Here is a 57,671-nt window from a genome sequence, read left to right on the forward strand (position 1 = left end):
TCGTTCCCCTCCTTCTCCCTCCCCCCCCCCCCCCCCCCCCCCCCCCCCCCCCCCCCCCCCCCCCCCCCCCCCCCCCCCCTTCACTAGGTGATGTCCTGCCTCACGGCTTGAGCACGAGGGTGTCGCTGGTGCTCTTGCCGACCGCCGCCGAGGAGAAGGACCAGTCGAGCAGTTCGCCGTTGACCCACTTGCCCGTCTGGTCGGTGTAGTGGGCGCTGAAGGCGTGCCCCGAGGCGCCGGTGAGGTTGATCCACTTCGACTTGTCGAGATCGTGCAGGTTCACGACCATGCGCATCGAGGGCACCCAGACGACGCCGTAGCCGCCCGCCGCGTTCCAGCCGGTCGCGTTGACCGCCGCCTCGCCGCCGCTGAGCTTCCAGGGGCCGCGGTTGAGGATGTACTGGATGAAGCCCGGCCCGCTGGTGCCCAGGGTCTGGTTCTTCAGGAACAGGCGGTGCAGCCGGCCCCAGCTCCAGGTGTCGATGTCCTTGCCGAGCTTGGCGGTCAGCTCCCAGCGGGCGTCGATCAGGGCGCGCTTGAAGAGCTGGTCGCGGTTGGTCGCACCGGGGCGCGTGCCCGACTTGGGCGTCGTCCACCACTCGCTGTCCGGCTTGGCCATGAGGTTGCGCACGACCTCGAACCAGCGGTCGCCGCCGTCCGGCTGCGCCTGGTCGGCGTCGCGCCGGCCGCACTCGCGGACCTTCTTGGTGTCGTCCAGCGGGCCGGTGGTGTTGACGGGGTCGACCCACAGGCACTGGCCCTCGACGCGCAGTTCCTTGGGCAGCTTGTTGCCGAAGGCGAGCTTGAGGATGTTGCGCCACACCGCGTTGAAGTAGGCGGCGGCCGCCGAGTCGGCGTCCTGGGTGTAGTCCCAGTGCAGGAGCAGCTTCTGCGCGGCGCGGATGTCCGGGTCGTCGAGGTCGATGTCCAGCAGTTTGGGCACGAGCAGCTTGGCGATCTCGCTGTCGTTGTCGAGCTGCATCTGGCGCATGTCGTCCGTGGAGATCTTGCCGCCGCCCTTGATCTTGCCCTTGATCAGGTCGGTGATGCGCTGGCTGCGGGTGCCGTAGCCCCAGTCCGTGGTGAGGGTGTAGGGGTACTTGTCCTTGTCGACGACGGCCTGGTTGGCGGTCACGATGTAGCCGCGGTCCGGGTTGTACTCGTAGGGCAGCTCGTCGGGCTCGATGTAGCCGGTCCACTTGTACTTGGAGAGCCAGCCCGGGGCCGGGATCGAACCGTCGTCGCCCTTCGCGCGCGTGGGGATCTTTCCGGGGAGCGTGTAGCCGATGTTGTTCTTGGTGTCGGCGTAGACCAGGTTCTGCGAGGGGACGTCGAACTTCTTGGCCGCCTCGCGGAAGTCCTGCCAGTTCGCCGCCTTGTCCATGGCGAAGACGGCGTCCATGGAGGTGCCGGGGTCGAGGGCGGTCCAGCGCAGGGCGACGCCGTAGCCGTCACCGCGGTCGGGTGCGGCGGTGTCGACCGTGGCCTTCTCGCCGACCGTGACGAGTTCGTCGGAGCGGTCGGACAGCAGCGGCATCCCGTCCGCGGTCTGCCGCACGACGATCTTCTTCGACGTACCGCCGGCGACCTCGATGGTCTCCTCGCGCGTGGTGAACGGCTTGATCTTGTTGTTGTACTGGTAGCCGTCGCCGACGATCTTCTCCAGGTAGAGGTCGGTGACGTCGACCCCGGAGTTGGTCATGCCCCAGGCGATGTTCTGGTTGTGTCCGATGATCACACCGGGCATACCGGCGAAGGTGTAACCCGTGACGTCGTACTGGCACTTGCTGGAGACGCTGCGGCAGTGCAGGCCCATCTGGTACCAGACGGACGGCAGCGAGGCCGACAGGTGCGGGTCGTTGGCCAGGAGCGGCTTGCCGGTGATGGTGTACTTCCCGGCGACGACCCACGAGTTGGAGCCGATCCCGTTGCCGTTCACGCCGACGGCGGTGGGCAGGTCGTCCAGGACGTCGTAGAGGCCCGTCAGCTGGCTCTGGAGGGCCGTGCCCTGCGACCCGGTGGAACGGCCCGTGCCGTTCGTCGAGGAGCCCGTGGAGCCGCCTCCGGAGCCGCTCCCGCCGCCCTTCTGCTCGAAGGTCCCGTTGAGCTCGTCGTACTGGCCCTCCTGGACGATCGTCCGGTTGCGGCTGTACGGGTACTGCGGGTACAGGTCGGCGATCTGCTGCGGGCCGAGGCGGCTGGTCATCAGGGCGCGATCGATCTCGTCCTGCATGTTGCCGCGCAGGTCCCAGGCCATCGCCTTCAGCCAGGACACGGAGTCGACCGGCGTCCACTGGGCCGGCTTGTAGTCGTTGGTGAAGCCCAGGGCGGCGTACTCCAGGGAGATCTCGTCGCCGTCCTTGCCGTCGAGGTAGGCGTTGACTCCCTTGGCGTACGCCTGGAGGTACTTCTTGGTGTCGGCCGACAGCTTGGTGTCGTACTCCTGCTTGGCGACCCGGTCCCAGCCGAGGGTGCGCAGGAACTCGTCGTTGTCGACCTGGCCCTTGCCGAACATCTCCGACAGCCGCCCGGACGTCATGTGCCGGCGCACGTCCATCTCGTAGAACCGGTCCTGCGCCTGGACGAAGCCCTGCGCCATGAACAGGTCCTCGTCGGTGGAGGCATAGATCTGCGGGATGCCGTAGCCGTCCCGCTTCACCTCGACGGGCCCGGACAGGCCCTGGAGCGTGATCGATCCCTTGGTCTGCGGGAAGGAGGCGCGAACGGTGCTGATGGACCAGTAGGCACCGAAGGCGATGCCGCCGACGAGGGCCAGCACCAGCACGAGCACGATAAGACGGGCTTTGCGCCCCTTCTTCCTGCCGGACTTGCCGGGCTTGTCACCCGTTGTGGCGGTGGTGTTGGGGGGCATCGCTGTCCTTGCTGTCCTAACGCGAGCGGCAGGCGGTCCTGGAGTGCTGGAGCAACCATAGGCGCAGGGCCCGACGCCACTTGACGCGGAGTAGGGAACCAGCACGCAAGGACGTTCGATCTCGCCTGGGCGAGCGTCAAGAAATCGTCAAGAGTTAGGTAAGGTAACGAAGTAAGTCGGCTTCGAGGCGCGCCGCTTCGTGTCCGATGTCCATGTGCACCCGCGCGCGCGTGGCGCGTGCGCCAGGGAAGGGAACCGCCGCTGACCGTCCACCACCTCAACCAGCTCCTGCTCGTCTGCTCGCTCGTCCTGCTCGTCGCCGTCGCAGCGGTCCGGATCTCCTCGCGCAGCGGGCTCCCCAGCCTGCTCGTCTACCTGGGCATCGGCGTCCTGATGGGCCAGGACGGCATCGGCAACATCCGCTTCGACGACGCCGAGCTCACCCAGGTCATCGGCTACGCCGCCCTGGTCGTGATCCTGGCCGAGGGCGGTCTCGGCACGAAGTGGAAAGAGATCAAGCCGGCCCTCCCGGCCGCCTCCGCGCTGGCGCTGGCGGGCGTCGCGGTGAGCGTCGGGGTCACGGCGGCGGGCGCGCACTATCTGGTCGGGCTGGAGTGGCGGCAGGCGCTCATCATCGGCGCGGTGGTGTCCTCGACGGACGCGGCGGCGGTCTTCTCGGTGCTGCGCAGGATCCCCCTGCCCGCGCGCGTGACGGGCACGCTGGAGGCGGAGTCCGGCTTCAACGACGCCCCGGTGGTCATCCTGGTGGTCGCGTTCTCCACGGCCGGCCCCGTGGAGCACTGGTACGAGCTGCTGGGCGAGATAGCCCTGGAGCTGGCCATCGGCGCGGCTGTGGGCCTCGCGGTCGGCTGGGCGGGCTCCTGGGCGCTGCGGCACGTCGCCCTGCCCGCCTCCGGCCTCTACCCGATCGCGGTCATGGCGATCGCGGTCACGGCGTACGCGGAGGGCTCGCTGGCGCACGGCAGCGGCTTCCTCGCCGTCTACCTCGCCTCGATGGTCATGGGCAACGCCAAGCTGCCGCACTGGCCCGCCACGCGCGGGTTCGCCGACGGGGTCGGCTGGATCGCCCAGATCGGCATGTTCGTCCTGCTCGGCCTCCTGGTCACCCCGCACGAGCTCGGCGACGACGTGTGGCCGGCGCTCGTCATCGGCCTGGTGCTGACCATGGTGGCCCGCCCACTGAGCGTCGTGCTGTGCCTGACGCCCTTCCGGGTGCCCTGGGCGGAGCAGACGCTGATGTCGTGGGCCGGGCTGCGCGGCGCCGTTCCGATCATCCTGGCGACGATCCCCATGGTGAACGGCGTCGACGGCAACCGCCGCATCTTCAACATCGTCTTCGTGCTGGTCGTCGCCTACACCCTCGTCCAGGGGCCGACGCTGCCCTGGCTCGCCCGCACGCTGCGGCTGGGCGACGGCACGGAGGCCACCGACCTCGGCATCGAGTCGGCGCCGCTGGAGCGCCTGCGCGGGCATCTGCTGTCCGTCGCCATCCCCGAGGGCTCGAAGATGCACGGCGTCGAGATCAACGAGCTGCGGTTGCCGGCCGGGGCCGCGGTGACCCTGGTCGTGCGGGATGAAAAATCGTTCGTTCCGCTGCCGACGACGGTGCTGCGCCACGGCGACGAGCTCCTCGTCGTCGCCACCGACCCCGTGCGGGACGCGGCCGAGCGGCGGCTGCGCGCCGTGGGCCATGGCGGCAAGCTGGCCGACTGGCTGGGAACGGGCGACGACAACGCGCGTTAAGTCCGTGTTTCGTACTGTTCACACGCCCGCCGATCAGAGGCGAACGCCCCTGGTGGTGCTCATTTTCACAGGCCCGGCACGCCTTGATCCCTGTACGATGAAGGCGCACTTTGATCGAACCAACTCTGCCTGACGCAGAGCTGGCGCGACCGTATGGCGGCCGGGACGCCTCTCGCAGCGAGCGCCGGTATCTACCGCAGTCCGCGCAAGAGGACAGCTCTCGGCGCCCCCGCACGGGCGCGCTACCAGGCGGCAGAAAGGCACGGGCCGTGGCATCCACGGTCACCACCGAGCCGTCGAAGGACTCGCCGGCCTCCTCCCGCCCGGGCTACGGGCAGCTGCTGCGCACGCGTGGCGCATGGACATTCCTGCTGCCGGGTTTCGCGGCGCGCCAGCCCTTCGCGATGCTCACCCTCTCCATCGTGCTGCTCGTGCAGCACACCACCGGCTCCTACGGCGCGGCGGGCGCCGCCGCGGCCGTCACCGGAGTCTCCATGGCGCTGTTCGCGCCCTACAGCGGGCGCCTGGCCGACCGCTACGGCCAGCGCGCCGTGCTGATCCCCGGCGTGCTCGTGCACACGCTGGCCGGCCTGGCCCTCACGGCGCTCGCGCTGGCGCACGCCCCCCTGTGGGCGCTGTTCGCGGCCGCCGTGCCCACGGGCGCCTCCGTTCCGCAGATCGGTCCCATGGTGCGCGCCCGCTGGGGCGTGAAGCTGAAGGACTCGCCCCTGATGACGACCGCGGCGGCCTTCGAGTCCGTCACGGACGAGCTGACCTTCGTCGTCGGCCCCCTGCTGGCGACCGCGCTGTGCACCGCCGTCCACCCGGCCGCCGGACTGATGACCGAGGCCTCGCTCACCCTGCTCGGCGGTCTGCTGTTCGCCGCGCGGAAGAGCACCCAGCCCGCCGTCTCCGCGCCCGGCCACACGCGCGTGGAGCACGCCTCAGCCCTGCGCGTTCCCGGCGTGCGCGTGCTGATCGTGACCTTCCTCGGCATCGGCTCCGTCTTCGGCGGCATGCAGGTGTCGCTCGCGGCGTTCACCGAGTCCATCGGCGAGCCCGGCCTGAACGGCGTCCTGTACGGCGTCTTCGCCGCGGGCAACATGCTCTCCGGCATCGTGTGCGGCGCGATCGCGTGGAAGGCCGCCCCGCGGCAGCGCCTCGTCGTCGGCTACGCGGCGCTGGCGCTGGCGGCCTCCGGCCTGTGGGCCGCGCACTCCGTGCTCGTACTGGCCGGCCTGGGCCTGCTCGTCGGCATGTGCATCGCGCCGTCGCTGATCACCGGCTACACGCTGGTCGAGAGCCTGGTCCCGGCCGGGGCGCGCACCGAGGCGTTCACCTGGCTGACCGGCGCCGTCGCGCTCGGCCAGGCGGCCGCCGTCACGGTCGCCGGACAGCTGGAGGACCGCTTCTGGGGAGGTGCCGGATTCCTGGTCCCGATGGGCGGCACACTGCTCGCCCTGGCGACCCTGCTGGCGCTGCGCTCACACCTGGTGACACGCCCGCGTGGCCGTACCGTCGCACGTGGCGTCGGTCACCGCGTGCCGGTGACGGTGGACTGATCCCCGGGAATGCGTCACTATGGATCGTCGTTAGCACTCATCGAGTGAGAGTGCCAGGAGGAAGACAGTGCCGACCTACCAGTACCAGTGCACCGAGTGCGGCGAGGGCCTCGAGGCGGTGCAGAAGTTCACCGACGACGCCCTGACCGAGTGCCCCAACTGCGGTGGCCGCCTGAAGAAGGTGTTCTCCGCGGTCGGCATCGTCTTCAAGGGCTCCGGCTTCTACCGCAACGACAGCCGCGGCTCCTCGTCGAGCAGCTCGCCGGCGTCGTCGAAGCCGTCGACGTCCTCCTCGACCACGTCGTCGACGTCGTCGTCCTCGTCGGACTCGAAGTCGTCGAGCTCCAGCACCTCCGCCGCGTAAGACCGGCTTCCGAGGCCCTGTCGTCCACAGGACGGCGGGGCCTTGGGCATGTCCGGACGAGGCGTTCGCCCCGTACGGGCCGAGGGGTCGGAGCATGGCGGCTAGGGTGCTTGTCATGGCGAACGCAGAGATCGGTGTTATCGGCGGATCCGGCTTCTACTCGTTCCTCGACGAGGTGACCGAGGTCCAGGTGGACACGCCGTACGGGGCGCCCAGCGACTCCCTCTTCCTCGGTGAGATCGCCGGCCGGCGGGTCGCCTTCCTGCCCCGGCACGGGCGCGGCCACCATCTGCCGCCCCATCGGATCAACTACCGGGCCAACCTCTGGGCCCTGCGCTCGCTCGGCGTGCGCCAGGTCCTCGGCCCGTGCGCGGTGGGCGGTCTGCGCCCGGAGTACGGGCCCGGCACGCTCCTCGTGCCCGACCAGCTGGTCGACCGCACGAAATCGCGGGCGGGCACGTACTTCGACGGGCTGCCGCTGCCCGACGGCGCTGTGCCGAACGTGGTGCACGTGTCCCTGGCCGACCCCTACTGCCCCGCCGGTCGCGCGGCGGCACTGAAGGCCGCGCACGGCCGGGACTGGGAACCGGTCGACGGCGGGACGCTGGTCGTGATCGAGGGGCCGCGGTTCTCGACCCGTGCCGAATCGTTGTGGCATCAGGCGCAGGGCTGGTCGGTGGTGGGCATGACGGGACATCCCGAGGCCGCGCTCGCCCGTGAACTCGAGCTCTGCTACACGTCGTTGACCCTGGTCACGGACCTGGACGCGGGAGCCGAGACCGGTGAGGGCGTCTCGCACGAAGAGGTGCTGCGCGTGTTCGCGGCGAACGTGGACCGGATGCGGGGCGTGCTGTTCGACGCGGTCGCCGCGCTGCCCGCTACCGAGGAGCGGGACTGCCTGTGCAGGAACGCGCTGGGCGGGATGGATCCGGGGTTCGCACTGCCGTAGCGGAGGAGTCGGCAGCCGGGGGTCTCGTACGGCGGCTTCCGGGGTGGAACGTCTCGTTCGGGTGAGGGAGTTTTCCACAACCCGTCGGTAGTGCACTGGCTCCGGCGAGCGTCGGCACGAAGGCTCATCGTGGGCCGTGCAAGCCGATTCCTCTTCGTAGGTGGTGACCCCGTGCCCGCAACTCCCCCTCCGTCCCTCGTCGTCCCGTCCTCCCCCACCGCACCGCATCCGCCCGGTGCGGACGCTCCCGCCCCGTGCGAGGTGCCGCACTTCGCTCCCGTACGGGTGCGCGGCGGGCGGTATCAGCTGAGCCGGCTCGTCCGGTCCCGCAGGCGGGCCCTTGCGCTCGGCCTGGCCGCCACCGCGGCAGCGCTGGTCGCCGCGGGGCCCGGCATCGGGGGCGACCGCTCCCGCGGGCACCCGGGCACGGGCGCGCACGCTCCCGCGGCATCACCGGCACGCGGGCGCCGGGCGGGCGAGACGGTGTCCGCGCCGGTGCGGATCGCCGACGCCGAGACGGTGCGGCTGCTGCGGCCCGGCGACCGGGTGGACGTCATCGCCGCCGAGCAGACGGCGACCGGCTCGGACGCCCGGGTGGTCGCGCGCGGCGCGCTCGTGACGAAGGTGCCGCAGCCCCTTGAGGGTGCCGAATCGCCGGCCGACAGCGGCGCGCTCGTGGTGCTGTCGGTGCCGCGGTCCACCGCGGCGCGCCTCGCCGGTGCGAGCGCGACGGCGCGACTGGCGGTGACATTGTGGTGACGCTGATCGTCCGTTTTCTGCGCGGATTGCTGTCAAGTCCCTCGATCGAGCTAGGCCATTGGACACACCGGCCTGACTCTGACGTAGGTTGCGGAGCTGTTTGTTCCACAACCTGTGAATACGAGGAGAGTCACCCCGGTGAGCGAAAAGAAGGGGCCCAGCGTCCTGGACGGCTTCAAGGCCTTCCTGATGCGCGGGAACGTCGTCGATCTGGCAGTCGCGGTGGTCATCGGCGCCGCCTTCACCAACATCGTGAACTCGGTGGTGAAGGGCGTCATCAACCCCGTGGTCGGGGCGATCGGGACCAAGAACCTCGACAGCTACAGCTCGTGTCTGAAGGGCCCGTGCGCGAAGGCCGCGGACGGCACGGTGACGAGTGGCGTGATGATCCTGTGGGGCTCGGTCCTCGGGGCGACGCTCACCTTCGTGATCACCGCGGCGGTCGTGTACTTCCTGATGGTGCTGCCGATGTCGAAGTACCTGGCGCGCCAGGACGCCCGCAGGAAGGCCCGGGAAGGCACCCACGAGGTCATCGAGGTGACCGAGCTGGAGGTGCTGAAGGAGATCCGCGACGCACTGGTCGCGCAGCGCGGCGCGGGGCACCGCGAGCCGTAGCCGCCCTTCTCGGGGCCCTGCGGCCGGTGGTTCGCGGGGTTCAGAGGTGGTGGGGCGGCTTCTCGTCGAGGAAGCGCTTCAGGTCGGCCGCCGCGTCGCCGGTGGCCGGCCGTTCGCCCCAGCCGCCGTCCGTGTCGTCGGACGACTGCTGGTCCAGCGGATCGTCGAAGATCAGCGCGGGCTTCGGTTCGTGCGACTCGGAGGCGGAGGGCGTGCTCATGCCTCCAGGGTACGGCCCCGAGGACGCCCCGGACCGGGGGCGTCCTCCCGGCTCGCGGCGGCCGCGCGGGCGCTCCGCGCGCGTGGCCGCCTCACACCGCGTGGAGGCCGTGGGCGGTGAAGACGCCGCGTGCCAGGGCGGTCTGTTCCGGGGTGGGGCAGGGCGTGTCGTGGAGGACGAACGGCCGGCCGAGGGCCTGCCACTTGGCCTCCCCGAGCTTGTGGAAGGGGAGGACGTCGACACGGCTGACGTTGCCGAGGGAGGCGGCGAAGGCGGCGACTCCCTCGATGTTGTCGGGGGCGTCGGTGAGACCCGGCACGAGCACGAAGCGGACGTGGACCTCCTTGCCCAGGTCGGCGAGACGGTGGGCGAAGTCGAGGGTGGGCCGCAGCGGGCGGCCGGTGACGCGGCGGTAGGTGGCGCGATCCCAGGACTTGATGTCGAGCAGGACGAGATCGGTGTCCCGCAGCAGGGCGTCGGTCGCCCGGCTGCCGAGGAAACCCGAAGTGTCCAGGGCGGTGTGCAGGCCGAGTTCGTGCTTGAAGCGGTGGAGCAGTTCGCCGGTGAAGACCGGCTGGAGCAGGGGTTCTCCGCCGCTGACGGTGGCGCCGCCGCCGGCCGTGGCGATGAACCGGGTGTATTTGCCGGCCTCGGCGATCACCTCGTCGGCGGTGGTGCGGCAGCCGTCGCGCATGCGCCAGGTGTCGGGGTTGTGGCAGTACAGGCAGGTCATCGGGCAGCCGGACAGGAACGTGACGAAGCGGGTGCCCGGACCGTCGACGCCGGTCGACAGGTCCCACGAGTGGACCGACCCCACGGCCGGACGGCGGGTCACCGCCGCGGCCGGGGTGGCCGGGACGCCCGCAGGGGCGGGTCCGGCGGTCCGCGCCGGCGAGGCCGGCGCGGACGGAAGAAGCGTGGTCATCGCCCTGCTCCCCTACAGCGCGCTGTGGAACGTGCGGTTGATGACGTCGAGCTGCTGCTCGCGGGTGAGACGGATGAAGTTGACCGCGTAGCCGGAGACCCGGATGGTCAGCTGGGGGTACTTCTCGGGGTGCTCCATCGCGTCCTCAAGGGTCGCCTTGTCCAGGACATTGACGTTCATGTGGAAGCCGTCGCAGGTCATGAAGCCGTCCAGGACGCCGGAGAGGTTGGCGACGCGCTCCTCGGGGGTGCGACCCAGGGCGTCGGGGGTGATGGTGTTGGTCAGCGAGATGCCGTCCTCCGCGTCGTCGTAGGGCAGCTTGGCCACGGACAGCGCCGAGGCGATGTACCCGTGCTCGTCGCGGCCGTTCATGGGGTTGGCGCCGGGCGCGAAGGGGGTGCCCGCACGGCGGCCGTCGGGCGTGTTGCCGGTCTTCTTGCCGTAGACGACGTTCGAGGTGATCGTCAGGACCGACTGGGTGTGCACCGCGTCGCGGTACGTCGGGTGCCGCCGGATCTTCTCCATGAAGTCGTGGACGATCCAGCGCGCGAGGTCGTCGGCCCGGTCGTCGTTGTTGCCGTACGCCGGGTAGTCGCCCTCGACGACGTAGTCGACGGCGAGGCCCGTCTCGTCGCGGACGACCTTCACGCGCGCGTGCTTGACGGCGGACAGGGAGTCGGCGGCGACCGACAGACCGGCGATGCCGCACGCCATGGTGCGCAGGATCTCTCGGTCGTGCAGGGCCATCTCCAGGCGCTCGTAGGCGTACTTGTCGTGCATGTAGTGGATGACGTCGAGCGCGTGCACGTAGGTCTTGGCGAGCCAGCCGAGCATGGCGTCGTAGCGCTCGCGGACGGTGTCGTAGTCGAGGTACTCGTCGGTGATCGGTTCGCAGCCCTCGACGACGGTCTCGCCGGTGTTCTCGTCGCGACCGCCGTTGATGGCGTACAGCAGGGCCTTGGCGACGTTGACGCGGGCGCCGAAGAACTGCATCTGCCGGCCCATGGCCATCGCCGAGACGCAGCAGGCGATGGCGGTGTCGTCCCCGTACTTGGGGCGCATCAGCTCGTCGGACTCGAACTGGAGGGCGCTGGTGTCGATGGCGACCTTCGCCGCGTACCGCTTGAAGCCCTCGGGCAGGCGGGGCGACCAGAAGACGGTGAGGTTGGGTTCGGGGGCGGGGCCGAGGTTGTGGAGGGTGTTCAGGGCGCGGAAGGTGGTGCGGGTGACCAGCGGGCGCCCGTCCTCGCCGATGCCCGCCATGGACCAGGTGACCCAGGTGGGGTCGCCGGAGTAGAGCTCGTTGTACTCGGGGGTGCGCAGGAAGCGCACGATGCGGAGCTTGATGACGAAGTCGTCGATGAGTTCCTGGGCCTCGGACTCGGTGAGCAGGCCGCGCTCGATGTCCCGCTGGAGGTAGATGTCGAGGAAGGCGTCGATGCGGCCGATCGACATGGCGGCGCCGTTCTGCTCCTTGATGGCCGCGAGGTAGGCGAAGTACAGCCACTGGACGGCCTCGCGGCCGGTGCGGGCGGGGCCGGAGACGTCGTGGCCGTAGGAGAGGGCCATGGCCTTGAGCTCTCCGAGGGCGCGGATCTGCTCGGCGATCTCCTCGCGTTCCTGGAGAGTCCGCTCACTCGGCCAGAGTGCTTCGACGACGCGCTTGTCCGCTCGCTTGGCGTCGATGAGCCGGTCGACGCCGTAGAGGGCGACGCGGCGGTAGTCGCCGATGATGCGACCCCGGCCGTAGGCGTCGGGCAGGCCGGTGATGATGCCGGAGGAGCGGCATGCGCGGATCTCTGGGGTGTACGCATCGAAGACACCATCGTTATGGGTTTTGCGCAGTTTGGTGTAGATCTCGCGGACGGCGGGGTCGGCCTCGTACCCGTAGGCGTTCAGGGCGCCTTCGACCATGCGCCAGCCGCCGTTGGGCATGATGGCGCGCTTGAGCGGGGCGTCGGTCTGCAGGCCGACGATGAGGTCGAGGTCGGGGTCGATGTAGCCGGGTGCGAAGGCGTCGATGCGCGAGGGGGTCTTGACGTCGACGTCGTAGATGCCGCGTTCGATCTCGGTGGGGAACATCGCGAGGAGCTTGTTCCAGACCGCGGTGGTGCGCTCGGTGGGGCCGGTGAGGAAGGAGCCGTCACCTTCGAAGGGGGTGTAGTTGCGCCGGACGAAGTCGCGGACGTCGATGGTGTCGCGCCACCGGCCACCGCGGAAGCCGGCCCACGCCTCTCCCGGTGTCGGCGTCTCGTCGGCCGGGTGCTCCGCATGATCGAGGGCCGTGGATTCCGCAGGGGTGGCAGTCATGTCCCGCACCTTCCTCATCGATTCGCCGGTACAGGTCCATTCCACGCCCGCGGGCGTGCGCCCGGGCGCCGCGTTGGTCCCCGATTGCGGCCCGAAGGTCCCGGCAATGGCCCGGGTCGTCCGGGTACAGGCGGTACGACCTGGGGCTTTCTTCGGGGGTTTGGACCTCCGTGCGCTTGTGAATGTCTTCACAAGATTTTCCGGCGGTTATCTGATGTGCTGGAGCGATGACGACCGGTTCCTCCACGCCGCCATCGCCCTCCCCCGCGCCCGGCCGCGCCCGGCCGCTGCGCAGGCTCACCGCGCGCGGCCGCGACGAGGCGCACCGGGTCTCCTCGCCGCTGGAGCTCTTCTTCGATCTGTGCTTCGTCGTGGCCGTCGCTCAGGCGGGGGTGGCCCTCGTGCACGCCATCGCGGAGGGACACGCGGGCGAGGGGATCCTCAACTACGCGATGGTGTTCTTCGCCATCTGGTGGGCCTGGATGAACTTCACCTGGTTCGCCTCGGCGTACGACAACGACGACGCCCTGTACCGGGTCGTCACCCTCGTCCAGATCGCCGGCGTCCTCGTCCTGGCCGCCGGGGTGTCGCGGGCCTTCGACGACCACGACTTCGTGGTCGTCTGGCTCGGCTACCTGATCATGCGGCTGGCCATGATCGCGCACTGGCTGCGCGCCGCGCGGGCGGCCGAGGGCGCGGAGAGGACGATGGCACTGCGGTACGCCTTCGGTGTGCTCCTGTGCCAGATCGGCTGGCTCGGGCTGGTGGTCCTGCCGGAGCCCGCACGCCCCTGGGTGTTCCTGGTGATGGCGCTCGCGGAGCTGTCCGTGCCGGTCTACGCGGAGAGGGTCTTCCAGACGTCCTGGCACCCGCACCACATCGCCGAGCGCTATGGGCTGTTCACGATCATCGTGCTCGGCGAGACGATCGCCGCGGCCACGGTCGCCGTGAAGTCGGCGGTCGACGAGCACGACGCGCTGGGCGAGCTGCTGCCGATCGCGATCGGCGGGCTGCTGATCGTGTTCGCCGCCTGGTGGATCTACTTCGTGGTGCCGATCCACGGGCATCTGCGCTCCAACCGGCAGTCGTTCCTGTGGGGCTACGGCCACTATCTGATCTTCGCCTCGGCCGCCGCGATCGGCGCCGGCCTGGAGGTGGCGGTCGAGCAGGCGGTCGGCAAGGCCCACATCTCCACGCTCGCCGCGTCCGCCGCGGTGACGCTGCCGACCGCCCTGTACCTGATCACCGTCTGGGCCCTGCACTCGCGGCATTTCAAGGTGGGCATCGCCCAGCAGCTGGTCCTGCCGGTCACCGCGCTGCTGGTGATCTGCTGCACCTTCCTGGGCGACTGGGCGGTCCTGGCGGCCGGCCTGGTGTGCGCGCTGTCCGTGGTGGCCGGGGTGACGCTGACGGCGCGCATGGTCGCCCGGGAGAGCGCGGTCCGGGCTTCGAGCGCCGTGCGCTGACCCCGTGGCACGCGGCGCGGGCTGAGTGAGACTGGCCGTCATGACAGTCGACGCTCTGACAGATGTGGCCGGCGTGCGGGTGGGGCACGCGACGCGTACCGGCGACGGGTGGCTCACCGGCACCACCGTGGTGCTCGCACCGGAGGGGGGCGCGGTCGCCGCCGTGGATGTGCGCGGCGGCGGGCCCGGCACGAAGGAGACCGACGCACTCGACCCGCGCAATGTGGTGGAACGGGTCGAGGCGATCGTGCTGACGGGCGGCAGCGCCTACGGACTCGACGCGGCCTCCGGCGTGATGGCGTGGCTGGAGGAGCGCGGGCGCGGCGTGCGCGTCGGCCCGGACCCCGCGCACGTCGTGCCCGTCGTGCCGGCGGCGTGCGTCTTCGACCTGGGGCGCGGGGGCGACTTCCGGGCGCGGCCGGACGCGGCGCTGGGGCGCGCCGCGGTGGAGGCTGCGGCGGCGCGCGAGCCCGGAGCGCCGGTGCGGGAGGGGAGCGTGGGCGCCGGCACGGGCGCCGTGGTCGGGCTGATGAAGGGCGGAGTCGGCACCGCGAGTACCGTGCTGGACTCAGGGATCACGGTGGCCGCGCTGGTGGTGGCCAACGCGGCGGGAGCGGTGGCGGATCCCGAAACGGGTGTGCTGTACGGGGAGTTGTTCCAGGGGCGCGTGCACTATCCGGACGAGCGCGTGCACGAGGCCGCGCGCCGGCGCCTGGCCGAGTGCGCCGCGAAGAACCCGCTCCCGCCGCTGAACACCACGCTCGCGGTGGTGGCCACCGATGCGGACCTGTCGAAGGCGCAGGCGCAGAAGCTGGCGGGCACGGCGCACGACGGGATCGCGCGGGCCGTGCGGCCGGTGCATCTGCTCCATGACGGGGACACGGTGTTCACGCTGGCCACAGGGGCGCGGGCGCTGGACGGCGCGCACCCGCTGGCCCTCAACGACGTCCTGGCCGCGGGCGCGGACGTGGTGACACGCGCGATCGTGCGCGCCGTGCGCGCCGCCGAGTCGGTGGAGGGGGCGGGCGGGACGTGGCCGTCGTACGGGGAGTTGTACGGGGGGAGGTAGTCGGCCGGCGTGCGGGGTAGGTGCGTGCGCCACGGCTGGGGGGTGCGTGACAGGGGCCGCGGGGAGCTTGATTGTCGCGGTTCTGTCACGTGATGGCGTTTCGCGGCGTGCGGTGGAACCCGGTTGGCGGTCGGCGCCCTCTCTCCTCACGTACTGGAACGGATCCCGCACATCACGCGAAGGTGGAGCAGACTGTGACAACGCCGGACATAGCAGCGCGGCGCGTACTGGGGGCCTGTGCCGTCCTGGTGGTCGGTGCCCTGACGCTCACCGGGTGCGGTGGCAGCGCCAAGGCCGACAACGACGCCAAGGGTGGCGGCGGGAGTTCCGCGAAGACGTCCGGGGCGAAGATCGCCATCTCGGCGAAGGACGGTTCGGTGGGGGCTTCGATCAACTCCACCGGGGTGAAGGTGACCGACGGCCGGCTGGTCGGGGTGCGGATGACGGTGGCGGGGACGGGGAAGGACGTTCCGGGCGCGGTGTCGGCGGACGGCGGGAGCTGGCAGCCGAAGGAGCAGTTGGAGCGCGGGACGAAGTACGAGGTAACGGCGACCGCCAAGGACGGCGACGGCAGGACGACCACCGCCCGTTCCGTCTTCACCACGGTCAGCACGGCCAACAGCTTCATCGGGACCTACACGCCGGACGGCGGGACGACGGTCGGTGTCGGGATGCCGGTGTCGTTCACCTTCGACAAGGCGATCGGCGACAAGAAGGCCGTGCAGTCGCACATCACGGTCACGTCCAGCAGCGGACAGCAGGTCGTGGGGCACTGGTTCGGGGCGCAGCGGCTCGACTTCCGGCCCGAGGATTACTGGAAGGCCGGTTCCAAGGTCACGATGAAGATCGACCTGGACGGCGTCGAGGGCGCGAACGGCGTCTACGGGGTGCAGAAGAAGACCGTCACCTTCACCATCGGGCGCTCGCAGGTCTCCACGGTCGACGTCAACACGCAGACCATGACCGTGAAGCGGGACGGGCAGACCGTCAGGACGATTCCGATCTCGTCGGGGGACCCGACGCACACCACGTACAACGGCCAGATGGTGATCACCGAGAAGTTCACGCAGACGCGCATGGACAGCCGGACGGTCAATCTGGGCGGGGAGTACAACATCCCGGACGTGCCGCACGCGATGCGGCTGACGCAGTCCGGCACGTTCATTCACGGCAACTACTGGTACAAGAGGGGCAATCCACCCTTCGGCCGTACGGGCACCAGCCACGGCTGTGTGGGTCTGGCGGACGAGCAGGGGGCGCGGAGCGACACCCCGGCCAAGTGGTTCTACGACACCTCGCTCATCGGGGACGTGGTGATCGTCAAGAACTCCCCCGACAAGAACGTCGCGCCGGACAACGGGTTGAACGGCTGGAATCTGCCGTGGAGCGAGTGGACCTCCGGCAGCGCCGCCTGAGCGGCAGCGGCAACCTCGGCCCCAACGGGCCGTTGACCGGGGAATTCTGACGGTACGTCGAGTCGCGCGGGAACATCTCGCGCGGCCCGCGCGTTTTCCCGGCATACGTTTTCTCGGTTCCCTGGACATGATGTCCGACCGAGGGGCTACGGTATGCACCCACAAGGTGACATGCAGCAACGCCGGGAGAAACCTTGAGCGTTCCGTACGAGACAGCAGCGTACGAACCAGCCGAGTCGCCGGAGTCTCCTGAGGAGCACCTCGCGCGACTCCTCGGCCGCGCCCTGAATTCCTTCGAACTGCCCGACGACACGATAAGGCGCCTCGACCACGCGCTGGCGCACGCCAGTTCGCTGCACTCCGCGCACCACAGCGCGGGGCTGCACCGGGAGACGTACCGGCACACCTGGCTGCTGGCCGACGGCTCGGCGCTCACCCTGTGGGAGCTCGTCCACAACACCGCGCCGGGCGGCGAGACGCAGGCCGAGGTGTATGTCGACGAGGAGGAGCTGCGCACCGCCACCAGCCGGCTGCCGTTGCCGCCGGACACGCCGGACTTCGAGCTGCCGGTGCTGGTGACGCTGGCGCCGATCCCCGCGCCCCGGCATGTGTACGTGCCGGACGACTCGGCGGACCACGCGCGCAGGTTGCTGCGCCGGGCGGAGAACCCCGATCGGCCGGGCTCGGACACGGCGGCGCTGCTGAGCACGGCGTTCGCGCATCAGATCACGCAGGCGTTCGGGCGGCCCTGCCGCGCGGGGCGCGTCGGGCTGGGCTTCGCGCTCTATGAGCACGCGTTCCTGCTCCACGACGGTCACGAGATCTCCCTGTGGGAGGTCGAGCACACGGCGACGCCCGACGGGCGGCACATGTGCGAGGTGTACCCGTCGGAGGCGGCGGCGCGGGAGGCGATGGAGCGGCGCGCGGCGCAGGTTTCCTGACGCGCTCCGGCGCGCGGGAGGGGCGTACGCGCCTCAGTGGCCGCCGTGGAGCCGGCGCACGAGGCCCGCGAAGGCGGCTCGTTCCGCGGGGGTGAGCTCCACGGCCTCGATGTGGGGGCCGAGGCGGCGTTGGCGCGGGAGGGCGGGCAGGGGGTGAGGGGTGGTGTGGCCCGAGCGGCGCGCGCCCTCTGTCTGCCGCCACAGTCCCGCGGTGGCGCGGCTGCGGCGCACGGTGCGGACCCGGCCGGTCAGCCACACGGCGGACGCCGCGGCGAGGATGGTCACGCCCGCCACATGGAGGGCGGAGAGATGCTCAGGCATGGGGTCAGTAGACACCACGGGGTGGGACTTTGAGCCCGGATCGTCAGGGAGCGTGACGTATATCGCAGATCGCATGGATCGGGCGCAGGCGGTGTGAAACGGCCGAAGGGCGCGGGGGGTTGCGGGCGGCGCGCGGGGTGGTGAATTCCCGGTGGCGCGCTCCCCACGAGGCAGTGTGGGGGTGGTGAGTCCCGGTGGCGCGCTCCCCACGGGGGAGTTGGGGGTGGTGGACGGCCGGCCGCGCGCTTCCTTGTGGGGAGCGCGCGGCCGGTCGTCTGCGGGTGCTGGTCGGGGCTTACGCCGCCACCGGCTGCTTCGTCCCCGTCGTGGCGGGCGTGGTGCCGTCCGCCTGGGGGGAGGTGCCGGGTGCCGGCTTGCGCATGCCCTTCAGGACGACGACCAGGGCCGTCGTGACGCACACGCCGGCGGCGATGGCGACGAGGTAGAGCAGCGGATTGCCGATCAGCGGGACCACGAAGACGCCGCCGTGCGGGGCGCGGAGCGTGGCGCCGAAGGCCATCGACAGGGCGCCGGTGACCGCGCCGCCCACCATGGAGGAGGGGATCACGCGCAGCGGGTCGGCCGCGGCGAACGGGATGGCGCCCTCGGAGATGAAGGAGGCGCCCAGGACCCAGGCAGCCTTGCCGTTCTCGCGCTCGGTCTCGGTGAAGAGCTTGCCGCGCACGGTGGTGGCGAGGGCCATCGCCAGCGGCGGGACCATGCCGGCCGCCATGACCGCGGCCATGATCTTCATCGCGGAGTCGCTGGGGTCGGCGACGGCGATGCCGGCGGTGGCGAAGGTGTACGCGACCTTGTTGACCGGGCCGCCGAGGTCGAAGCACATCATCAGGCCGAGCAGCATGCCGAGCAGGACGGCGTTGGTGCCGGTGAGGCCGTTGAGCCAGTCGGTCATGCCCTTCTGCGCGGAGGCGATGGGCTTGCCGATGACGACGAACATCAGGAATCCGACGATCGCCGAGGAGATCAGCGGGATCACCACGACCGGCATGATGCCGCGCAGCGCCGGCGGGATGTCGACCTTCTGGATCGCGAGCACCACGCCACCGGCGATCAGACCGGCCGCCAGGCCGCCGAGGAAGCCGGCGTTGATGGTGAGGGAGATCGCGCCGCCGACGAAGCCGGGCACGAGGCCGGGGCGGTCGGCCATGCCGTAGGCGATGTAGCCGGCCAGGACCGGGACGAGGAAGCCGAAGGCGGTGACGCCGATCTGGAAGAGCAGGGCGCCCCAGCTGTCGGTCTGGGTCCACACGAAGTGGTCCATCACCGACGGTGCCTTGTTGACCTTCCAGCCGCCGATCGCGAACCCGAGGGCGATCAGCAGGCCGCCCGCGGCGACGAACGGGACCATGTAGCTCACGCCGGACATCAGCCACTTGCGGAGCTTGGTGCCGTAGCCCTCGCCGGAGTCGCCGGCGCGTTCCACCGGCGTGCGCGAGTCGGCGGGCGCCCCCGCGGTGATCTCACCACGGGCCGCCTTGCCGCGCGCCTCGGCGATCAGGTCGGCGGGGCGGTTGATGCCCGCCTTCACGCCGACGTCCACGGTGGGCTTGCCGGCGAAGCGGTCCTTGTCGCGGACCGGGACGTCGTGGGCGAAGATCACCGCGTCCGCCGCGGCGATGACCGCCGGGTCGAGGCGGGTGAAGCCGGCCGAGCCCTGGGTCTCGACGACCAGTTCCACGCCGGCCTCGCGACCGGCGTTCTCCAGGGACTCGGCCGCCATGTAGGTGTGGGCGATGCCGGTCGGGCAGGAGGTGACGGCGACGATACGGAAGGGGTGCTCGTCGGCGGAGGGGGCACCCGGCACCGGGGCGTGCGCTCCCGGCGCCGGGGCCGCGGTGCCCGCCGTAGCGCCGGCGGAGGCCGCCCCCGGCGCCACGGCGGAGTCTGCGGAAACCTGAGCGGCGCTCACGGCGCCCGCCGCACTCGCCTCGCCCGCCGCGCGCCCCGCGGCCGACGGCGTCTCCTCGCCCCGGATCAGCGCCGCCGCTGCCGCCGCGTCCCCGACCGACCGCAGCGCCGACGTGAAGTCGGCGTCCATCAGCTGGCGGGCCAGGGAGGACAGGATCGTGAGGTGGGCGTCGTCGGCGCCGGCGGGGGCGGCGATGAGGAAGATCAGGTCGGCGGGGCCGTCGGCGGCGCCGAAGTCGATGCCGGCGGCGCTGCGGCCGAAGGCGAGGGTCGGCTCGGTGACGTGGGCGCTGCGGCAGTGCGGGATGCCGATGCCGCCGTCGAGGCCGGTGGGCATCTGTGCCTCGCGGGCGGCCACGTCGGCGAGGAAGCCCTCCAGGTCGGTCACGCGACCCTGGGCCACCATGCGCTCGGCGAGGGACCGCGCCGCCGCTTCCTTGGAGTCGGCGGACAGGTCGAGATCGACCAGGTCCGCGGTGATCATGTCGCTCATCGCGGGCTCCTTCGCACGCGTATCGCCCGGGGTGTGGGGTGGGCGGGGAGGGGGACGGGGACGTGGGGGGAGGCGGTTCGGGCGGAGGCGGGGCCGGGGAAACCCCGCCTCCGCGGGGCGGCGGAGCGGCTCAGGGAGCCCCGTCGCCCGTCGGACGCGGCGAGTAACGGGGTGCCTCGCCGCCCGAGGAACGGTTCGACGAAGGCCGTAGGAGCGAACGCCGTGGGAGCGGAGGTCGTAGGAGCGGAGGTCGTAGGAGCGGAGGTCGTAGGAGCGGAGGTCGTAGGAGCGGAGGTCCGGGGGTGGGTCATGACGTCGGCTCCTTCAGTTCGCGGTCCATGGGGATGTCCGCGGTGACCGTCACGGCCGACGGGTCGAGGTCGGACGGGGTCGGCATGACGCTGCCGGGCAGCTGGACGGCGGCCGCGCCGTGGGCGACGGCGGAGGCGAGCGCCTCCGGGCCGCTGCCGCCGGCGATCAGGAAACCGGCGAGGGAGGAGTCGCCCGCGCCGACGTTGCTGCGGACGGCGTCGACGCGCGCGGTGGCGAACCAGGTGCCCGCCTCCTCCACGAGGAGCTGGCCGTCGGCGCCCAGGCTCGCGAGCACGGCGCGCGCGCCCATGCCGCGCAACTCCTCGGCCGCCTTCACGGCGTCGCCCACGGTCGCCAGGGGGCGCCCGACGGCTTCCGCGAGCTCCTCGGCGTTCGGCTTCACCACGTCGGGCCGCTCGCGCAGCGCGTCCAGCAGGGCGCGCCCCGAGGTGTCCAGCGCGATACGCGCGCCCCCGGCGTGCGCCCGCGCGACCACATCGGCGTACCACGAGGGCGCGAGCCCCCGGGGCAGGCTGCCGCAGCACGCGATCCAGTCCGCGTCGCGCGACTGCTCGCGCACCGTCTCCAGGAGCAGTTCCTGCTCGGCCGCCGACAGCTCCGGGCCCGGCGCGTTGATCTTCGTGAGCACCCCGTCGGACTCCGCGAGCGCGATGTTCGAGCGGGTGGCGCCGGCGACCGGGACCGGCGCGACCTCGATGCCCTGCGCGTCGAGCAGATCGGCGACGAGCGCGCCCGGCGCACCACCCAGGGGCAGCACCGCGACCGTGCGCCGGCCGGCGGCCGCGACGGCGCGCGAGACGTTCACGCCCTTGCCGCCCGGGTCCATGCGCTCGCCGGTGGCTCGGATGACCTCGCCGCGCTCCAGGGAGGGGACCTCGTAGGTGCGGTCGAGGGACGGGTTGGGGGTGACGGTGAGGATCATGCGCGTACTACTTCCGTGCCGCCGCGCTCGATGGCGGCCGCGTCGTCGGGGCTCAGCCCGCTGTCGGTGATCAGCAGGTCCACATCGCTCAGGTCGCCGAAGCGGGCGAAGTGCTCCTGGCCGTGCTTGGTGGAGTCGGCGAGCAGGACCACACGGCGGGCGGCGGCGATCGCGGCCCGCTTGACCGCGGCCTCGGCGAGGTCGGGGGTGGTCAGGCCGTGCTCGGCGGAGAAGCCGTTGGCGGCGAGGAACAGGACGTCGGCGCGGATCTCTCCGTACGCGCGCAGCGCCCAGGCGTCGACGGCGGCGCGCGTACGGTGCCGTACGCGCCCCCCGATCAGGTGGAGCTGCATGCCCGGGTGGTCCGCGAGGCGGGCCGCGATGGGCAGGGAGTGCGTGACGACGGTGAGGTCGGCCTCCAGGGGGAGGGCGGCGGCCAGGCGGGCGACCGTCGTGCCGGCGTCGAGGATCATCGTGCCCTCGGACGGCAGTTCGGTGAGGGCCGCCTTGGCGATGCGGTCCTTCTCGTCGGTGGAGGTGCCCTCGCGTTCGGCGAGGTCCGGTTCGAAGTCGAGGCGTCCGGCCGGGATGGCGCCGCCGTGGACCCGGCGGACCAGGCCGGCGCGGTCGAGGGCCTTCAGGTCGCGGCGGATCGTCTCCGCCGTGACCTGGAACTCCTCGGCCAGCGAGACGACGTCCACGCGGCCGCCGTCACGGGCGAGCCGCAGGATCTCCTGCTGTCGCTCCGGTGCGTACATGTCCGTTCGCCTCCGAACCATGCCCGAACGTGTGGTTTCGCTCGGAGGCTACGCCCGGATTTCCGGAAAGTAAACACCTTCGGATCCCATTCGGGCATGAACGGACTTCCGTGCTTGATCAGGGCGGGAAAGGGGCGGAGGGAAGGGGCGGCTGGGGTGAGGCAGGCAGAAGGGGCGGCTGGGCGAGGGACGGTAGAAGGGGGCGGCGAGGTGGGAGCATGCCGAAGGGCCCGGGGTCGAGGAACGTCGGCGGGCCGACGGCGAGGCATGCCGAAAGGGCCGGGGTCGGGGAACGTCGGCGGGCCGACGGCGAGGCATGCCGAAAGGGCCGATGCACCGGAGGTCCCGTGCGGACCGGCGCCCGAAGTCGCCGGACGACCGGTGTCGACGATCCCGGCGCGATCGCATGCCGGAGGAACGGGGACGTCGAGGCGTGCCCATTGAAGGCGTCGAAGCGGGCATGCTCCGGGCCCTTTAGAGGCAGCGGGTTCCGTGCATGCCCGAGTGAAGGCGCCGAGGCGAGCATGCCGGACGGCCCGGGCCGTGCGGCGCTCCGGGCCCTTTAGGGACAGCGGGTTCCGTGCATACCCGAGTGAAGTCGGCGAGGCAGGCATGCCGGAGGGCCCGGGCGGCTTGGCGCTCCGGGCCCCTCGTGGGAAACGGGTCTAGTGGACCAGTTCCGGCTGCTTCGGTTCCTCCGCCGTGGTCGTCTCCTCGTCGCCGCCTTCCAGGTGTACGGCAGGCCGCTTCGGGAGGGCCGTCATCAGGAGGAAGATCGCGGCCATGACCACGGCCACCCACATCAGGGCGTGTTCGAAGGCGTCCGTGAACTCGGGGCCGACGGTGTCGGGGGTGAGCCGGTCGGGGATGCGGCCGAAGAAGACGACCGAGACCAGGCCGAGGCCGAGCGCGTTGCCCATCTGCTGCACGGTGTTGATGAGTCCGGACGCCGAACCGGCGTGCTCACGCGGCACCTCCGAGAGGACCGCGTCCGTCAGCGGGGCGACGATCAGGCCCATGCCGACGCCCATCACGACCAGCGGCAGGGCCATCTGCCAGGACGCGATGGCGAGGCCGTAGCGGTGGGACTCCCAGATGTAGAGCAGCACGCCGACGGTCATGGTGAGGGCGCCCGCCTGGAGGACCTTGCGGCCGAAGCGGGGGACGAGCTTCTGCACGGACAGCCCGGCCGCCGTGGAGACGGCGATCGAGAAGGGGACGCCGGTCAGGCCGGCGTGCAGCGGGGTCCAGCCCAGGCCCTGCTGCATGTACAGCGTCCAGACCAGGAAGAAGATGCCGAGGGCGATACCGAAGACGGTCTGCACGGCGATACCGGCGGCGAAGCTCTTCACCTTGAACAGGGAGAGTTCGATCAGCGGGGAGCCGTCGCGGGCCGACTTGCGGCGCTCGTACCCGATCAGCGCGGCGAAGACCGCGAACGCGCCGGCCATCGAGACGTATCCCCACAGCGGCCAGCCCAACTCGCGGCCACGGGTGAGCGGGTAGAGGAGCATCAGCAGGCCGAGGGTGACGAGGGCGACGCCGACCAGGTCCAGCTTCAACGCCTTCGGCGCGCGGGACTCGCTGATGAAGCGGCGGCCGAGCAGCAGGCCGGCGATGCCGACGGGCAGGTTGATCAGGAAGATGGGGCGCCAGGCGAGGCCGAAGAGGTCCCACTCCGTCAGCAACGCGCCGAGCAGCGGGCCGGAGACGGCGCCGAGGCCGACGACCGCGCCGAACATCCCGAAGACCTTGCCGCGTTCATGGGCCGGGAACGTGGCGTGGACGATCGAGAGGACCTGAGGGACCATCATCGCCGCCATGGCGCCCTGGAGGATGCGGGAGGCGACCAGCATCTCGGGGTTCGCGGCGAAGCCGCAGAGCGCGGAGGCGAGGGTGAAGCCGCCGATGCCGATGAGGAAGAGGCGTTTGCGGCCGTGGATGTCTCCGAGGCGGCCGCCGGTGACGAGGCCCGCGGCGAAGGCGAGGGCGTAGCCGGCGGTGATCCACTGGATCTGGCTGAAGGAGGCGCCAGCGTTCTCCTGGATGGAGGGGATGGCGATGTTGACGATCGTGACGTCGACGAGGTCCATGAAGGCGGCGGTCATGACGATCGCCAAGGCGAACCAACGGCGGCGGTCAGGGGTGGCCGGGGCAGCCGGCGTGGCAGCGGTGGCCTGGGTCTGGTCGTCGGTGCGGGTGGCGTGCGGCTGGTCGCGCCGTTCTCCGCGCCCCTTCAGGGCGTTGCCCTTGCCCTGGGTGTCGGCAGTGCGCTCGTTCGAGGTCATGTCTCCGACCGTATGACCTCAATAGGTCAGATCATGTCCTAGTTCTCCGGCATCCTCGAACGCATGACGACCGACACCCCCGCACGTCTGCTTCAGCTCCTCTCACTCCTCCAGACGCCTCGCGAGTGGCCCGGCGGGGAGCTCGCCGAGCGGCTGGGGGTGTCCCGGCGCACGGTCCGCCGGGACATCGACCGGCTGCGGGAACTGGGATATCCCGTGCAGGCCACGCACGGCTCCGACGGCGGGTACCGGCTGGTCGCGGGGAAGGCGATGCCGCCGCTCGTGCTGGACGACGAGGAGGCGGTGGCGATCGCAGTGGGGCTGCGCGCCGGCGCCGGGCACGCGGTGGAGGGCGTGGACGAGGCGTCGGTGCGGGCGCTGGCGAAGCTGGAACAGGTGTTGCCGACGCGACTACGGCACCGGGTGAGCACGCTACAGGCGGCGACCACCGCGCTGACCAGCGGCGACGGGGCGACCGTGACCCCTGAGACGTTGACCGTGATGGCATCGGCGGTGGCGGGGCGGGAACGGCTGCGGTTCGCGTACCGGGCGAAGGACGGGACCGAGTCACGGCGCCTGACGGAGCCGTACCGGCTCGTGTCGACGGGCCGCCGGTGGTATCTCGTCGCCTACGACATGGGGCGGGAGGACTGGCGGACGTTCCGGGTGGACCGGGTGCGGGAGCCGTTCGCGACGGGGGCGCGGTTCGCTCCGCGGGAGGTGCCGGAGGGGGGCGCCGCGGAGTACCTGCGGCGCTCGATCCAGCACGGGCCCGAGACGCGGGAGTACGCCTACGACGTCGTGTTCGCCGCTTCGCCGGAGTACGTCGGTGCGCGGCTGCCGGGGTGGCTCGGGCAGCCGGAGGCGGAGGGGGGCGGGGACGGGGAAGAGCGGTGCCGGGTGACCGGGACGACGGGTGGCGCGATGGAGTGGCTGGCGGTACGGCTGGCGATGACGGGCTGCGAGTTCACGGTGCGGGCACCTGAGGAACTGGCGGCGTGCGTACGGGAGTTGGGCGGCCGGTTGAGCAGGGCGGGGGGTGTCTCGTCATAGGCCCTACGCAACCCCCTCCCACGGAAACTCCCGCAATGCCCGCAAGTTCCGTAGCGCCGATTCCGCCGGGCCCTCGGGGCCGGACGGTGGGGCGTCTCCGGTGGCCCATGTCTCCACGGCCACGCGGACCGCCGCGCCGACCACGGCTGCCGTGAAGCGGAGGTGGGAATCGGCAACGTTGTCGCCCCCGTCGTGCCCGTCCCGCCGCCCCCGCAGAGCGCCCGTCTCCCCGCGCCCCCGCAAAGCCCCCACCAGCATCTCCTCCGCCCCCCGGCAGACCTCCGCCCACACCCTTCCCAGCGCCGGGCTGGTCATGGCCAGTCGGATCAGGGTTCGTACCCACTCCCAGGACGCCGCCGACACCCCCGCTCCCGGCGTCAGCGTGTACCGCACCGCATGCTCCAGCGCCTGCGGCACCGGCAGTTCGGGGGGTGCGTCCCGGACGGCCTCCGTCCAGCGTTCCGCCCCCGCCGCGTACAGCGGGGCCACCGCCTCCTCCTTCGTCGCGAAGTAGCGGTAGAAGGTGCGGGGTGCGATGCCCGCCGCCTGGGCGATGTCCTCCGCCCGCGTCGCCTTCAGCCCCCGGCCGACGAACAGGGAGGCGGCGGCCCGGGCGATCTCCATCCGCGTCTCCGCCTTGCGCCGCTCCGTGAGGGACGGTGAGGTGGTGGTCCGACGGGCCAGGCCAGTTGCGCCACCCGGCTGCTTCGGCTGCTCCGGTGGGCGGGGTGGGGTGGAGCTCATCACGTCGGCAGGCTATGCCTCTGTGGCACAATCTGCCATCCGGGCGGGCCACCCCGGGGTTCAGGTACGGGGTGGCCCGCCCCCTGGCATGCGCAAGGCCGAGCGGAAACAAAGGAGCCGGGCTCCAGCGCCCGGGGGGTGGGGCGCCGAAGCCCGGCTCGGGGAAAGTCCCGGCGCCGGGGGGGGATTGCGTCGGGACGTGGTCCAGTGTTTGTTGGCTTGGCCAACCAGGGAGCTGGCCAGACCGGTTCCGGCAGTGGAACGAGCGAGCGCGGATGTCAGGTCGGTCCGTGCGGTCGGTCGGGTCGGTGCGGTCAGGCACTCGGTGTCGTCGAACGCGCCGGGCGCGGAACTCGGTGTCGAACACCGTCGAACTCCCGTGCCCTGAAGGCATTTTCCCCCGGCCGTCGGACTTGAAGCGGCGTTACATCGCCATGTTTGCGCGGGCTTTCGCCACCCGGCGTACGCCAGGGGCAACCGCCCGCACACCCATGCCGACCCCTTCGCCCCACCGGCCCCTTACGCCGCCGCCTCGAAGCCCGTGTCCCGCGCGAGCTTCTTCAGCTCCAGCAGGGCGTGCTTCTCGATCTGGCGGATACGCTCGCGCGTCAGGCCGTGCTGCTTGCCGACCTCGGTCAGGGTGCGCTCGCGGCCGTCCTCGATGCCGTACCGCATCTTGATGATGGACGCGGTGCGCGGGTCGAGGCGGTCGATCAGGCCGTCCAGTTCCTCGCTGCGCAGCAGGGTGAGGACCGACTGCTCGGGCGATACGGCGCTGGTGTCCTCCAGGAGGTCACCGAACTGGGTCTCGCCCTGGTCGTCGACCGACATGTTCAGCGAGACCGGGTCGCGGGCCCAGTCGAGGACGTCCGTCACGCGCTCCGGGGTCGTGCCGAGCTCGGCGGCGATCTCGGCGGGCTCCGGGTCGCGGCCGTTCTCCCGGTTGAACTCGCGCTGGACGCGACGGATCCGGCCCAGCTCCTCCACCAGGTGGACGGGCAGGCGGATGGTGCGGGACTGGTCGGCTATCGACCGGGTGATGGCCTGGCGGATCCACCAGGTGGCGTACGTCGAGAACTTGAAGCCCTTGCGGTAGTCGAACTTCTCGACGGCGCGGACCAGGCCGGCGTTGCCCTCCTGGATCAGGTCGAGCAGGGGCAGGCCGCTACGGGGGTAACGACGGGCCACGGCGACGACCAGACGGAGGTTGGACCGGATGAAGACGTCCTTGGCGCGCTCTCCCTCGGCGACCAGGGCTTCCAGCTCCTCCTGGGAGGCGTCGGCCTTCGACTCCTCGTAACCGTCGAGGACCTGCCTCGCGAACACACCCGCTTCGATGATCTGCGACAGCTCGACCTCCTTGGCGGCGTCGAGCAGCGGTGTGCGCGCGATCTCGTCGAGATACATGCCGACCAGGTCGCGGTCGGCGATCTCGCCGCCATGGGCGCGAACACTGCTTGCCGCGTCGGCCGTCTCGCCGGTGGCGGACTGACGACGGGCGACGGCACGGGTTGCCATGCGTGCTCCCTTGCGATGGTGGGTCAGCGGGTGGTCCTGGACGCCGGGAACTCCGGTTTCAAGGCCGGGGAACCCTTCGTCGGACTCTCCGGACTCTCCTCGGGTCCCCTGCATCCGATGGAAACAACGACTGGAATCAGGACAGAATTCCCAACCTGTCCCCCTCTTTTTCTGATCATGCAGTACCCTGTCCGGCCACTTGAGGAGGCGCGATGCCGTCGGACGGTACAGAGGTGCAGGTCAGACCAGGAGTCGAGGGTGACCTCGAAGCCCTCACGGCCCTCTACAACCACTACGTACGTGAGACGCCCATCACATTCGATACCGCCGTTTTCACTCCGGAAGAGCGCCGCCCTTGGCTGCTCTCCCACCTTGAAGACGGCCCCCACCGGCTGATGGTTGCCACGGCACCCGCACCCGGGCCGGACTCACAGCGCATTCTGGGGTACGCCACATCCAGCCCTTACCGTCCGAAGCCGGCCTACGCGACCTCCGTGGAGGTGACGGTCTACGTCGCCCCGGACGCCGGCCGGCGCGGCATCGGCACGCTCCTGTACCAGGCCCTCTTCGAGGCGCTCGCCGACGAGGACCTGCACCGGGCCTACGCCGGCATCGCCCAGCCCAACGAGGCGTCCACCCGGCTCCACGAGCGCTTCGGCTTCCGGCACGTGGGCACGTACCGCGAGGTGGGCCGCAAGTTCGGCCGCTACTGGGACGTGGCCTGGTACGAGAAGGAGCTGTAGCGCGGGACCCGTGTCACCCCGGCCGACTCCCCCGGCTCAGCCGAACTGCACCGACCGCTTGGCCAGCCCCATCCAGAACCCGTCGATCACCGACTTCTGCGCGTCCAGCTCGCCGGAGACCTCCGCCGCGCCCATGGTCACGAACAGCGGCGCGAAATGCTCGGTGCGCGGGTGGGCGTAGCGGCCGGCCGGGGCCTTGTGCAGGAAGTCCAGCAGGGAGTCCCAGTCCCGTGCCTCCATGGCCCGTCGGCCCCAGTCGTCGAACTCCACGGACCAGGTGGGGATGCCGCCCTGGCGCAGTGCGGCGAGGTTGTGGGTGAAGAAGCCGGAGCCGACGATCAGGACGCCCTCGTCGCGCAGGGGTGCGAGCCTGCGCCCGATCTCCATGAGGCGGACCGGGTCGAGGGTGGGCATGGACACCTGGAGGACGGGGATGTCGGCGGCGGGGAACATCTCGACGAGCGGGACGTACGCGCCGTGGTCGAGGCCGCGGTCCGGGATGTCCTGGACGGGTGTGCCGGGGGCGCGCAACAGCTTGCGGACGGACTCGGCGAGCTCGGGGGCGCCGGGGGCGGCGTAGGTGACCTGGTAGTAGTGCTCGGGGAAGCCCCAGAAGTCGTAGACGAGGGGGACGGTCTCGACGGCGCCGAGGGCGAGGGGGGCCTCCTCCCAGTGCGCGGAGACCATGAGGATCGCCTTGGGGCGCGGCAGGTCGGCGGACCAGGCGGCGAGCTGGCCGGGCCAGACGGGGTCGTCCGCGAGCGGCGGGGCGCCGTGGCTGAGGTAGAGGGCGGGCATGCGCTCCTGGGCGGCGGCGGACATGGTGACGGCTCCCTCCGGCGGCCCCTCCGGGCCACTTGCTTTAAATCTAAAACACCTGACACATCCATACCCTACGACCTGTTTGTTTAAATTTCAAGGACGAAGCCCGTACAGTGGAATGCATGAACACGGCATCCGTATCCGCCTCAGCCGCCCAGGAGCCGCGGACCCCAGAAGCCCCGCAGTGGCTCACCGACGAGGAGCAGCACGTATGGCGCGCCTATCTGCACGCCACGACCCTGCTTGAGGACCATCTCGACCGACAGCTCCAGCGCGACGCGGGCATGCCGCACATCTACTACGGCCTGCTCGTGGGCCTCGCCGAGGCACCGCACCGCCGGCTGCGCATGACCGAGCTGGCCATGCAGTCGAAGATCACCCGCTCCCGCCTCTCGCACGCCGTCGCCCGTCTGGAGAAGAACGGCTGGGTGCGCCGCGAGGACTGCCCCTCCGACAAGCGCGGCCAGTTCGCGGTGCTGACGGACGCCGGTCTGGACGTGCTGCGCCGCACCGCGCCGGGCCACGTCACCGCCGTACGCCAGGCGCTGTTCGACCGGCTCTCCCCGGAACAGCAGAAGACCCTCGGCGAGATCATGCAGATCGTCGCCGAGGGCCTTCAGCCCAACGAAGCGGGTGCGGACCTGCCCTGGCTCCGCTGAGCCGCTCACTCAGCGGGGCCGGGGCAGGTCCCAGGGTCGTACGCGGGAGGCGTCCCCTTCCTCCTGCGTACGGATGGTTCCGAAGGGGTACGAGCGGACGGTCGCCGTCAGTGGGCGACCACCGGGACGACCAGCTCGTCCTCGGCGCCCTCCTCGGAGCCGCTCACGGTGGTCGAGCCGGGGACACCGGCGTTGACCAGGACCACCACGATCACGGCGGCCAGCGCCAGCATGCCGACGGCGAACCAGATCGCGTTGGTGTAGCCGTGCACCTGGCCCTGGAGCGCCACCAGCTTCTGCTGCGACGCGGAGGCCGCACCGCCGATGTGGTCCTTGATGTACGCGTTCGTCGCGGACGCGGCGATCGTGTTCAGCAGGGCCGTGCCGATCGCGCCACCCACCTGCTGCGAGGTGTTGACCATCGCGGAGGCGACACCGGCGTCCCGGGGCTCGACGCCCAGGGTGGCCAGGGACATGGCGGGCATGAACGCCGTACCCATGCCGAGGCCGAGCAGGATCATCGCCGGCAGGATGATCGAGGCGTACGACGAGCCGATCTCCAGCTGGGTCATCAGGAGCATGCCGCTCGCGGCGACCGCGAAGCCGGGGCCCATCAGCAGCCGGGCCGGGACCCGGGTCATCAGGCGGGTGCCGATCTGCGTCGAGCCGACCATCATGCCCGCGATCATCGGCAGGAAGGCGAAGCCCGTCTTGATCGGCGAGAAGCCCTTCACGACCTGGAGGTAGTAGGTCAGGAAGAGGAACGTGCCGAACATCGCGATGATCGCGATGCCGAGCGAGAGGTAGATACCGCCGCGGTTGCGGTCGGTGACCACGCGCAGCGGCAGCAGCGGGGCCTTGACCTTGGCCTCGGTGAGGACGAACGCGATCAGCAGCACCGCGGAGGCGACGAACAGGCCGACGGTCACGGAGTCGCCCCAGCCGTCGGACTCGGCGCGGGTGAAGCCGTAGACCAGCGAGACCAGGCCGAGGGTGGACAGGAGCACGCCCGGGATGTCGAGCGGGTTGCGGTTGCGGCCGCCCTCCGGCTCACGGATGACGAAGTACGCGCCGAGCGCCGCGATGATCGCGAACGGGATGTTGACGAAGAACGTCCAGCGCCAGTCCAGGTACTCGGTCAGCACACCGCCGAGGATGAAGCCGACGGCGCCACCGCCACCGGCGATCGCACCGTAGATGCCGAACGCCTTGGCGCGCTCCTTGGCGTCGGTGAACATCACGGCGAGCAGGGAGAGCGCGGCGGGCGCGAGCAGCGCGCCGAAGGCACCCTGCAGCGCACGGGCGCCGAACATCATGGCCTCATTGGTGGCGGCACCACCGAGCGCGGAGGCGGCGGCGAAGCCGCCCAGGCCGACGACGAAGGCGCGCTTGCGGCCCCACAGGTCGGCGATGCGGCCGCCGAAGAGGAGCAGTCCGCCGAAGGCGAGTGCGTAGGCCGTGACGACCCACTGCCGGTTGCCGTCGGAGATGCCCAGGTCCTGCTGGGCGGAGGGCAGCGCGATGTTCACGATGGTCGCGTCGAGGACGACCATCAGCTGGGCTATCGCGATGAACGCGAGGGCCTTCCAGCGGTTGGCGTCCGGGACGCCGGGAGCCTTGACGGCTGTTTCAGACATGGGGGTACCCACTTCGGGACTTCGTGACGGAAAAACGTGACGTTTACGGGACGGCTTACGTGACGGCTTCGTGACAGTGAGGGCGAACTGTTTCGGAACGGACTGAGGTGTCGTCGGGGACGGATGCGTCTTCACTACGGAGGACGCGTTACCGGTACAGACGCGTTGAGCGCCCGGAACTAATCGGTCGTCGGTGCCGGGGTTCAGGCCTGGCGCATGTCCTCCATGGTCATCGCCGCACCCGGCAGGACGGAGGGGGCCGGAGCCCGCAACCCGTCCAGGAACAGCTGGAGATGACGGTGGACGAAGCGGTCGGAGTTCGGGCACTCCATGCCCGCGGGCGGCCGGCTGAGCTGGGCCACGACGACCATCAGGTCACCGACGCCCACATCCCCGCGGAGCTGCCCGGCCGTCCTGGCCCGGCCCATGATCATCTCGATGAGTTCCTCGACCCGCAGGCGCGCGGCCTCCAGATCGGGGTGGTTCTTGTCGAAGGTGCTGGCCACCATCGGGCACAGAGCCGTGACCCGCTCGTCCGCGGAGACGTGCACGAAGCGCTCCAGGGCCTCGAAGGCGTCCCCGGTCTCCGCGAGCGCCTCCTCGGCGGCCCGTACCGTACGTTCCAGGACCGAGCAGACGACCTCGCGGACGAGTGCGTCGCGGTCGGGGAAGTTGCGGTAGACCGTGGCGTTGCCGACGCCGGCCCGGCGGGCGATGTCGTCGAGCGGCACATCCGGGCCGTACTCGGTGAACAGCTCGCGGGCGGCGGTGACGATCCGCTCGCGGTTGCGCAGGGCGTCGGCACGCGGCCGGGGTGCCTTGCGCGGCGCGGGCGCGGTGATCGTCGCGGTGGTCACGGGGGCTCCTTGGTGCATCTGGCTGCTGTGTCTTGCGGTGCTGCTGTGGTGCTTGGTGTCCGTTGGGTCGCTATCCGGGGAAGGCGTCCCCGTTTCACTCGGACACATGGCTAAACGGGGAAGAGGTCCCCGGTTATTTCCCGCCACCCGAACTTTCTTGATGTGACCTGGGTCACACAGCCGGCGAGGCCGCTCATACCGCCGGGTAACCCACGATCGGCCGCCCCAGCGCGCGCCCGCCCATACCCCGGCAGAGGGTGATCGCAAGGGTGCAGCCGGTGACCAGTGGCTGCCCGGAGCGAAAGGGCCCCGCATGCAGCCGCAGCCGACCTGCCGTCGGATACGCCCGCACCGCATGGCCGCCCTCGCCTCCGTGACCCTGCTGATCCTGGCGGTGAGCACCGCGGCCGGCCCCGGCCGCTTCCCGCCCGCCGGCCCCACGGTGGCCGGACCGGGCCCCGTCTCACCGGCCCGCCTCACGGCCCTCGCACCCTGCATGATCAGCGGCGGCACCGCCGTCCAGATGTCCGAGGGCATCCCGACGACCGGCGGCTACTCCCCCTCCACCGGCCGCGTCCGCGCCCTCACCCTGATGATCGACTTCTCGGACGCACCGGGGCGGGGCCGTGCGCTGGACCGCTACCGCGAGTTCTTCCCGCAGACCCAGCAGTGGTTCCGCACGGCGTCCTACGGCCGGCTCGACTACATCCCCGAGACGCCCGTACGACACTGGCTGCGCATGCCGAAGCCGTTCCGGGCGTACGGCATAGATCGCGGCGCGCCCTTCGACCCCGGCTACCGGGAACTGGTCGAGGACATCGTGGCCGAGGCCGACCCGCAGGTCGACTTCCGCCGCTACGACCTGCTGAACGTCCTGGTCACCCCGAACGCGGGCCCGTCAGCGCTGGACACGGTCCTGTCGGTGACGTTCGCCGGGAACACCGACGCCCCGATGGCCGACGGCGTGCCCGTGGCCAACGCGTCGTTCGTCTACTCCCGGCAGGACGACGGCTCCGGCTCGTACGACCGCACCGGCTATCGCGTCCTGCCCCATGAGAACGGCCATGTCTTCGGACTGCCCGACCTCTACACCCAGGAGGGCGGAGGAGCGGTCGGCCACTGGGACATCATGAGCGAGGACTGGGGCACCAACAACGACCTCCTCGGCTGGCACAAGTGGAAGCTCGGCTGGCTCGACGCGTCCCAGATCAGCTGCGCGGCGCATCGGGGCACGGCCGAGTACGTCCTGACCCCGCTGGCCCGCAAGGGCGGCCCCAAACTGGTGTTCGTCCCGCTGAGCGGGGACACCGGCTACGCGGTGGAGCTGCGCGTCCCCGAGGGCAACGACGAGACGGTGTGCCGGCCCGGGGTCCTCGTCTACAAGGTGGACGCGGACGTGGACACCGGGATGGGCCCGGTCACGGTGTACGACTCCCGCCGGGACAGCGGCGGCTGCACCCGCAGCCCGAACGTCCACGCCGAACTCTCCGACGCGCCCTTCATCCCCGGGGAGACCTTCAAGGACCCGAAGCGGGGCATCAGGATCTCGGTGGTGGGGGTGGAGGGGGACGGGAACTATCGGGTGCGGGTGACGCGGGATTGAGTTCACGGAGGGTTGGGGTCGACGAGCGGCCGTCACTTGGAGCGCGAGGTGCGGGCTTACGGTAAGGCTGCCGCAATCGCCGTACCGGAGAGCCGATGCCCCAGATGACCACGTCCCACGCCGAGGACGGCGCCGTACCCGACGAGGCCGTCGCACCGCTGATGCGAGGCGTGGCGGTGCTGCGGGAACTGACGGCCGCGGGCGGCACGGCGAGCGCGAGCGAACTGGAACGGGCGACGGGCCTGGCCCGTTCCACGGTGGACCGGATCACGGCGACGCTGGCCCGCATGGGATACCTCCGACTGGACGGCCGCCGGGCGACCCTCACGCCGGGGGTGATGGCGCTCGGCAACGCCTATCTGTCCGCGCTGCGGCTGCCCGCGCTGCTGTCCGCGCGGGCGGACGCGCTCGCGGACGAACTCGACGAGTCGGTGTCGCTGGCGGTCGCCGACGGCGACGGCATCCGCTTCATCCACCAGGCGACCCGCCGCCGCGCGATGTCCCTGAGCTTCCGCATCGGCGACCTGCTGCCGGCCGAACGCACCGCGCCGGGCCCGCTGTTCGCGACGGAGTGGACCGACGCCGACTGGTCGCGCTGGCGCGAACGCCGGGCGGCGGACCCGCAGGACCGCGGCTTCACGGCCGTACCACCGCGTGAACACCCCACCCCGGACGAGGAGTTCGTACGGCGGACGGCACAGGCGGCGAAGGACGGCCACGCACTGGACGACCAGCTGATCGAGCCGGGGTTGGTGGCGGTGTCGATGCCGGTACGGGAACCGGCGTCCGAGGCGAACGACGGGATCGCGGGCGAGGAGAACGGCGGGATGCCGCGCGTGACGGGCGGCGGGATCGCGTGCGTGGCGAGCGTGGTCAGCCACACCAGTCGGCACACCGCCGCAGACCTGCGCGACACGCTGCTGCCGAGGCTGCGGGCGGCGGTGGCGGACATGGAACGGGAGCTGCGTACGGCACCGCCGGGGGAGCCCGGGCCGGGACCGTCGGGACTGGCGATCTGGACGGGGGCGTCGAAGCAGGAGCTGGGCCGGGAGTTCGTGGAGTCGCTGGCGCGCGGGCTGACGGTGCTGACGGCGTTCGGGGAGGGCCGGGCGCGGCTGACCCTGACGGAGACGGCGAAGGCGACGGGGCTGGCGAGGGCGACGGCCCGCAGAGCGCTGATCACGTACGAGCACCTGGGCCTGGTGAGGCAGGACGGGAACGGCCACTTCTCTCCGACGCCCCGGGTCCTGTCCCTGGGCTTCCCACCCCTCTCCCGTACGAGCCTGCCGCGCATCGCGGCGCCGCACATGAGGGAGCTGGCGGAGAGCGTCCGGGAGTCGGTGTCGCTGGCGGTGCTGACGCAGGCGGGCGACGAGATCCAGTACACGGCGAGGGCGGCCGCGGCCCATGTCATGAGCGTGGACATCACGGTGGGCACCCGCCTCCCGGCCTACGCCACGGCCCTCGGCAGAACCCTGCTGGCGAACACCCCCACCCCGCTCCCTTCCCGCCTCCTCCCCCTCACGTCCCGCACGATCACGGACCCGGCGGAACTGCGGCGGACCCTGGAGGAGGTACGGGGGCAGGGTCACGCCCTGGTCGACGAGGAACTGGAGGAGGGCTTGCGCGCCGTGGCCGTACCGATCCACGACCGCGCGGGAAGGGTGGTGGCCGCCCTGAACACGGCGACGCATGTGGCACGCCGCTCGGTACGGGAGTGCGAGCAGGACATCCTCCCGGCCCTGCGCCGCACAGCCACCCGCATCGAGGCGGATCTCTCCGTGGCGGGCCACTTCACCCGAGTCCCCCTGACCTGAACCCCGGCCCCTCCCCCGCGATGATCCGGTACCCTGTGGACCGAGCGTCCTCACGGACGCCGTACCGCCTTCGTAGCTCAGGGGATAGAGCACCGCTCTCCTAAAGCGGGTGTCGCAGGTTCGAATCCTGCCGGGGGCACAACGCGTTACCGCTCTGACCTGGGGTTTGTCCCCCAGGGAGGGCTCCTACTCGGCCTCGGACTCCTCGTCCGGGGCCGTTTGCGTGAGCGGACGGAGAGTTGATCCCCCGAAGTCTCTCCAGCGCACAAGCATCATCCGGCACGGGCTCCGGCCCGGTCTTCTCCGGGCCATCGGGCTCTGGCTCCGCTTCGGGCACCCAAGGAGCGCACGAGCGGGCACGGAAGAATCGCGCTTCTGTCGAAAGTGGTTACGCCTCTCCGGAGCCCAGGGCGGTTTCCGCGTCGTGGCCGCCCCAGCTGTCGGGGGTGCGCCACAGGATCTGAACCCCGAAGACACCGAACACGGTGTCGGCCGACCAGTCCTCGGCGGGCGGTTCGGAGAGCACCAGGTAGAGGCGGTCGGCAGGAGCGGGCAGGGTGTGGTTGATCTCCAGGAGGCGGGTGGCTCCCGCGCGGAGGTCGGCGTAGGTGGAGCGGCCGGCACCGAGAACCTCGTAGAGGAAGTGGCCGTCGTCCGCGATCCGGCTGACGTCGACGACCGGGGAGTCGGTCGGCTGCAGGTCCTCCCAGAGCAGGGCGGCCTTGAGAGCATGCCGCACCGCCTCGTGCTTTCTGCACGTGCGGTCGGCGGTCGCCGCACTCTCCAGCGAGTGCAGAAACCCCTGCGCTGGCGCGGGCGTGGCGGGCAGGTCTTCGGCGGGGGTCACGGGCTCGGTTTCCTTCTGCTCGGACTGCTGTTCAGCGGTGGCGGGTGCGTCGTCGGTTTCGGGTTCGCCCGTGGCGACCCGGCGCTGGAGCGCCTCCCGGGCTTCGTGCAGGGCCTGGGCCCAGCCGGCGCGTGCCAGGTCCGTCTGGAGACGGTTCACGTCCAGGTCGCCGTCCTTGAGCATGCGGTTGGTGTGCGCCGCGAGGTCGCGCAGGAGGCTGAGGCGGTGCTTGTCAGGGGATCCGAGCACGCGACGCACGTCCACCCAGTCCGACTGATCGCGGCGGAGGACGCGGTTGGCCATGCCCTTGAGCTCGGACAGACGATCACGGGCGTTCTCCGGAACGGTTCCGTCACCGTTGGTCAGTTCGTCGAGAACGCTGAGCGCCGCCAGGTAGCGTTCCGCCATTCTCAACGAGATGGGCTGGCGACCGCGCTGGTCCGCGGTGAGCAGGCAGTGGTTCGTCTCGTGGGCGAACACCCAGCAGTCCAGTTCGTCGCCGGGGCGCGGGGGCACCGAGCCGTGGCGGACGGTCAGGACCAGAGGGACGTCGATCCTGGGAGACAGGGCCTTGGCCTTGTACCGGCCGCCGGGTGCCCGGCCGATCACACGGACTCGGACGTCCGTGCCGATCGCGGGGATTTTACCGTCCGCCATGCCCGGTTCGCCTTCGGTGGGTGCTGGTTCGGTACCGCCGCCGTCGGTGCTCGTGAGTGCCTCCGGGAGCGGGGAGGTGTGCAGGACGGTCAGGCTCTGGGTGCTGCGGGTGAGCGCGACGTACAGCTGGCGCAGTCCGGCCGGGCCGCGGTCTGCGACGGTGGCGGGTTCGACGACGAGGACGTGGTCGTACTCCATGCCCTTGGCCTGGGCGGCGGCCAGCACGGACACCGCCTCGCGTCCCTGCTCGGTAATGCCGTCGGCCAGGTCCAGGTGGTGACTGATCTCGTCGAGCCAGCCGGAGTCGTCGGGGACGATGACCGCCACGGAGCGCAGCGTTTGTCCGTCGCTGGTGCCGATGAGGCGGGTGGCTTCCGCCACGGTGTCGTCGAGGAGCTTCCACGGCTCCGTCGCGACCGTCCGTACGGCGTCCTCTCCCGCCGCACGCACGGCCTGCGGGTACGGCAGCGTGGGGGCGACGGTCCGGGCCAGGGGGGCGACGAACTCCATGATTTCGGCGGGCACGCGGTAGCTGGTGTTCAGCTCGGCCACGCGCCAGTCGCCGTGGTCGGAGAGGAGAGTGCCGAGGCGGTCCCAGTCGGTATGGGTGTGGGGGCCGGTGGCCTGGGCGAGGTCGCCGAGGATGGTCATGGAGCCCTGCGCGGCGGAGCGCCGGCGCAGGGAGCGGGCCTGCATGGGTGTCAGGTCCTGTGCCTCGTCGACCACGATGTGCCCGTACCGCTGCGGGGTCTCCCCGGTGATGAGATACCGCAGTTCTTCGAGGCAGACCCGATCGTCGAGCGTCCAGGGATCGGCGTCGGCCGTGTCGGCCCGAGGACGGCGCACAGCGGCCTGCTCTGAGGCGTCGAGAATGCCCTCGGCGCAGGTGCGCAGGAGGTCTTCGGAGTCGTAGAGGGTGCGGAGGGCTTCCCTGGCGCCGGGCGAAGGCCAGACACGTTCGATGAGGCGCTCGACCTGACGGTTGCGTTCCAGGTCGCGGCGGATCGTGTCGTCGCGGCTGCGGCGAGGGGCGACGGCGACGAGTTCCCGCAGCAGGCGGTCGACGAGCAGCCCGCGGAAGCGGTCGCGGCGCTCACGGTAGGAGCCGTCGCCTTGGCGCACGTCTTCGAGGAGCGAAAGCATTTCGGAGCGGGGCACGCGCAGGGTCGTGCTGCCGACGGTGACGGTGAGCTCAGGCTTGGCCCCCTCGTAAGAGGCAGTGGTGGTGAACTCGTCGACGGCCTCGGGACGGCACTCGATCTCGACGCGCCGCCGCAGGACGGCCGCCATGCGTTCGTCGGACTTCACCATCCGCGCCGTGGGGGTGTCGGTGCCGAGGATCTCGCCGTCCCACAGGCGCGTCACCTGCACGGCGTTGACGTTCCGAGTGCCGAGCGTGGGCAGCACCTGGCTCACGTACTCCAGGAACCGCTGATGGGGGCCGACGACGAGGACGTCCTGGGCTTTGAAGTGCCCGTTGTTGACGAGCCAGGTCACGCGGTGCAGGCCGACCGCCGACTTGCCGGTACCCGGGCCGCCCTGGATTACGAGGATGTCGGAGGGCGAGCCGGTGACCAGGGCCATCTGGTCGCGGCGGATGGTCTCGACGATGTCCCGCATGCTGCCGCGGCGAGAGCGCTGAAGCTCGCGGAGGAGGAAGTCGTCGGGCTGCAGCGTCTTCTGGCGCTGGACTCGGGCGATGTCGGCGGGCGTTGGGACGGGCGGGCTCGGTGCTCCCTCCTTCTGCGTGACGGTGACCGGCTCCGTGGGCTGGGCCTCCCGCTGGGCGTCGTCTGCCGCCGGCCGTGGCTGCGGGACGGGGGCGGCGGAAGTGATCTCGTCGAAGTAGTCCTCGACGACATGCTCTACACAGCGCAGTCGCCGCCGCAGGAGCACCTCGCCCGGGGCATCGGGCAGCGCCTCGAACCACTTCTTGGCCAGCCGACTGGTCCACAGTACGACGACGGTGTCGCGGGTACCGACGTCGGAAACAGCACGTCGGCCGACGTACCAGGTCTTGGGCCCCCTGCCGGGCTCGTCCCCGTCCGGTGCGTCGACGCGGCTGATGACCAGCGACTCGTTGCCGAGTCCGTCGTATGCCGCGGCCCGCTCCTCGGCCACGATCCGGTTGGCGACGCTGTCCTTGCCGCTGGCGGAGGCCATGGCGACCGAGCCCCCGGTCATTTCGGCCAGCCGCGCGGCATAGCAGTCGTAGGCGCGGTCCACCGCCTTCTGCTCGACGGCGATGATCTCGTCGCGCGTGGTGGTGCCCATGTACATGTCCCCTCCCCTTGCAGCACCCCGGAGGACGCTGCGACGGGCATACGCCCGGCCCCGTCGAAATAACTATCAGAGACCTGCTGGTAACAAACAGTCAGATGTTCAACGTCCCGATCAGCTCGCCGGCCTCCGCCCGCCAGGCGCGAACCTGGTCGTGCGTGGGGCCGATCTCGTACTGGTGGTAGTGGCATCCCAGGCAGAGGTGCGACCAGACGGCGTTGGTGCGGCGAGCGGTCTCCGCCGCGGTGTAGCAGTGGAGGCACAGCATCTTTCGCCGGGTCTGGGGCTGAGCTTCAGCCAGGCGCGCGGTCCGATGCCACGGAACCGGGCGACGGCGACGGACTCGAGGTAGATCCGGCCGACAGGGGAGGTCCCCGAGGCTCGCCGTCGCCCAGGGCCTCCTTCAGGAGCACCTTCACGGGCTCGGTGAGCGCCTCCTCCGCCAGGCGGGCTTCCACCAGAGCGGCCACGGGCACGGACTGGTCGGACGCGGCCGGACGGGCGGGGTCGGTGGGGTGGTGTGCGTTCTGCCGGGGCTGTTCCGTCATGGTCATACGGGTTCCTCCCGTGTGTGCGGTGGGTGGCGACTGCGGTGCGGACTGGACGCGAGTGGACGGCCCCGAGGTATGGCGTTGCGACGAAAAGGGACCGGGAGAGATCGGGTGCGTGGCGCGGTACGGCGCCAGGACGCTTCACGGCGGTTGCGGAGTCACGGCACATGCTTCCATTCGGAAGCGTTACAAGATAAGCACAATGCTGAAAGCACCGTCAAACAGCTTGACGAACTTGACGACTGTTGTAACGTGTTAGCCCTCCCTATCCGACAGGCCCGAGAGGTGCGGAACTCCACGCCATGCCCCAGCAGCCACCAGCCCAACCGGCGCCCTCGGCACACGTGACAGCCGCCGAGATCTCTCGCATCGCAGGGGTCACACGCGCCACCGTCAGCAACTGGCGCCGCCGCCACGACGACTTCCCGGCCCCCAGCGCAGGCACGGAATCCAGCCCGCTCTACGATCTGCCGGCCGTCCAGGCATGGCTGCGGGGACGCGGGCACACCTCCGCCGCCTCGCCGACCGAGGAGCTGCGTACGGCGCTACGACTGCTGGGACCCGGCTCGGGTGTGGCCGCGCGACTGTTCCCCCTGGTGGCTGCCGCGTCCCGCCGCACGCCGGACGAGCTGGCCGAACTCGCCGCCGTGCCCGACGACCAACTGCTCGCCCGAGTGGAGATGGCCGCGGGCGAGCTCCCGGCCACCGTGCCCGAGGCCGAGCCGGTCCACTATGGCCCGGACGACGCGGGCGCGGTCCGCGCGCTGCTGGGCTGCGTCCGTGAGGCGGGGGCCCAGGCCGCCCTCGACGTCCTCGCCGAACGCGAACTGGACGAGGGCGCCGCCAGCGGCGTCTACCAGACCCCGGAGGGTCTGGCCCGGCTCATGGCACGGCTCCTGCCCGCCGACGTGTCCCGCGTCCTCGACCCCGCCTGCGGCAGCGGAACGCTCCTCGCCGCCGCCGCCCGGCAGGGCGCGCGGGAGCTGTTCGGGCAGGACTCGCTCCCCGTCCAGGGCCAGCGCACCGCGGTCCGGCTGCTGATCGCCGCCCCCGAGGCCGAGACGGCGATCCGCGTCGGCGACAGCCTGCGCGCCGACGCCTTCCCTGACGTCACCGTCGACGCCGTCCTGTGCAACCCGCCGTTCGCCGACCGCGACTGGGGTCACGACGAGCTGGCCTACGACCCGAGGTGGGCCTACGGGGTCCCGCCCCGCTTCGAGTCCGAACTGGCGTGGGTGCAGCACGCCCTCGCGCACCTGGAGCCCGGCGGTCACGCGGTCATGCTGCTGCCGCCCGCGCTGGCTTTCCGCTCCTCCGGCCGCCGAGTCCGCGCGGAACTCATCCGCGGCGGGGCCCTGCGCGCTGTCGTCTCCCTTCCGGCGCGTGCCGCGTATCCGCTCCACATCGGCCTGCAGATCTGGGTGTTCCAACGCCCCGAGCCGGGCGGCACGGACCGTGCGACGGTGCTGTTCGTCGACGGGGAGGGCGAGCAGCGGGACGGTGCCACGGGCACGCCGTCCGCCACCGGTACGGCGACGGCGGGTGCCGGCTCCCGGGGCGGCTCGCGCTCCCGCTCTTCCACCTCCGCGGTCTCCACCCCCACCTCTTCGGCCTCCGCCGCCACCTTCGACTGGGAGGGGCTGTCGGAGCGGGTCCTGGGCCAGTGGGCCGCGTTCACCACCGCCCCCGACACCTACGCCGACGAGCCCGGCGTCGCCCGCGCGGTGCCGCTCGTCGACCTCCTCGACGACGTCGTCGACGTCACCCCGGCCCGCCATGTCCGGGCAACCGCGGCCGACATCGACCCGGCGGCCCTGGCCCGGCGCGTCCACGACCTGCACGACCAACTGGCCGAGCAGGTCGCCGCCCTGGCATCCGCCTCCGCGTCCGGCGGCTGGCAGCCGTCCGGGGATTCGGCCCGTGAGTGGCGCACGGCGACCGTCTCCGACCTGGCGCGCGGCGGGGCCCTGACCGTGCTGCGGGCGACGCCGCCCGGCACCCGCGGCTCCAAGGGCTCCGCCGCCCCCGCCGCCGACCGGCCGGTCCTCACCGCCCAGGACGTCTCCACCGGCAACCCCCCGTCCGGCGGGGCCGTGGACCTCCACGCCGACGCCGCGCAGCCCGTCGCCGCCGGGGACGTCCTGGTACGCGCCGTCGCGGGCAGCGGCAACGAGTCCGCGATGACCCGGGTCGCGGACGACCGGGACGCCGGAGCCCTGCTCGGTCAGCAAATCCATCTCCTGCGCCCCGACCCGGCCCGCCTCGACCCGTGGTTCCTCGCCGGGTTCCTCGGCGCCGACGACAACATCGCCTCCGCGTCCACCGGCTCCACCCTCGTTCATGTCACACCGGGCCGCCTGCGCGTACCACTGCTGCCGCTGGAGGAACAGCGGCGCTACGGGGAGGCGTTCCGCCGCGTGTACGAGTTGCGCGCGGCCGTCCGCCGAACCGCCGACTTCGCCGCCGACACTGCGGCCACCCTGACGACCGGCCTCACCGCCGGCGTTCTCCTGCCACCGGACACCCCGAGCAGCCCGTATACGTCGGGCGCACCGGACAGCCGTTCTGTCTGAAACGCCCCACGCGTCCCACTGCATACGACCACACTGGATCCCTGCCGTCCCCCGCCCGGACGGCGCTCTTCGGAAGGAAGCCGGGACCTCTTGAACAGCAGCAAGCACACGGAGTTGGCGAACCACGCCTGGTCCGTCGCCGATCTCCTGCGCGGCGACTACAAGCAGTCCGACTACGGCAAGGTCATCCTGCCGTTCACGGTGCTGCGCCGCCTGGAGTGCGTCCTGGAGCCGACGCGCGAGAAGGTCGTCGAGACCGTCGCCAAGTTCGCGGGCCAGGAGATCGACACGGACCACTTCCTGCGCAAGGCCTCGGGCCACTCCTTCTACAACAAGAGCGACCTCACGCTGCGGAAGATCGCGGCCGACCCGCAGAACGCGGCGAAGAACCTGCAGATCTACGTCGGCGCCTTCTCCGACAACGCCCGCGAGGTCCTCGACAAGTACGAGTTCAACCAGCAGGTCAGGAAGCTCGACGGCGCGAACCTGCTCTACCGGGTCATCGGCCGGTTCACCGACCTCGACCTGCACCCCGACGTCGTGCCCAACCACAACATGGGCTACATCTTCGAGGAGTTGATCCGCCGCTTCGCCGAGCAGTCGAACGAAACCGCGGGTGAGCACTTCACCCCGCGCGAGGTCATCAAGCTGATGGTGAACCTGCTGGTGGCGCCCGACGCGGACGCCCTCACCGTGCCGGGTGTCGTCCGTACGGTCATGGACCCGGCCTGCGGCACGGGCGGCATGCTCAGCGCCGCCGACGACCGCATCAAGGCCCTCAACCCGGACGCGACGGTGGAGGTGTACGGGCAGGAGCTCAACCCCGAGTCCTGGGCGATCTGCCGGTCCGACCTCATGATCAAGGGCCAGGACCCGGAGAACATCCGCTTCGGCAACTCCTTCTCCGACGACGGCCACGCCCGCCGGAAGTTCGACTACATCCTCGCCAACCCGCCGTTCGGCGTGGAGTGGAAGAAGGTCAAGGAGGAGGTCGAGTACGAGCACAAGTCGCTCGGTGACGCCGGCCGCTTCGGGGCGGGTCTGCCGCGCATCAACGACGGCTCGCTGCTGTTCCTCCAGCACATGATCTCGAAGATGAAGCCGGTGGACGTCAACGGCGGGGGCGGCTCCCGCATCGCCATCGTCTTCAACGGCTCCCCGCTGTTCACGGGCGCGGCTGAGTCGGGCGAGTCCAACATCCGCCGCTGGATCCTGGAGAACGACTGGCTGGAGGCGATCGTCGCCCTCCCCGACCAGCTCTTCTACAACACGGGCATCTCCACGTACTTCTGGATCCTCACCAACCGCAAAGACGCCGACCACAAGGGCAAGGTCGTCCTGCTGGACGCGCGCGACCAGTGGGTGAAGATGCGCAAGTCGCTTGGCGACAAGCGCAAGGAGCTGGGTGACGGGACGAACGGCCGCCCCGACCACATCGGCGACATCACCCGGCTGTACGCGGAGGCACTCCAGGTCGCGGGCGATCCGGAGCACCCGCTGCACGGCAAGGTCAAGGTCTTCGCCAACGAGGACTTCGGCTACCAGCGCATCACCGTGGAGCGGCCGTTGAAGCTCCGCTTCGAGGTGACGGAGGAGACGCTGGCGGCGCTGGCGGAGGCCAAGCCGGTGGCGAGGTTGGAGCGGAGTGAGGAGTTCGTGGCGGCGGTGCGTACGCTGCTCGGCTCGTCGTGGACGACGAAGTCCGATGCGTTCATCGCGCTCAAGGACGCGGTGGTCGCGGCCGGCCTGACGTGGCCGTCGGGGGCGCCGTTCGCGAAGGCGGTACGGGAGGCGGTCGGGGTACGGGACCCGGAGGGCGAGGTCCAGAAGGTCAAGGGTGCGGCTGAGCCGGATGCGGATCTGCGGGACTACGAGAACGTTCCGCTGGGTGAGGACGTCGAGGAGTACCTGAAGCGCGAGGTGCTGCCGCACGTGCCGGACGCGTGGATCGACCACACGAAGACGAAGATCGGGTACGAGATCCCCATCACGCGCCACTTCTACGTGTACAAGCCGCCGAGGCCGCTGGAGGAGATCGATGCGGACTTGAAGTCGCTGGAGGCGGAGATTCAGGCGCTGTTGGGGGAGGTCACGGAATGAGTAGCGCAGTAGTCGGCTTTGATTGGGCCCACGTGCCAACCCGTTGGCCCCATGTCCGAATCGGTTCGCTTGTTACCGAGATTGACGACCCCAGCCCTGTTGGGGGAGAAACGCTCCATATGTTGAGCAAGGAGCGGGGCGTTCTACCCCGCGATCGAGGAGCTCGAGGGGTCTCCGAGGCGGACAGCTACGCAGGATATAAGCGGTTCCAGGTCGGCGACATCATCATGAATAAAATGCAGGCATGGAATGGAGTATTCGGTCTCGCCGGATCGGCAGGGATGATTAGTCCAGACTATGCCGTATTCCGTCCGGACACCCGGAAAGTGGATGCGAGATTTCTTGTTCATTTGCTGCGAGACCCTATTTACTGTGGGATTTTCTCAGGCATCTCTCGCGGTATGGGGACAGGGTTCAACCGAGTCCATCCGGAGCAGTTCTTGAAAGTTCCTGCGCCGTTGCCGAAAATCGACGAGCAGCGCCGCATCGCCGACTTCCTCGACGCCGAGACCGCCCGCATCGACCGACTAATTTCCCTGCAGGTGACCTTGAGGGCGAGGCTCGATGAGCGTGATAGCGCCCTGCGTGACAACTTGGTCAACAAGTTGGCTGAGGCAGTTGGCGAGGTTCCGCTGCGTCGATTCACTACACGGATTGAGCAGGGGGCAAGCCCGCAGTGCGAGGCCGTTCCTCGGCAAGGCGATGACGAATGGGGTGTCCTGAAGCTCAGCGCCGTCAAGGGCGGGCACTTCGTCCCCTCAGAAAACAAGCGCCTGCCAGAGGACACTGAGCCGATTTCCGCCTATCAGGTGAGGCGAGGTGACCTTCTGGTAACGCGCGCCAACACACCGAGCCTGGTTGGTGATGTTGCAGTTGCCGAAGGCGATAACCAGAAGCTGCTGCTTCCTGACTTGATCTATCGCGTTGGTCTTGTGCCTGAGATGAACGCGGACTTCGTGGCACAGGTAGCACTGAGCGGTCGTGTACGTACGTTGATTGAATCCGTGGCGCGGGGATCTTCCCAATCTATGGTGAAACTCCGTGGCGAGGACATCAAAACCTGGCCCATGCCGATGGCTACGCAGACGCAGCAGGCCGCTTTGGTGCAAGAGATTCAAAGCGGTATGCAGGGCACCGGCCGTCTCCGTACCGCCGTCGCACTCCAGCTCGGCCTGCTCGCCGAACGCCGCCAGTCCCTCATCACCGCCGCCGTAACCGGCCAGTTCGACGTCTCCACCGCCAGCGGACGCAACGTAACGGACGGAGTGAGCGCGTAGCCATGAGCCCCATCCACACGGAGTCCGCCTTCGGGGATGCCATCGTCGCCGCCATGATCGAGCGTGGCTGGCGGGAAGCGCGCCCTCAGGACTACCGGGCCGATCTCGGCCTGGACACCAACGAACTTTTCACCTTCATCGGGGCGACCCAGCCCGACGAGTGGAACGAGCTGCTCACCGTCTACGGTGGCGACCCGAACGAGGCACAGCGTGGGTTCGCCGGCCGCCTGGACCAGGCCATCGCCACCAACGGGCTCCTCGACGTCCTCCGCAACGGCGTCAAAGACCGGGGCGTCCTCCTCCGCGTCGCGTACTTCAAGCCGAACCTCGTCGCCCACGACTCTGTGCTGGACGGCTACCGGGCCAACCGCCTCACCGTCGTCCGCGAACTCGAATACGCGACCAAGCAGGCCGATTGGGGCAACCGGCTCGACCTCGCCCTCTTCCTCAACGGAATCCCCGTCGCCACGGCCGAGTTGAAGAACCCGCTCACCAAGCAGGGGGTGGAGCAGGCCAAGGAGCAGTACCGAACCGACCGCGACCCCACCGAGCTGATCTTCACGCGCCGGGTCGTCGCGAACTTCGCCGTCGACCCGGACCTGGTCTTCGTCGCCACCCAACTCAAGGGCAAGAACACCCGCTTCCTGCCCTTCAACACCGGGTCCAACGGCCCTGGTCAGCCCGGCGGCGCCGGGAACCCGGCCCCGACCGCCTACGGCACGTACGCCACCTCTTACCTCTGGGAACAGGTCTGGCAGCCGGACAACTGGCTGGACCTGCTCCAGCGGTTCGTGCACCTGCACAAAAGCAAGACGCCCGGCGGCGGCTCCACCAAGACCATGATCTTCCCCCGGTTCCACCAGTGGGACGTGGTCAAGAAGCTCACCGCACACGCCGCCACCCACGGCGCCGGACACGACTACCTGGTCATGGCCTCGGCCGGCTCGGGCAAGTCGAACACCATCGGCTGGCTCGCCCACCGCCTCAGCGACCTGCACACCCCCACCGACCCCCGCGAACTCGACCCCGAGGCCGTCGCCAAGGGCCTCAAGCCAGGCGTGCCGGTCTTCGACAAGGTCATCGTCATCACCGACCGCCGCAACCTGGACGCGCAACTCCGGGAAACGGTCGGCAACTTCGAGCAGACCGCAGGCCTCGTCGTGAAGATCGACGAGAAGCATGGTGCGAAGGGCGAGCAGCTCGCCAAGGCCCTCTCCCGCGACACCGGGAAGATCGTCACCGTCACGCTGCACTCGTTCCCGGCGCTGCTCGACTACCTCCAGCGCAACCCCACCGAGATTCAGGGCAGCCACTTCGCGATCATCGTGGACGAGGCGCACTCCTCGCAGTCCGGCGACGCCGCCACCGCCGTACGGTCCGCCCTGCGCGACCTCGGCCTGGACTCCGACTCGGACGACGCGGGCGCGACCACGGTCAAGACCGAGGGCACCACCCTCGACGAGCAGCTCAAGAAGCGGGCCGAGCAGCGTTCCCGCGCCGCGAACCTCTCCTACTTCGCGTTCACCGCCACGCCGAAGGCCAAGACCCTCGAACTCTTCGGCACGCTCCAGGACATCGACGGCAAGGCGGCCTACCGGCCCTTCCACACGTACTCCATGCGGCAAGCGATCGAGGAGGGCTTCATCCTCGACCCGCTGCGCAACTACGTCACGTACAACACGTACTGGAAGCTGGTGAACCAGAACCCCGACGAGCGGGAGGTCGACCCGTCGAAGGCGAACTCCCTGCTCGCCCGGTACGCGCTGACCCATGACTCGACGGTCGCACAGCACGCCCAGGTGATCGTGGAGCACTTCGTGGCGCACAGCCGGGGCCGTCTCGGCGGGCGGGCCAAGTCCATGGTGGTGACCGCCTCCCGGCAGTCCGCCGTGCAGATGGCGCGCGCGATCAAGAGCTACATCAAGGACCGCGACTACGACACCAAGTATCCCGACCTGGGTGTCCTCGTCGCCTTCTCCGGCTCGCTCACCATCGACGGCGAGGAGACCACCGAGCCGAAGGAGAACGGCGGGCTGTCGGAGAGCGCGCTGCCGAAGGCGTTCGCGTACACGCGTGCCGACGACAAGGCCGCCCGAGCCGGTGGTCCGGGCCAGCGCGAGTACAAGATCCTGGTCGTGGCGGAGAAGTACCAGACCGGCTTCGACCAGCCGCTGCTGACGACGATGTACGTCAACAAGACGCTGACCGGCATCTCCGCCGTCCAGACCCTGTCCCGGCTGAACCGGACCGCCGAGCGCAAGACCCAGGCCGACCTGGCGGTCCTCGACTTCGTCAACGACGCCGAGGACATACAGGAGTCCTTCCGCCCGTACTTCGAGGAGGCGAACACCCTCCCCTCCGACCCCAACCTGCTCTACACCGCGCAGAGCCGGGTCATGCAGGCGGCGATCCTGTCCGGGCAGGAGATGGACGAGTTCGCCGCCGCGTACTTCGCCGCCAAGGAGAAGGCGGCGGGCTCACAGTCCAAGTGGGAGAAGCTGCACGCCGAGCTGTACCGGCTGCTCTCCCCCGCCGTCGCCCGCTTCACCGCTCTGCTCGAAAGCGAGGACGAGGACGACCAGGAGACGGCGGAGGGCTTCCGCGCCGACCTCAACGACTACATCAGGAAGTACGGCTTCCTCGCGCAGATCGTGCCCTACCGGGACGCCGAGTTGGAGCGGCTGCACCTCTACGGCCGCTACCTCCTCAACCGGCTGCCGCGCCGCGCGGACGGCGGGGTGGACATAGGCGAGGTCGACCTCAGCCATCTGCGGGTGGAGAAGACCGGCGAGTACGACGTCTCCCTCACCCCCGAGGGGCCGGCGACGATGCCGGGCTTCGGCGACGGCTCGGGTGGCGCGAAGGAAGCGGAGAAGTCGCTGCTCTCCGAGTTGATCGAGAAGTTCAACGAACGCTTCGGCACCGAGTTCACCGAGCAGGACGTCATCCGCCCGTTCGAGGAGGCCAAGGCCGACCCGAAGGTGCGGGCGGCTGCCGTCGTCAACGACGAGGAGAACTTCGGCCTCGTCTTCGACAACGTCTTCGCAGACAAGATGGCTGACCACATCGACACCATCGCAGGCATGGGCCGCCAGTACTTCGGCCCCGACAAGGGCTTCAAGTCCAGCCTGGACCGCAGCGCCCGCAAGGCGGCCTGGCGGATGATCCGCCGCGAGGAGGGGCTGGACGACGTCTGATCCGTACGCCCCGGCTGGGGCATGCCGTCCGGGGCATCCTTCCGAGGAAGACACCGGCCCATGCCCCGGCGGTCGCCGCGCGCACCCCGCCACCTCTCAACTGCCGAAAGCCACTTCAGGAGCGAGCGATGGACAGCGAGATCGAGCTGATCAGTGACGGTGATGGGCTGGCGGTCATCGGGGAGGCGACGGATGTCGAACGCTTCCTCGTATCGGAGGGACTACCGTCGAAGGACCTCGGACTGCAACGGCTCAAGTCCGCCTTCGGCACCGGCGCCGCAGTAGCGCAATCGGGTTCAGAGATCGCCGCCAACTCCGGTCGCTGGGTGAAACTGACCCAGGAGTCCGCGCAGCGCGTCAAGAAGTTCGGGCTGATGGAAAGCAAGACGCCGGGCGTCAGCCACGCGATGCTGGGCAAACCTGGATCGATCAAGTCATGGCTCCAGATCGAGAAGGGCGCCGGCTCGTTTCTGACCAACCCGGCGCGTCTGGCCGGTGCCGCCGGGATCATGGCGCAGCTCGCGATGCAGCAGACCATGGACGAGATCACCGACTATCTCGCCACGATCGACGAAAAGGTCGACGATGTGCTCCGCGCCCAGAAGGACGGCGTGTTGGCCCGCATGATCGGAGTGGACCTCGTGATCGAGGAGACCATGACCATCCGAGAGCAGGTGGGCCGGGTCTCCGAGGTCACGTGGTCGAAGGTGCAGGCCGCGCCAGCAACGATCGCAGACACCCAGGCGTACGCGTTGCGTCAGCTCGACGCACTCGCGGAGAAGGTGGAGCGCAAGAGCAAGTCCAAGATCGGCGATCTCGCGACTGCGGCCGCTGAAGCAGAGGCACAGGCTCAGGAGTGGCTCGCTGTTCTGGCCCGTTGCTTCCAACTGCAGGATGCGATCGCCGTACTCGAACTCGACCGAGTGCTGGACGCGGCTCCGGAGGAGCTGGACCGGCATCGCCTCGGGCTTCGGGCTGCCCGACAGAACCGGCTGGTTCTCATTGCGCGGAGCACCGAGCGTCTGGTGGCCCGGATGAATGCGGCTGCTGACACGGCCAACGCGAAGGTGCTTCTGCACCCGACCAAGTCGCCGACTGTAGTCCAGTCGAGCAACCATATAGCGACCGGCGTCTCTGACTTCCACGGGCGGCTCGGCATTGAGACCGGCCTCCAGTCATCGGATGCGCGACGATGGGTGGACGCTGCGGCGGAGGCGAGGAACAAGGCGCTCGTGACCGGAGCGAAGGGTGTGAATGCCGCCAAGAACCTCGGCAACGAGACCCTGGACCGGGCCAGCTCGGTAAGGGACAAGATCTCCAGCGGGATCGCCGAGCTGGGGCGTCGTCGGAGCGAGGACGATGAGAAACGCGACAGGGAAGGCTGAGGTGGGGCGCCGACCGTCTGCCACGTGCGCAGCCCGACTACTCCCTCAAGTCGCCAGATGGGTGGCTGCGGCTTGGGCTAGGCCGGGGTCTCAGGGGAGGGCGGCAGGGGGTCGGCGACGAACGTCCCCAGCCCGACCTCGCCCCGCGTCCACCCCTGCTCCCGTACATGGCGCATCGCCTTCGCCGCTGTCGCATTCACCACGCCGAACTCGTGGGCGATTTCCAGAGTGGAGGGCACGCGGCTTCCCGGCGGATACGTGCCGTTCTGGATGCGCCGGATGATCTCCGCTGCGATCTGCCGCCACAGGGGGCGTGTGCGGTCAAGCTCCATGACATCAGCGTGGGTGACCACGGCATTCCGCGCATCCGTGGTTATCTGCGGTTATCCGCGCTACCGTAGTGCGCAACACAGAGCGGCCCCGACGGGAAGCGGCTACTTCCCTACCGGGGCCTCAGCCGACTGATTGGGAGTCGACCTATGCGCAGCCTACTGGCCGCGATTCTGGCCCTGTTCCTGCCCGCCCGGGGTGCCCATCGCGCCGCAGCGCCGCCGCCACTGCCCCCCATCTCCTCTCCGCCCGCTCCGGAACCCCCGCCCGTGATCACGTGTCCGCACCTGGCGGACGTCATAACCGCCGACGGCATGCCCCTGGTCCGGCCGTACGTCGTCGAATGGGAGCGTGAGCGGGACGAACGTGACCGGCGGCGTCTTCAGCGCGAGCGGCGCCGGGCGGCGGTCCTGGCGACGCTGGGGCAGGACTACGTTCCGGTTCCGTGGGAGGTCGCCGTATGAGCACGAGTACGCCGCGTCTGCGCAGCCTCGGCCTCGACCCGGACACCGGCAAGGAGGCCCTGGCGGTCACACACCCCGGCGGCCGTCTTGAGGAGCTGGCCGACGCGCACGCCCTGAAGGCCGCAGCCGTCCTGGTGACGGTCGTCGGCGCAGTGCTGGAGGTGGGGAAGGCGTCGGACGCCGAGCTCGCCGCCTTCGTAACGCCGTTGCACGCCGCGCTCGAAGAATGCGTCGGCATCATGGCGGCGGACAGGGAGTGACGGTGTAAAGGCACTTCGGCCGCAGGGCCGGTGGTGCCGTGGGTGCCCGGGATTCCTCCCGGGCACCCACCATCCACCGACCGCAGCACGGGGCTGTTCCTGCGGCGGGAGGGCGGCCGCCGCACCCTCCTGCCCGTCGTCCACCGCCGGGTCCATGTCCATGTCGCGCCGCGAACCCTGGACGGCATCCTGACGCAGCGGTCACACTTGACCCCTGACCGTGACTGTTCATCACGCACAACGGGGGCAAGGTGCCGCAGGAGGCGATCTCCGACCGTTACGAACTCCTGGAGGAGCTGAGCCACGGCGGCATGGGCGACGTGTGGCGCGGCTACGACGCCGTCCTCGACCGGCCCGTCGCCGTGAAGCTCATCCGGCAGGCGTCGGTCACGTCCCCGCAGTTGGCCGAGGAGTTCACCAAGCGCTTCCGTCGCGAGGCCCGGATCACCGCGCGCATTCAGCACCCTGGTGTGCCGCAGGTGTACGACGCGGTGCTCGACGCGTCGTACGAGCGGCTGTTCCTGGTGATGGAGCTCGTCGACGGCGTGCCGCTGTCCGCCTACCTCGACCCCGGCCGGCCGCTGCCGGTCAGCTGGGCGGCCGCCGTCGCCGCGCAGATCGCGACCGTGCTGTCGTACGCGCACGACGTGCCGGTGATCCACCGGGACCTCAAGCCGGGCAACATCCTCGTCGCCCGCGACGGCACCGTGAAGGTCCTCGACTTCGGCATCGCGGCGATGCTGCGGACGGACGTCACCAAGCTGACCGCCACCGGCAGCCCCATCGGTACCCACCAGTACATGTCGCCCGAGCAGGTCCGCGGCGGACGTATCACCCCGCAGACCGACCTGTACGCGCTCGGCTGTGTGCTGCACGAACTCCTCAGCGGGCGGCTCGTGTTCGAGGCGGAGAGCGAGTACCTGCTGATGTACCAGCACGTCAACGCCGCCCCCACCCCGCTGCGACAGCTGCGGCCCGACGTCCCCGAGGCGCTGGAGGAGCTGGTCCTGCACCTGCTGCGCAAGGCGCCCGAGGCGCGGCCCGCCGACACGCAGGAGGTGTACGCGCGGCTGCTGCCGTTTCTCCCGCCGCCGGGCCAGGAGCCCGGCACGGCGGACGCCGGGCCGACCGGCGCGCCCGACCCGACGGAGGTGTTCCGTCACCCCTTCGCGCCCCGCGCCCGCGCCCAGGCCACGACGCCCGGCGGTCCGGCGCCGACGGCCGTCCTCCCGGAGGCCCCGCCGGTGCCCGTCCCCGACCGGATGCGCGAGGACATCAAGGAGGCGTACGCCCACTCCGACGCCCTTCTGGAAGAGGAACGGTTCGCGCAGGCCGCCGAGGTGCTCGGCGAGGTCATCGAACCCGCCGCCCTCGCCCTCGGCTCCGAGAGCAAGCAGGTCCTGGCGCTGCGCCGCCAGCGGGCGGCGATCCGCCTCCTCGGCGGCGACTACCGGGCCGCCCTGCCCGAGTTCGACGCCCTCGCCGACGCCTACGCCCGTATCGCCGGGCCCACCGGCGAGCAGGCCCGCGCCTGCCGTGCCCAGGCGGCCCGGTGCCGCGCCGAACTCGGCCAGGTCACCGACGCGTTGGCCGCACTCCAGGGCGTGCTGAACGTCGTGCGGGCCGTCGACAGCGACGTGAGCGAGGAAGCCGTGGAGCTGCGGCACAACATCGGGATGCTGCTGCTCGCCCAGGGCCGGACCGCCGAGGCGCGGCAGGTCCTCGAACCACTCCACCAGGACATGTGCATGGTGTTCGGCCCGGAGGACGAGATGACCGCCGAGATCGCCGAGGCGCTCGCCGTGATCCGCCTCGACCTCGACGGTTCGGCTTCCTGACCCGCTTCCTCCAGAAGCAGCATCGCCAAAACCAGCTGCTCTGCGGCCGAGGGTTTCGCGACGGTCGCGCTGCCGGGTGGTTCAGCGCTCACCGGTGTGGCCGCCAAGTCAGTGGTACCGCCGGCCGTGCTCCGATCCTCTGGCAACGAGTCCACCGCGCCGGTCTCCCACTTGCCGTGGGCTTGCTGGCCGGATGTCGGCCGACGGGAGGGAGCGTGAGCGAGATCAGCGTGCCGGAAGGACGGCGGACAGTACGCTGAATCCAGCGGGATCGGGCCCGCAGCACAGTGTCCGGGAGGTGCTTCATGACGGCCGAGATGGTGGCTCCGGCATGGATGCATGAGCAGATCACGGCGGAGGAGTACGAGTCCTGGTCCGAGGAGCAGTGCGCCGGTATCGAGGTCGTGGACGGGATGGTCGTCGTGAGTCCCAGCGCGTCCAAGCGGCACAACCGGCTGGCTCGGATTCTGGCGAACGCCCTCGATGCCGCCGCGGGCCCGGAGTGGAACGCCGACACGGACTTCGACGTCCGGCTTCAGGACGTCCCGCTCACCAATCGCCGCCCGGATGTCGTCGTGTACCGCGCGGACACGATCGACATCAGCCCCACCCGTCCTGAGCACGTGCTGCTGGTCGCGGAGGTAGTGTCGCCGGGCTCGGAGACCACCGACCGGATCGTGAAGGTCGACCAGTACGCCAAGGCAGGCATCGGTTTCTACTGGCGGATCGAGCAGGCCGCGACAGGCGTTCCTCTTGTGTACACCTACGTTCTCGACCCCGCGACGAAGGCCTACCGGGACGGAGACGTCTTCACCGGCGTCCTCAAGGTAGCGGCCCCCTTCCCAGTGGAGATCGACCTCGGCCAGATCTGACCACGCGCCGCTCAGCAGCCAACAGCGTGAGCTATGCGTGAGCGGACAGCCCACTACAGCGCGGCATGAGCCGGATCAAGCGGCTCGCCGCGAAGTTCTGACCAGGGGAAACAGCACCGCGCGGCAGTGCCAGGCATCGCCCGGCAAGAATTCGATCCCACTCCTAAAGCGGGTGTCGCAGGTTCGAATCCTGCCGGGGGCACCAGCCAAAAGGCCCCGGACCGATCATGGTCCGGGGCCTTTTTCCGTCGAAATGGAGGGTGTGGGAATCCAGCCTGGGCCATTACGCCGAACGCCAGAAACTCATCATCCACACGTAACGCGGCATGCCCTGGTCAGTTGTGCTGGTGTCACAAATGCATCACGCAACGGATATCCAGAAATGCAATGGAGATGATATGCGGGACGCTGTAGTGTGGGCGCTTATCGTGAGTTCATCTGTATTGGCTTTCGTTTTTTTGTTTCTATCCAATACATATCGACGCCTCTATCATAGGGATGAAGTGGAGCTGCGCCGTCGCCAACGCATGATCGATGCCCTGCAGGACAATATTCATGTACGGCGCCACGGGCAATGATTCCGGCACCTGGACCACCGCAACAACGGGGCCCTTGGATTTTCATACTGTGGTAAGTAGTGGTTGTGGCTGATCAGCAAAAGATGCATACCAACCCGCGGCATGCGAGGAATATTGAAATTTTCCGCTGTTTCATACGACCGCCTGTAGGCCTGCCCTATACCTGCACAACGTGTTTGTCCGGCTAATCATTCACCCGTTCGCGACGCATCCGTTATCGTGAGACGCCGTTAGTTGCTACATGACGAAGGAAATCGCGGAACAGGCGGTCGATCCTCTCCCCAAGAGGATGCAATCGGACGGGGTACGAGTCACGCGCCTGGGTTGCTTCACTTATATTTCGAAACCCGCCCGGGACGCCACGGAAAACGGAATTCTCGCAAAGGGGGGGCTATCGGTCCCGCTTGATGCGGCCGAGAACGACCTGCAGGATTTCGTGCACGCCATGCACATTCTGGAAAATGGCCTTTCGAGACGCTGGGCGGAGTTGGGAGTTGAGTAGTGCCAGCGCACAGAGACGGGCAGCCACGCCATGCACGACGAGCGAACAACCCCCTACTCAGGTTTCTCCGCCGAATTCTCCTACGGCTATGAGGACGCCACGGGGTATCAGGAACAAGCGGGAATCCTCTATCCGCCTTTGACGCCGCCAGAGCCAGGCTGGGATCCCGCTGAGGAGCTGGCCTTTATGCTGCGGGATGCTGTCGAGGTTGAGGTCGAGCAGCCCAGGATTCCGGCCGCACGCAGCGAGGGACCCTCGAATCCTGGGTCCTACCGGGAAACGTTGGTCCAGTTGACCGCGGAGTTGCCCCCAGTGAAGGCTGCGGCGCGGGGCCATCGCAAGACGCGGGAACGCCGCCGGGGCAAGCTCCTCACTTTCAGTTACCTCATTGCCGCAGCAGCGACCGTCAGCGCGTCGACGGTCAGTGTGTTCGGTGGGGTGATCGCTTACGATCCGCTGCTGTTTATCGCGGCGGGCCGTACCGACTCAAACGTCACCTCCTGGTGGCCTGTCCTGGTCTTCGGTCCTTGGCTGGTGGCGTCGCTGTCCATCCTGCGCCACGCGCTGCACCAGCGCCGGTCCTTCCACTCCTGGTGCGTGGTCCTGGTGTTCTCTTTCATCGCGATGGCCATGTGTGTCGCCCAGGCCCCGCCAAGCCTCATGGACAGAGCGGCGGCTGCCCTGCCGAGCTTCGCGTCATTGGCCTGTTTCCAGCAACTGGTACGCCAGATCACTCTGACGAGGCCACCCCGGCGACCACTGCGCCGGCACGGGCCGCAGTCAACCGAGGCATCCGTCGGTGGAGTACGGCCGAACCGCGGCCTCAGACCTGCACGGTAAAACAGAGCTGGGCACACTCGCCGTTGCCGCCACAAAACCACTGCGTCTGCCGGGGAGTCACCTCGCGGGCTACCCGGGGTGGCGCACCGCACACCGGATGGCTGCACACAGGCATAGCGCTGGTGGCATGGAGTCTGGTCGTCACGGTCCTCCTGGCCACGATCCTGAAGTAGCCACCTGGAGTCGTCACCGTTCCGTCACAAGCAGTCGCCGGACTGAACCCTGCTGCTCTCCCGCCCCATCTGCACTCACGTACCACGACCACGCGTACCGCGGGGCAGCAACCGACCACCGAGACCCGCGGACGAGACGACTCAGGGGGACCACAACGTGCGTCACAGCAACGGCATTCGCAGGGCGGCTCTGGCTACGACGGCGGTCGCGGCCGTCGCGGCGGCGGCGACCGGCATCCTGCCCGGCACCGCCATGGCGGCGAGCACCACCGCTTCCACCCCGCCGCCCGCCTGCTCGGCCTCCGCCCTTCAGGTCAGCGCCTGGCAGGCCGCCCACCCGCCCGTCGGGACCGGGACCGGGGCGGCGGTCGTGCAGTTCACCAACGTCTCCCGGACGACGTGCACCCTGAAGGGCCACCCGACGGTCGCGGGCGCCGGCAACGGCTCCCCCGCCCACAACAGCCCGCTCAAGGTCACCCCCACCGGCAGGGCGGCCACCGTGACGGTCCGGCCGCACGGCAAGGCGTGGGTGAAGCTGACCTTCGTCCAGGTCCAGGGGGAGGCCGACGGCTACTGCGTGTCGGGCAACACCCCGGCGGCGTATCCGACGATGGTCATCGGACTGCCGCACTCCGGGAAGCACCAGGTCGCCCTGAACGAGGGATGGTGGGCCGAGTGCGACAACAAGGTGACCGCCACCCCGGTCTCGGCGGTCAAGCCTTCCTGATCGCAACGTCCATGAATCGAGCAGCCTGCACGACGTTCGCAACGCTCTGACGTGCAGGTCAGCGATTCGGCGCACCTTCGGTGCGCCCCGGGGGCGTGGTAAATCCCGTGGGCGCGCTGAAGGTCGTCGCGGATGGCTCGGGGGCCTGTTCTGTCGTCTTCGGGTCCATCCACATGATCGGCCATCTCCCTCCGCCTCGGCGAGTTCAAGACAATCCGGAAGAGGGTTCGAAACATTCGGAAAATTGGGCGGGGTATTTGATCTTGCGGTAAGCGATCTTAGCTCTGGCTTCCGTGTTGGTTCTGAGATTGGCGCTCTGAGCTGGGGATTTCCATCCCGGGCCCACTTCGAATGTCTGCGAATGTTTCGAAACTATTGCCGAAACCGTTGACACTTGATGAGGGCACACCAAAACTCGCGCTCATGACTGTCGCATCCGCACTGCATCGCTTCAGGCTGCTCATCTTCGCCGCCTGCGCGCTGCTGCTGGCT

At 69.9% G+C, this 57,671-nt stretch carries 46 protein-coding genes and 1 tRNA gene (1 of these 47 only partly in view); 29 read left to right on the plus strand and 18 right to left on the minus strand.

Annotated elements, in window-relative coordinates; genetic code table 11:
- Positions 1-100: 100 nt before the first annotated feature.
- Complete coding sequence (locus ACZ5NW_RS30325) at positions 101-2,872, minus strand: penicillin acylase family protein (protein WP_468747153.1); 2,772 nt, start codon at positions 2,870-2,872, stop codon at positions 101-103.
- 237 nt (positions 2,873-3,109) lie between these two features.
- On the opposite strand from ACZ5NW_RS30325, the gene ACZ5NW_RS30330 reads away from it, so the two are divergent.
- The 6 genes from ACZ5NW_RS30330 (at position 3,110) to mscL (ending at position 8,885) form a co-directional block, all read left to right on the plus strand.
- Positions 3,110-4,636: a potassium/proton antiporter gene (locus tag ACZ5NW_RS30330; RefSeq protein ID WP_468747154.1), complete on the plus strand. Its 1,527-nt coding sequence runs from the start codon at positions 3,110-3,112 to the stop codon at positions 4,634-4,636.
- Positions 4,637-4,905: 269 nt separating this feature from the next.
- Positions 4,906-6,198 carry an MFS transporter gene (locus ACZ5NW_RS30335; RefSeq protein ID WP_468747155.1) on the plus strand — a complete coding sequence of 431 codons (1,293 nt, stop codon included), beginning with the start codon at positions 4,906-4,908 and terminating at the stop codon, positions 6,196-6,198.
- A gap of 67 nt (positions 6,199-6,265) precedes the next feature.
- Positions 6,266-6,562: an FmdB family zinc ribbon protein gene (locus ACZ5NW_RS30340; protein ID WP_468747156.1), complete on the plus strand. Its 297-nt coding sequence runs from the start codon at positions 6,266-6,268 to the stop codon at positions 6,560-6,562.
- Positions 6,563-6,677: 115 nt separating this feature from the next.
- Complete coding sequence (locus ACZ5NW_RS30345; RefSeq protein ID WP_468747157.1) at positions 6,678-7,511, plus strand: S-methyl-5'-thioadenosine phosphorylase; 834 nt, start codon at positions 6,678-6,680, stop codon at positions 7,509-7,511.
- 171 nt (positions 7,512-7,682) lie between these two features.
- The gene (locus tag ACZ5NW_RS30350; RefSeq protein WP_468747158.1) at positions 7,683-8,270 is read left to right on the plus strand and encodes an RcpC/CpaB family pilus assembly protein; all 588 of its coding nucleotides are present in this window, start codon (positions 7,683-7,685) and stop codon (positions 8,268-8,270) included.
- A gap of 138 nt (positions 8,271-8,408) precedes the next feature.
- On the plus strand, positions 8,409-8,885 hold the full coding sequence (mscL, locus tag ACZ5NW_RS30355) for a large conductance mechanosensitive channel protein MscL (RefSeq protein WP_468747159.1): 477 nt from the start codon (positions 8,409-8,411) through the stop codon (positions 8,883-8,885).
- Positions 8,886-8,925: 40 nt separating this feature from the next.
- Here the strand turns inward: mscL and ACZ5NW_RS30360 are convergent, their stop codons facing one another.
- The 3 genes from ACZ5NW_RS30360 to pflB all read right to left on the minus strand — a co-directional run bounded on the left by ACZ5NW_RS30360 (position 8,926) and on the right by pflB (position 12,340).
- Positions 8,926-9,105, minus strand: a complete 180-nt coding sequence (locus ACZ5NW_RS30360; protein ID WP_468747160.1) for a hypothetical protein — start codon at positions 9,103-9,105, stop codon at positions 8,926-8,928.
- Between the two features lie 91 nt (positions 9,106-9,196).
- Positions 9,197-10,030, minus strand: a complete 834-nt coding sequence (gene pflA / locus ACZ5NW_RS30365) for a pyruvate formate-lyase-activating protein (protein WP_468747161.1) — start codon at positions 10,028-10,030, stop codon at positions 9,197-9,199.
- A 12-nt stretch (positions 10,031-10,042) separates the two neighbouring features.
- Positions 10,043-12,340, minus strand: a complete 2,298-nt coding sequence (gene pflB / locus ACZ5NW_RS30370) for a formate C-acetyltransferase (protein ID WP_468747162.1) — start codon at positions 12,338-12,340, stop codon at positions 10,043-10,045.
- A gap of 227 nt (positions 12,341-12,567) precedes the next feature.
- Here pflB and ACZ5NW_RS30375 point away from each other — a divergent pair, with 227 nt between their 5' ends.
- From ACZ5NW_RS30375 to ACZ5NW_RS30390, 4 genes are all read left to right on the plus strand, one after another.
- Positions 12,568-13,806: a low temperature requirement protein A gene (locus tag ACZ5NW_RS30375; protein WP_468747163.1), complete on the plus strand. Its 1,239-nt coding sequence runs from the start codon at positions 12,568-12,570 to the stop codon at positions 13,804-13,806.
- A gap of 40 nt (positions 13,807-13,846) precedes the next feature.
- Complete coding sequence (locus ACZ5NW_RS30380) at positions 13,847-14,875, plus strand: P1 family peptidase (RefSeq protein WP_468747164.1); 1,029 nt, start codon at positions 13,847-13,849, stop codon at positions 14,873-14,875.
- A gap of 194 nt (positions 14,876-15,069) precedes the next feature.
- Positions 15,070-16,290 (plus strand): L,D-transpeptidase, encoded by a 1,221-nt coding sequence (locus ACZ5NW_RS30385; protein ID WP_468747165.1) that lies wholly within the window; start codon positions 15,070-15,072, stop codon positions 16,288-16,290.
- Positions 16,291-16,484: 194 nt separating this feature from the next.
- Complete coding sequence (locus tag ACZ5NW_RS30390; protein WP_468747166.1) at positions 16,485-17,231, plus strand: DUF6227 family protein; 747 nt, start codon at positions 16,485-16,487, stop codon at positions 17,229-17,231.
- A gap of 33 nt (positions 17,232-17,264) precedes the next feature.
- Here the strand turns inward: ACZ5NW_RS30390 and ACZ5NW_RS30395 are convergent, their stop codons facing one another.
- The 5 genes from ACZ5NW_RS30395 to ACZ5NW_RS30415 form a co-directional block, all read right to left on the minus strand.
- Positions 17,265-17,552: a hypothetical protein gene (locus ACZ5NW_RS30395; RefSeq protein ID WP_468747167.1), complete on the minus strand. Its 288-nt coding sequence runs from the start codon at positions 17,550-17,552 to the stop codon at positions 17,265-17,267.
- Positions 17,553-17,847: 295 nt separating this feature from the next.
- Entirely contained in the window at positions 17,848-19,974 is a 2,127-nt protein-coding gene (locus tag ACZ5NW_RS30400; RefSeq protein WP_468747168.1) for a PTS fructose transporter subunit IIABC, read from the minus strand.
- Between the two features lie 307 nt (positions 19,975-20,281).
- Entirely contained in the window at positions 20,282-21,229 is a 948-nt protein-coding gene (gene pfkB / locus ACZ5NW_RS30405) for a 1-phosphofructokinase (protein ID WP_468747169.1), read from the minus strand.
- Complete coding sequence (locus ACZ5NW_RS30410) at positions 21,226-21,987, minus strand: DeoR/GlpR family DNA-binding transcription regulator (protein ID WP_468747170.1); 762 nt, start codon at positions 21,985-21,987, stop codon at positions 21,226-21,228. The genes pfkB and ACZ5NW_RS30410 overlap by 4 nt, the downstream gene beginning before the upstream one ends.
- 665 nt (positions 21,988-22,652) lie before the next feature.
- Positions 22,653-24,095 carry an MFS transporter gene (locus tag ACZ5NW_RS30415; protein ID WP_468747348.1) on the minus strand — a complete coding sequence of 481 codons (1,443 nt, stop codon included), beginning with the start codon at positions 24,093-24,095 and terminating at the stop codon, positions 22,653-22,655.
- Positions 24,096-24,338: 243 nt separating this feature from the next.
- On the opposite strand from ACZ5NW_RS30415, the gene ACZ5NW_RS30420 reads away from it, so the two are divergent.
- Positions 24,339-25,328 carry a helix-turn-helix transcriptional regulator gene (locus ACZ5NW_RS30420; RefSeq protein WP_468747171.1) on the plus strand — a complete coding sequence of 330 codons (990 nt, stop codon included), beginning with the start codon at positions 24,339-24,341 and terminating at the stop codon, positions 25,326-25,328.
- Positions 25,329-25,331: 3 nt separating this feature from the next.
- Here the strand turns inward: ACZ5NW_RS30420 and ACZ5NW_RS30425 are convergent, their stop codons facing one another.
- Positions 25,332-26,072, minus strand: a complete 741-nt coding sequence (locus ACZ5NW_RS30425) for a TetR/AcrR family transcriptional regulator (protein WP_468747349.1) — start codon at positions 26,070-26,072, stop codon at positions 25,332-25,334.
- A gap of 519 nt (positions 26,073-26,591) precedes the next feature.
- Positions 26,592-27,590: a sigma-70 family RNA polymerase sigma factor gene (locus ACZ5NW_RS30430; RefSeq protein ID WP_468747172.1), complete on the minus strand. Its 999-nt coding sequence runs from the start codon at positions 27,588-27,590 to the stop codon at positions 26,592-26,594.
- 212 nt (positions 27,591-27,802) lie between these two features.
- On the opposite strand from ACZ5NW_RS30430, the gene ACZ5NW_RS30435 reads away from it, so the two are divergent.
- Positions 27,803-28,333: a GNAT family N-acetyltransferase gene (locus ACZ5NW_RS30435; RefSeq protein ID WP_468747173.1), complete on the plus strand. Its 531-nt coding sequence runs from the start codon at positions 27,803-27,805 to the stop codon at positions 28,331-28,333.
- A gap of 36 nt (positions 28,334-28,369) precedes the next feature.
- Here ACZ5NW_RS30435 and ACZ5NW_RS30440 read toward each other — a convergent pair whose 3' ends face one another.
- Positions 28,370-29,155, minus strand: a complete 786-nt coding sequence (locus ACZ5NW_RS30440) for a dioxygenase family protein (RefSeq protein ID WP_468747174.1) — start codon at positions 29,153-29,155, stop codon at positions 28,370-28,372.
- A gap of 122 nt (positions 29,156-29,277) precedes the next feature.
- Between ACZ5NW_RS30440 and ACZ5NW_RS30445 the strand changes: the two genes are divergently transcribed.
- Positions 29,278-29,814, plus strand: coding sequence for a MarR family winged helix-turn-helix transcriptional regulator (locus tag ACZ5NW_RS30445; protein ID WP_468747175.1), 537 nt, complete (start codon positions 29,278-29,280; stop codon positions 29,812-29,814).
- Between the two features lie 107 nt (positions 29,815-29,921).
- On the opposite strand, the gene ACZ5NW_RS30450 is transcribed toward ACZ5NW_RS30445, so the two are convergent.
- Positions 29,922-31,451: an MFS transporter gene (locus ACZ5NW_RS30450; protein WP_468747176.1), complete on the minus strand. Its 1,530-nt coding sequence runs from the start codon at positions 31,449-31,451 to the stop codon at positions 29,922-29,924.
- Between the two features lie 203 nt (positions 31,452-31,654).
- Positions 31,655-32,326 carry a TetR/AcrR family transcriptional regulator gene (locus ACZ5NW_RS30455; RefSeq protein WP_468747177.1) on the minus strand — a complete coding sequence of 224 codons (672 nt, stop codon included), beginning with the start codon at positions 32,324-32,326 and terminating at the stop codon, positions 31,655-31,657.
- Positions 32,327-32,621: 295 nt separating this feature from the next.
- Between ACZ5NW_RS30455 and ACZ5NW_RS30460 the strand changes: the two genes are divergently transcribed.
- The 3 genes from ACZ5NW_RS30460 to ACZ5NW_RS30470 all read left to right on the plus strand — a co-directional run bounded on the left by ACZ5NW_RS30460 (position 32,622) and on the right by ACZ5NW_RS30470 (position 35,867).
- Positions 32,622-33,911, plus strand: coding sequence for a M6 family metalloprotease domain-containing protein (locus tag ACZ5NW_RS30460; RefSeq protein ID WP_468747178.1), 1,290 nt, complete (start codon positions 32,622-32,624; stop codon positions 33,909-33,911).
- Between the two features lie 95 nt (positions 33,912-34,006).
- Positions 34,007-35,728, plus strand: a complete 1,722-nt coding sequence (locus tag ACZ5NW_RS30465; RefSeq protein WP_468747179.1) for an IclR family transcriptional regulator domain-containing protein — start codon at positions 34,007-34,009, stop codon at positions 35,726-35,728.
- 66 nt (positions 35,729-35,794) lie between these two features.
- A tRNA-Arg gene (locus tag ACZ5NW_RS30470) sits at positions 35,795-35,867 on the plus strand.
- Between the two features lie 249 nt (positions 35,868-36,116).
- On the opposite strand, the gene ACZ5NW_RS30475 is transcribed toward ACZ5NW_RS30470, so the two are convergent.
- The 3 genes from ACZ5NW_RS30475 to ACZ5NW_RS30485 form a co-directional block, all read right to left on the minus strand.
- A complete protein-coding gene (locus ACZ5NW_RS30475; RefSeq protein ID WP_468747180.1) occupies positions 36,117-39,506 on the minus strand; it encodes a HelD family protein in 3,390 nt (1,129 codons plus the stop codon).
- A gap of 100 nt (positions 39,507-39,606) precedes the next feature.
- Positions 39,607-39,780: a hypothetical protein gene (locus ACZ5NW_RS30480; protein WP_468747181.1), complete on the minus strand. Its 174-nt coding sequence runs from the start codon at positions 39,778-39,780 to the stop codon at positions 39,607-39,609.
- A 25-nt stretch (positions 39,781-39,805) separates the two neighbouring features.
- Positions 39,806-40,066 (minus strand): hypothetical protein, encoded by a 261-nt coding sequence (locus ACZ5NW_RS30485; protein WP_468747182.1) that lies wholly within the window; start codon positions 40,064-40,066, stop codon positions 39,806-39,808.
- Between the two features lie 341 nt (positions 40,067-40,407).
- Here ACZ5NW_RS30485 and ACZ5NW_RS30490 point away from each other — a divergent pair, with 341 nt between their 5' ends.
- The 5 genes from ACZ5NW_RS30490 (at position 40,408) to ACZ5NW_RS30510 (ending at position 50,595) form a co-directional block, all read left to right on the plus strand.
- Positions 40,408-42,636, plus strand: a complete 2,229-nt coding sequence (locus tag ACZ5NW_RS30490; RefSeq protein ID WP_468747183.1) for an N-6 DNA methylase — start codon at positions 40,408-40,410, stop codon at positions 42,634-42,636.
- Between the two features lie 90 nt (positions 42,637-42,726).
- Complete coding sequence (locus ACZ5NW_RS30495; protein WP_468747184.1) at positions 42,727-44,736, plus strand: type I restriction-modification system subunit M; 2,010 nt, start codon at positions 42,727-42,729, stop codon at positions 44,734-44,736.
- Between the two features lie 119 nt (positions 44,737-44,855).
- On the plus strand, positions 44,856-46,013 hold the full coding sequence (locus ACZ5NW_RS30500; RefSeq protein ID WP_468747185.1) for a restriction endonuclease subunit S domain-containing protein: 1,158 nt from the start codon (positions 44,856-44,858) through the stop codon (positions 46,011-46,013).
- A 2-nt stretch (positions 46,014-46,015) separates the two neighbouring features.
- On the plus strand, positions 46,016-49,210 hold the full coding sequence (locus tag ACZ5NW_RS30505) for a type I restriction endonuclease subunit R (protein ID WP_468747186.1): 3,195 nt from the start codon (positions 46,016-46,018) through the stop codon (positions 49,208-49,210).
- A gap of 128 nt (positions 49,211-49,338) precedes the next feature.
- Positions 49,339-50,595 carry a hypothetical protein gene (locus tag ACZ5NW_RS30510; RefSeq protein WP_468747187.1) on the plus strand — a complete coding sequence of 419 codons (1,257 nt, stop codon included), beginning with the start codon at positions 49,339-49,341 and terminating at the stop codon, positions 50,593-50,595.
- A gap of 77 nt (positions 50,596-50,672) precedes the next feature.
- On the opposite strand, the gene ACZ5NW_RS30515 is transcribed toward ACZ5NW_RS30510, so the two are convergent.
- On the minus strand, positions 50,673-50,927 hold the full coding sequence (locus tag ACZ5NW_RS30515; protein WP_468747188.1) for a GntR family transcriptional regulator: 255 nt from the start codon (positions 50,925-50,927) through the stop codon (positions 50,673-50,675).
- Positions 50,928-51,074: 147 nt separating this feature from the next.
- On the opposite strand from ACZ5NW_RS30515, the gene ACZ5NW_RS30520 reads away from it, so the two are divergent.
- From ACZ5NW_RS30520 to ACZ5NW_RS30555, 8 genes are all read left to right on the plus strand, one after another.
- Positions 51,075-51,389, plus strand: a complete 315-nt coding sequence (locus ACZ5NW_RS30520) for a hypothetical protein (protein ID WP_468747189.1) — start codon at positions 51,075-51,077, stop codon at positions 51,387-51,389.
- Positions 51,386-51,649, plus strand: coding sequence for a hypothetical protein (locus tag ACZ5NW_RS30525; protein ID WP_468747190.1), 264 nt, complete (start codon positions 51,386-51,388; stop codon positions 51,647-51,649). Before ACZ5NW_RS30520 ends, ACZ5NW_RS30525 begins: the two co-directional genes overlap by 4 nt.
- A 251-nt stretch (positions 51,650-51,900) precedes the next feature.
- The gene (locus ACZ5NW_RS30530) at positions 51,901-53,487 is read left to right on the plus strand and encodes a serine/threonine-protein kinase (protein ID WP_468747191.1); all 1,587 of its coding nucleotides are present in this window, start codon (positions 51,901-51,903) and stop codon (positions 53,485-53,487) included.
- A gap of 305 nt (positions 53,488-53,792) precedes the next feature.
- Positions 53,793-54,359 carry a Uma2 family endonuclease gene (locus ACZ5NW_RS30535; RefSeq protein ID WP_468747192.1) on the plus strand — a complete coding sequence of 189 codons (567 nt, stop codon included), beginning with the start codon at positions 53,793-53,795 and terminating at the stop codon, positions 54,357-54,359.
- Between the two features lie 819 nt (positions 54,360-55,178).
- Positions 55,179-55,439, plus strand: a complete 261-nt coding sequence (locus ACZ5NW_RS30540) for a hypothetical protein (RefSeq protein ID WP_468747193.1) — start codon at positions 55,179-55,181, stop codon at positions 55,437-55,439.
- 30 nt (positions 55,440-55,469) lie between these two features.
- Positions 55,470-56,279, plus strand: a complete 810-nt coding sequence (locus ACZ5NW_RS30545; protein ID WP_468747194.1) for a DUF2637 domain-containing protein — start codon at positions 55,470-55,472, stop codon at positions 56,277-56,279.
- Positions 56,280-56,609: 330 nt separating this feature from the next.
- The gene (locus ACZ5NW_RS30550) at positions 56,610-57,179 is read left to right on the plus strand and encodes a DUF4232 domain-containing protein (RefSeq protein WP_468747195.1); all 570 of its coding nucleotides are present in this window, start codon (positions 56,610-56,612) and stop codon (positions 57,177-57,179) included.
- Positions 57,180-57,602: 423 nt separating this feature from the next.
- On the plus strand, positions 57,603-57,671 hold the 5' end (the start) of the coding sequence (locus ACZ5NW_RS30555) for a glycoside hydrolase family 11 protein (protein WP_468747196.1). Its footprint extends 906 nt past the window's final position; the window shows 69 of its 975 coding nt (coding positions 1-69); the start codon lies at positions 57,603-57,605; the stop codon falls past the right edge of the window.

This window comes from Streptomyces sp. NPDC032126 (genome assembly GCF_055580085.1).

Bases quoted from the DNA above. Each gene is read 5' to 3' on its own strand.
- ACZ5NW_RS30360 (WP_468747160.1), bottom strand. From the start codon at position 9,105: ATGAGCACGCCCTCCGCCTCCGAGTCGCACGAACCGAAGCCCGCGCTG.
- ACZ5NW_RS30440 (WP_468747174.1), bottom strand. From the start codon at position 29,155: ATGTCCGCCGCCGCCCAGGAGCGCATGCCCGCCCTCTACCTCAGCCAC.
- ACZ5NW_RS30400 (WP_468747168.1), bottom strand. From the start codon at position 19,974: ATGAGCGACATGATCACCGCGGACCTGGTCGATCTCGACCTGTCCGCC.
- ACZ5NW_RS30380 (WP_468747164.1), top strand. From the start codon at position 13,847: ATGACAGTCGACGCTCTGACAGATGTGGCCGGCGTGCGGGTGGGGCAC.
- ACZ5NW_RS30515 (WP_468747188.1), bottom strand. From the start codon at position 50,927: ATGGAGCTTGACCGCACACGCCCCCTGTGGCGGCAGATCGCAGCGGAG.
- ACZ5NW_RS30455 (WP_468747177.1), bottom strand. From the start codon at position 32,326: ATGCACCAAGGAGCCCCCGTGACCACCGCGACGATCACCGCGCCCGCG.
- ACZ5NW_RS30475 (WP_468747180.1), bottom strand. From the start codon at position 39,506: ATGGGCACCACCACGCGCGACGAGATCATCGCCGTCGAGCAGAAGGCG.
- ACZ5NW_RS30415 (WP_468747348.1), bottom strand. From the start codon at position 24,095: ATGACCGCCGCCTTCATGGACCTCGTCGACGTCACGATCGTCAACATC.
- ACZ5NW_RS30345 (WP_468747157.1), top strand. From the start codon at position 6,678: ATGGCGAACGCAGAGATCGGTGTTATCGGCGGATCCGGCTTCTACTCG.
- ACZ5NW_RS30410 (WP_468747170.1), bottom strand. From the start codon at position 21,987: ATGTACGCACCGGAGCGACAGCAGGAGATCCTGCGGCTCGCCCGTGAC.
- pfkB (WP_468747169.1), bottom strand. From the start codon at position 21,229: ATGATCCTCACCGTCACCCCCAACCCGTCCCTCGACCGCACCTACGAG.
- ACZ5NW_RS30510 (WP_468747187.1), top strand. From the start codon at position 49,339: ATGGACAGCGAGATCGAGCTGATCAGTGACGGTGATGGGCTGGCGGTC.
- ACZ5NW_RS30445 (WP_468747175.1), top strand. From the start codon at position 29,278: ATGAACACGGCATCCGTATCCGCCTCAGCCGCCCAGGAGCCGCGGACC.
- ACZ5NW_RS30520 (WP_468747189.1), top strand. From the start codon at position 51,075: ATGCGCAGCCTACTGGCCGCGATTCTGGCCCTGTTCCTGCCCGCCCGG.
- ACZ5NW_RS30450 (WP_468747176.1), bottom strand. From the start codon at position 31,451: ATGTCTGAAACAGCCGTCAAGGCTCCCGGCGTCCCGGACGCCAACCGC.
- ACZ5NW_RS30465 (WP_468747179.1), top strand. From the start codon at position 34,007: ATGCCCCAGATGACCACGTCCCACGCCGAGGACGGCGCCGTACCCGAC.
- ACZ5NW_RS30505 (WP_468747186.1), top strand. From the start codon at position 46,016: ATGAGCCCCATCCACACGGAGTCCGCCTTCGGGGATGCCATCGTCGCC.
- ACZ5NW_RS30535 (WP_468747192.1), top strand. From the start codon at position 53,793: ATGACGGCCGAGATGGTGGCTCCGGCATGGATGCATGAGCAGATCACG.
- ACZ5NW_RS30545 (WP_468747194.1), top strand. From the start codon at position 55,470: ATGCACGACGAGCGAACAACCCCCTACTCAGGTTTCTCCGCCGAATTC.
- ACZ5NW_RS30375 (WP_468747163.1), top strand. From the start codon at position 12,568: ATGACGACCGGTTCCTCCACGCCGCCATCGCCCTCCCCCGCGCCCGGC.
- ACZ5NW_RS30485 (WP_468747182.1), bottom strand. From the start codon at position 40,066: ATGACCATGACGGAACAGCCCCGGCAGAACGCACACCACCCCACCGAC.
- ACZ5NW_RS30480 (WP_468747181.1), bottom strand. From the start codon at position 39,780: ATGCTGTGCCTCCACTGCTACACCGCGGCGGAGACCGCTCGCCGCACC.
- ACZ5NW_RS30525 (WP_468747190.1), top strand. From the start codon at position 51,386: ATGAGCACGAGTACGCCGCGTCTGCGCAGCCTCGGCCTCGACCCGGAC.
- pflA (WP_468747161.1), bottom strand. From the start codon at position 10,030: ATGACCACGCTTCTTCCGTCCGCGCCGGCCTCGCCGGCGCGGACCGCC.
- ACZ5NW_RS30325 (WP_468747153.1), bottom strand. From the start codon at position 2,872: ATGCCCCCCAACACCACCGCCACAACGGGTGACAAGCCCGGCAAGTCC.
- ACZ5NW_RS30540 (WP_468747193.1), top strand. From the start codon at position 55,179: ATGACGAAGGAAATCGCGGAACAGGCGGTCGATCCTCTCCCCAAGAGG.
- ACZ5NW_RS30460 (WP_468747178.1), top strand. From the start codon at position 32,622: ATGCAGCCGCAGCCGACCTGCCGTCGGATACGCCCGCACCGCATGGCC.
- pflB (WP_468747162.1), bottom strand. From the start codon at position 12,340: ATGACTGCCACCCCTGCGGAATCCACGGCCCTCGATCATGCGGAGCAC.
- ACZ5NW_RS30425 (WP_468747349.1), bottom strand. From the start codon at position 26,072: ATGAGCTCCACCCCACCCCGCCCACCGGAGCAGCCGAAGCAGCCGGGT.
- ACZ5NW_RS30420 (WP_468747171.1), top strand. From the start codon at position 24,339: ATGACGACCGACACCCCCGCACGTCTGCTTCAGCTCCTCTCACTCCTC.
- ACZ5NW_RS30500 (WP_468747185.1), top strand. From the start codon at position 44,856: ATGTTGAGCAAGGAGCGGGGCGTTCTACCCCGCGATCGAGGAGCTCGA.
- ACZ5NW_RS30435 (WP_468747173.1), top strand. From the start codon at position 27,803: ATGCCGTCGGACGGTACAGAGGTGCAGGTCAGACCAGGAGTCGAGGGT.
- ACZ5NW_RS30395 (WP_468747167.1), bottom strand. From the start codon at position 17,552: ATGCCTGAGCATCTCTCCGCCCTCCATGTGGCGGGCGTGACCATCCTC.
- ACZ5NW_RS30430 (WP_468747172.1), bottom strand. From the start codon at position 27,590: ATGGCAACCCGTGCCGTCGCCCGTCGTCAGTCCGCCACCGGCGAGACG.